The sequence below is a fragment of the Kitasatospora sp. NPDC023176 genome (assembly GCF_055560495.1).
The window spans coordinates 1-54,732 of sequence record NZ_JBVHIP010000026.1; the positions used below are offsets into that span (position 1 = coordinate 1).

Annotated in this window: 56 protein-coding genes and 2 pseudogenes (1 of these 58 only partly in view); 27 read left to right on the top strand and 31 right to left on the bottom strand. The window is 72.1% G+C overall.

What is annotated here, in order from left to right:
• A partial coding sequence (locus ACZ3YL_RS29135) for an acyl-CoA dehydrogenase family protein (protein WP_465660374.1) occupies nt 1–448 on the bottom strand: 448 nt, incomplete at its 3' end.
• Between the two features lie 264 nt (nt 449–712).
• Between ACZ3YL_RS29135 and ACZ3YL_RS29140 the strand changes: the two genes are divergently transcribed.
• From ACZ3YL_RS29140 to ACZ3YL_RS29150, 3 genes are all read left to right on the top strand, one after another.
• Nucleotides 713–2,050: a UDP-glucose dehydrogenase family protein gene (locus tag ACZ3YL_RS29140; RefSeq protein WP_188309780.1), complete on the top strand. Its 1,338-nt coding sequence runs from the start codon at nt 713–715 to the stop codon at nt 2,048–2,050.
• Nucleotides 2,051–2,055: 5 nt separating this feature from the next.
• Entirely contained in the window at nt 2,056–2,262 is a 207-nt protein-coding gene (locus ACZ3YL_RS29145; protein WP_188309779.1) for a hypothetical protein, read from the top strand.
• 67 nt (nt 2,263–2,329) lie between these two features.
• Nucleotides 2,330–2,743 carry a CoA-binding protein gene (locus ACZ3YL_RS29150; RefSeq protein ID WP_465660375.1) on the top strand — a complete coding sequence of 138 codons (414 nt, stop codon included), beginning with the start codon at nt 2,330–2,332 and terminating at the stop codon, nt 2,741–2,743.
• A gap of 9 nt (nt 2,744–2,752) precedes the next feature.
• On the opposite strand, the gene ACZ3YL_RS29155 is transcribed toward ACZ3YL_RS29150, so the two are convergent.
• From ACZ3YL_RS29155 to ACZ3YL_RS29165, 3 genes are read right to left on the bottom strand one after another with little or no spacing between them, the layout of a single operon-like run.
• Entirely contained in the window at nt 2,753–3,958 is a 1,206-nt protein-coding gene (locus ACZ3YL_RS29155) for a dipeptidase (protein ID WP_188309777.1), read from the bottom strand.
• A gap of 51 nt (nt 3,959–4,009) precedes the next feature.
• Nucleotides 4,010–4,534, bottom strand: coding sequence for a 5-(carboxyamino)imidazole ribonucleotide mutase (gene purE, locus ACZ3YL_RS29160; RefSeq protein ID WP_465660376.1), 525 nt, complete (start codon nt 4,532–4,534; stop codon nt 4,010–4,012).
• The gene (locus ACZ3YL_RS29165; RefSeq protein ID WP_188309784.1) at nt 4,531–5,670 is read right to left on the bottom strand and encodes a 5-(carboxyamino)imidazole ribonucleotide synthase; all 1,140 of its coding nucleotides are present in this window, start codon (nt 5,668–5,670) and stop codon (nt 4,531–4,533) included. Before ACZ3YL_RS29165 ends, purE begins: the two co-directional genes overlap by 4 nt.
• A gap of 255 nt (nt 5,671–5,925) precedes the next feature.
• Here ACZ3YL_RS29165 and ACZ3YL_RS29170 point away from each other — a divergent pair, with 255 nt between their 5' ends.
• Nucleotides 5,926–6,483, top strand: a complete 558-nt coding sequence (locus ACZ3YL_RS29170; protein WP_188309775.1) for a GtrA family protein — start codon at nt 5,926–5,928, stop codon at nt 6,481–6,483.
• A gap of 136 nt (nt 6,484–6,619) precedes the next feature.
• A pseudogene (locus tag ACZ3YL_RS29175) lies at nt 6,620–6,913 on the top strand (ester cyclase); the annotation flags it as partial.
• A gap of 94 nt (nt 6,914–7,007) precedes the next feature.
• On the opposite strand, the gene ACZ3YL_RS29180 reads toward ACZ3YL_RS29175, so the two are convergent.
• Entirely contained in the window at nt 7,008–8,255 is a 1,248-nt protein-coding gene (locus ACZ3YL_RS29180; RefSeq protein WP_188309774.1) for a HAMP domain-containing histidine kinase, read from the bottom strand.
• Between the two features lie 89 nt (nt 8,256–8,344).
• Complete coding sequence (locus ACZ3YL_RS29185; protein ID WP_030290974.1) at nt 8,345–9,019, bottom strand: response regulator transcription factor; 675 nt, start codon at nt 9,017–9,019, stop codon at nt 8,345–8,347.
• A gap of 328 nt (nt 9,020–9,347) precedes the next feature.
• Between ACZ3YL_RS29185 and ACZ3YL_RS29190 the strand changes: the two genes are divergently transcribed.
• Together ACZ3YL_RS29190 and ACZ3YL_RS29195 are read left to right on the top strand one after the other, a co-directional pair.
• Nucleotides 9,348–10,856: a peptide MFS transporter gene (locus ACZ3YL_RS29190; protein ID WP_465660377.1), complete on the top strand. Its 1,509-nt coding sequence runs from the start codon at nt 9,348–9,350 to the stop codon at nt 10,854–10,856.
• Nucleotides 10,857–11,076: 220 nt separating this feature from the next.
• A complete protein-coding gene (locus tag ACZ3YL_RS29195; RefSeq protein ID WP_465660378.1) occupies nt 11,077–13,095 on the top strand; it encodes a S9 family peptidase in 2,019 nt (672 codons plus the stop codon).
• A gap of 51 nt (nt 13,096–13,146) precedes the next feature.
• Here ACZ3YL_RS29195 and ACZ3YL_RS29200 read toward each other — a convergent pair whose 3' ends face one another.
• Together ACZ3YL_RS29200 and ACZ3YL_RS29205 are read right to left on the bottom strand one after the other, a co-directional pair.
• A complete protein-coding gene (locus tag ACZ3YL_RS29200; protein ID WP_465660379.1) occupies nt 13,147–14,337 on the bottom strand; it encodes a methyltransferase domain-containing protein in 1,191 nt (396 codons plus the stop codon).
• Nucleotides 14,322–14,477, bottom strand: coding sequence for a hypothetical protein (locus ACZ3YL_RS29205; protein ID WP_465660380.1), 156 nt, complete (start codon nt 14,475–14,477; stop codon nt 14,322–14,324). Before ACZ3YL_RS29205 ends, ACZ3YL_RS29200 begins: the two co-directional genes overlap by 16 nt.
• Before the next feature lie 256 nt (nt 14,478–14,733).
• On the opposite strand from ACZ3YL_RS29205, the gene ACZ3YL_RS29210 reads away from it, so the two are divergent.
• The gene (locus ACZ3YL_RS29210) at nt 14,734–15,405 is read left to right on the top strand and encodes a pentapeptide repeat-containing protein (RefSeq protein WP_188309769.1); all 672 of its coding nucleotides are present in this window, start codon (nt 14,734–14,736) and stop codon (nt 15,403–15,405) included.
• On the opposite strand, the gene ACZ3YL_RS29215 is transcribed toward ACZ3YL_RS29210, so the two are convergent.
• The 8 genes from ACZ3YL_RS29215 to ACZ3YL_RS29250 form a co-directional block, all read right to left on the bottom strand.
• Complete coding sequence (locus ACZ3YL_RS29215; RefSeq protein WP_188309768.1) at nt 15,402–16,268, bottom strand: aKG-HExxH-type peptide beta-hydroxylase; 867 nt, start codon at nt 16,266–16,268, stop codon at nt 15,402–15,404. The two genes, ACZ3YL_RS29210 and ACZ3YL_RS29215, sit on opposite strands and share 4 nt — an antisense overlap.
• A 98-nt stretch (nt 16,269–16,366) precedes the next feature.
• Nucleotides 16,367–16,513 (bottom strand): hypothetical protein, encoded by a 147-nt coding sequence (locus ACZ3YL_RS29220; RefSeq protein ID WP_188309767.1) that lies wholly within the window; start codon nt 16,511–16,513, stop codon nt 16,367–16,369.
• Between the two features lie 307 nt (nt 16,514–16,820).
• Nucleotides 16,821–17,669: a helix-turn-helix domain-containing protein gene (locus ACZ3YL_RS29225; RefSeq protein ID WP_188309766.1), complete on the bottom strand. Its 849-nt coding sequence runs from the start codon at nt 17,667–17,669 to the stop codon at nt 16,821–16,823.
• A 27-nt stretch (nt 17,670–17,696) separates the two neighbouring features.
• The gene (locus tag ACZ3YL_RS29230) at nt 17,697–18,230 is read right to left on the bottom strand and encodes a DUF6879 family protein (protein ID WP_465660381.1); all 534 of its coding nucleotides are present in this window, start codon (nt 18,228–18,230) and stop codon (nt 17,697–17,699) included.
• Entirely contained in the window at nt 18,202–18,465 is a 264-nt protein-coding gene (locus ACZ3YL_RS29235) for a hypothetical protein (RefSeq protein ID WP_188309764.1), read from the bottom strand. The genes ACZ3YL_RS29230 and ACZ3YL_RS29235 overlap by 29 nt, the downstream gene beginning before the upstream one ends.
• Before the next feature lie 204 nt (nt 18,466–18,669).
• Nucleotides 18,670–18,795 carry a hypothetical protein gene (locus tag ACZ3YL_RS29240; protein ID WP_465660382.1) on the bottom strand — a complete coding sequence of 42 codons (126 nt, stop codon included), beginning with the start codon at nt 18,793–18,795 and terminating at the stop codon, nt 18,670–18,672.
• Nucleotides 18,792–19,043 (bottom strand): hypothetical protein, encoded by a 252-nt coding sequence (locus ACZ3YL_RS29245; RefSeq protein WP_465660383.1) that lies wholly within the window; start codon nt 19,041–19,043, stop codon nt 18,792–18,794. Before ACZ3YL_RS29245 ends, ACZ3YL_RS29240 begins: the two co-directional genes overlap by 4 nt.
• Nucleotides 19,040–19,405, bottom strand: a complete 366-nt coding sequence (locus ACZ3YL_RS29250) for an ATP-binding protein (protein ID WP_465660384.1) — start codon at nt 19,403–19,405, stop codon at nt 19,040–19,042. Before ACZ3YL_RS29250 ends, ACZ3YL_RS29245 begins: the two co-directional genes overlap by 4 nt.
• Nucleotides 19,406–19,691: 286 nt before the next feature.
• Here ACZ3YL_RS29250 and ACZ3YL_RS29255 point away from each other — a divergent pair, with 286 nt between their 5' ends.
• The 3 genes from ACZ3YL_RS29255 (at nt 19,692) to ACZ3YL_RS29265 (ending at nt 21,011) form a co-directional block, all read left to right on the top strand.
• Entirely contained in the window at nt 19,692–20,555 is an 864-nt protein-coding gene (locus ACZ3YL_RS29255; protein WP_465660385.1) for a helix-turn-helix domain-containing protein, read from the top strand.
• Nucleotides 20,548–20,748 (top strand): DUF397 domain-containing protein, encoded by a 201-nt coding sequence (locus ACZ3YL_RS29260; protein WP_465660386.1) that lies wholly within the window; start codon nt 20,548–20,550, stop codon nt 20,746–20,748. Before ACZ3YL_RS29255 ends, ACZ3YL_RS29260 begins: the two co-directional genes overlap by 8 nt.
• Before the next feature lie 62 nt (nt 20,749–20,810).
• Complete coding sequence (locus tag ACZ3YL_RS29265; RefSeq protein WP_465660387.1) at nt 20,811–21,011, top strand: DUF397 domain-containing protein; 201 nt, start codon at nt 20,811–20,813, stop codon at nt 21,009–21,011.
• Nucleotides 21,012–21,070: 59 nt separating this feature from the next.
• On the opposite strand, the gene hutI is transcribed toward ACZ3YL_RS29265, so the two are convergent.
• The 4 genes from hutI to hutU are packed head-to-tail and all read right to left on the bottom strand — an operon-like array spanning nt 21,071 to nt 26,507.
• Nucleotides 21,071–22,246, bottom strand: a complete 1,176-nt coding sequence (gene hutI, locus ACZ3YL_RS29270; protein ID WP_465660388.1) for an imidazolonepropionase — start codon at nt 22,244–22,246, stop codon at nt 21,071–21,073.
• Nucleotides 22,247–22,282: 36 nt separating this feature from the next.
• The gene (locus ACZ3YL_RS29275; protein WP_465660389.1) at nt 22,283–23,644 is read right to left on the bottom strand and encodes a formimidoylglutamate deiminase; all 1,362 of its coding nucleotides are present in this window, start codon (nt 23,642–23,644) and stop codon (nt 22,283–22,285) included.
• Nucleotides 23,635–24,816: an allantoate amidohydrolase gene (locus tag ACZ3YL_RS29280; RefSeq protein ID WP_465660437.1), complete on the bottom strand. Its 1,182-nt coding sequence runs from the start codon at nt 24,814–24,816 to the stop codon at nt 23,635–23,637. Before ACZ3YL_RS29280 ends, ACZ3YL_RS29275 begins: the two co-directional genes overlap by 10 nt.
• A gap of 20 nt (nt 24,817–24,836) precedes the next feature.
• Nucleotides 24,837–26,507: a urocanate hydratase gene (gene hutU / locus ACZ3YL_RS29285; protein WP_465660390.1), complete on the bottom strand. Its 1,671-nt coding sequence runs from the start codon at nt 26,505–26,507 to the stop codon at nt 24,837–24,839.
• A gap of 180 nt (nt 26,508–26,687) precedes the next feature.
• On the opposite strand from hutU, the gene ACZ3YL_RS29290 reads away from it, so the two are divergent.
• Nucleotides 26,688–27,260, top strand: a complete 573-nt coding sequence (locus ACZ3YL_RS29290; protein WP_465660391.1) for a Uma2 family endonuclease — start codon at nt 26,688–26,690, stop codon at nt 27,258–27,260.
• 1 nt (nt 27,261) lies between these two features.
• Here ACZ3YL_RS29290 and ACZ3YL_RS29295 read toward each other — a convergent pair whose 3' ends face one another.
• Entirely contained in the window at nt 27,262–27,582 is a 321-nt protein-coding gene (locus tag ACZ3YL_RS29295) for a hypothetical protein (RefSeq protein WP_465660392.1), read from the bottom strand.
• Between the two features lie 80 nt (nt 27,583–27,662).
• A complete protein-coding gene (locus tag ACZ3YL_RS29300; RefSeq protein ID WP_465660393.1) occupies nt 27,663–28,532 on the bottom strand; it encodes a MurR/RpiR family transcriptional regulator in 870 nt (289 codons plus the stop codon).
• 260 nt (nt 28,533–28,792) lie between these two features.
• Between ACZ3YL_RS29300 and ACZ3YL_RS29305 the strand changes: the two genes are divergently transcribed.
• Nucleotides 28,793–29,215, top strand: coding sequence for a hypothetical protein (locus ACZ3YL_RS29305; RefSeq protein ID WP_465660394.1), 423 nt, complete (start codon nt 28,793–28,795; stop codon nt 29,213–29,215).
• A 73-nt stretch (nt 29,216–29,288) separates the two neighbouring features.
• Here ACZ3YL_RS29305 and hutH read toward each other — a convergent pair whose 3' ends face one another.
• Nucleotides 29,289–30,866 carry a histidine ammonia-lyase gene (gene hutH / locus ACZ3YL_RS29310; protein ID WP_411293103.1) on the bottom strand — a complete coding sequence of 526 codons (1,578 nt, stop codon included), beginning with the start codon at nt 30,864–30,866 and terminating at the stop codon, nt 29,289–29,291.
• Nucleotides 30,867–30,984: 118 nt separating this feature from the next.
• Nucleotides 30,985–32,151 (bottom strand): macrolide family glycosyltransferase, encoded by a 1,167-nt coding sequence (locus tag ACZ3YL_RS29315; RefSeq protein ID WP_188309782.1) that lies wholly within the window; start codon nt 32,149–32,151, stop codon nt 30,985–30,987.
• A 122-nt stretch (nt 32,152–32,273) separates the two neighbouring features.
• On the opposite strand from ACZ3YL_RS29315, the gene ACZ3YL_RS29320 reads away from it, so the two are divergent.
• The gene (locus ACZ3YL_RS29320; RefSeq protein WP_465660395.1) at nt 32,274–32,894 is read left to right on the top strand and encodes a TetR/AcrR family transcriptional regulator; all 621 of its coding nucleotides are present in this window, start codon (nt 32,274–32,276) and stop codon (nt 32,892–32,894) included.
• Here ACZ3YL_RS29320 and ACZ3YL_RS29325 read toward each other — a convergent pair.
• The 4 genes and pseudogenes from ACZ3YL_RS29325 to ACZ3YL_RS29340 all read right to left on the bottom strand — a co-directional run bounded on the left by ACZ3YL_RS29325 (nt 32,872) and on the right by ACZ3YL_RS29340 (nt 37,723).
• Entirely contained in the window at nt 32,872–33,252 is a 381-nt protein-coding gene (locus ACZ3YL_RS29325) for a hypothetical protein (protein ID WP_465660396.1), read from the bottom strand. The two genes, ACZ3YL_RS29320 and ACZ3YL_RS29325, sit on opposite strands and share 23 nt — an antisense overlap.
• Before the next feature lie 840 nt (nt 33,253–34,092).
• Nucleotides 34,093–35,316, bottom strand: a pseudogene (locus ACZ3YL_RS29330) (GGDEF domain-containing protein); the annotation flags it as partial.
• Nucleotides 35,317–35,536: 220 nt separating this feature from the next.
• A complete protein-coding gene (locus tag ACZ3YL_RS29335; protein WP_317621254.1) occupies nt 35,537–36,658 on the bottom strand; it encodes an adenylate/guanylate cyclase domain-containing protein in 1,122 nt (373 codons plus the stop codon).
• A gap of 171 nt (nt 36,659–36,829) precedes the next feature.
• Entirely contained in the window at nt 36,830–37,723 is an 894-nt protein-coding gene (locus ACZ3YL_RS29340) for a biotin--[acetyl-CoA-carboxylase] ligase (protein WP_465660397.1), read from the bottom strand.
• A 256-nt stretch (nt 37,724–37,979) separates the two neighbouring features.
• Between ACZ3YL_RS29340 and ACZ3YL_RS29345 the strand changes: the two genes are divergently transcribed.
• The 6 genes from ACZ3YL_RS29345 (at nt 37,980) to ACZ3YL_RS29370 (ending at nt 43,637) form a co-directional block, all read left to right on the top strand.
• A complete protein-coding gene (locus ACZ3YL_RS29345) occupies nt 37,980–39,569 on the top strand; it encodes an acyl-CoA carboxylase subunit beta (RefSeq protein ID WP_188307029.1) in 1,590 nt (529 codons plus the stop codon).
• 29 nt (nt 39,570–39,598) lie between these two features.
• A complete protein-coding gene (locus ACZ3YL_RS29350) occupies nt 39,599–39,820 on the top strand; it encodes an acyl-CoA carboxylase epsilon subunit (protein ID WP_465660398.1) in 222 nt (73 codons plus the stop codon).
• A gap of 142 nt (nt 39,821–39,962) precedes the next feature.
• A complete protein-coding gene (gene mmpB, locus ACZ3YL_RS29355; protein WP_188307668.1) occupies nt 39,963–40,103 on the top strand; it encodes a morphogenic membrane protein MmpB in 141 nt (46 codons plus the stop codon).
• A gap of 47 nt (nt 40,104–40,150) precedes the next feature.
• Nucleotides 40,151–40,750 (top strand): nucleoside triphosphate pyrophosphatase, encoded by a 600-nt coding sequence (locus ACZ3YL_RS29360; protein ID WP_188307669.1) that lies wholly within the window; start codon nt 40,151–40,153, stop codon nt 40,748–40,750.
• A gap of 92 nt (nt 40,751–40,842) precedes the next feature.
• Entirely contained in the window at nt 40,843–41,625 is a 783-nt protein-coding gene (locus tag ACZ3YL_RS29365; protein WP_188307670.1) for a hypothetical protein, read from the top strand.
• 236 nt (nt 41,626–41,861) lie between these two features.
• Entirely contained in the window at nt 41,862–43,637 is a 1,776-nt protein-coding gene (locus tag ACZ3YL_RS29370; protein ID WP_188307671.1) for an acetyl/propionyl/methylcrotonyl-CoA carboxylase subunit alpha, read from the top strand.
• A 105-nt stretch (nt 43,638–43,742) separates the two neighbouring features.
• On the opposite strand, the gene ACZ3YL_RS29375 is transcribed toward ACZ3YL_RS29370, so the two are convergent.
• On the bottom strand, nt 43,743–44,699 hold the full coding sequence (locus tag ACZ3YL_RS29375; RefSeq protein WP_465660438.1) for a DeoR/GlpR family DNA-binding transcription regulator: 957 nt from the start codon (nt 44,697–44,699) through the stop codon (nt 43,743–43,745).
• 236 nt (nt 44,700–44,935) lie between these two features.
• Complete coding sequence (locus ACZ3YL_RS29380; protein ID WP_188308565.1) at nt 44,936–46,387, bottom strand: NAD(P)H-quinone dehydrogenase; 1,452 nt, start codon at nt 46,385–46,387, stop codon at nt 44,936–44,938.
• 96 nt (nt 46,388–46,483) lie between these two features.
• Between ACZ3YL_RS29380 and ACZ3YL_RS29385 the strand changes: the two genes are divergently transcribed.
• The 3 genes from ACZ3YL_RS29385 to ACZ3YL_RS29395 all read left to right on the top strand — a co-directional run bounded on the left by ACZ3YL_RS29385 (nt 46,484) and on the right by ACZ3YL_RS29395 (nt 49,773).
• A complete protein-coding gene (locus ACZ3YL_RS29385) occupies nt 46,484–46,921 on the top strand; it encodes a gamma-glutamylcyclotransferase family protein (protein WP_188308564.1) in 438 nt (145 codons plus the stop codon).
• Nucleotides 46,922–47,068: 147 nt separating this feature from the next.
• Nucleotides 47,069–47,890: a purine-nucleoside phosphorylase gene (locus tag ACZ3YL_RS29390; protein ID WP_188308563.1), complete on the top strand. Its 822-nt coding sequence runs from the start codon at nt 47,069–47,071 to the stop codon at nt 47,888–47,890.
• 164 nt (nt 47,891–48,054) lie between these two features.
• The gene (locus ACZ3YL_RS29395) at nt 48,055–49,773 is read left to right on the top strand and encodes a phospho-sugar mutase (RefSeq protein WP_465660399.1); all 1,719 of its coding nucleotides are present in this window, start codon (nt 48,055–48,057) and stop codon (nt 49,771–49,773) included.
• A gap of 110 nt (nt 49,774–49,883) precedes the next feature.
• On the opposite strand, the gene ACZ3YL_RS29400 is transcribed toward ACZ3YL_RS29395, so the two are convergent.
• Nucleotides 49,884–50,564, bottom strand: a complete 681-nt coding sequence (locus tag ACZ3YL_RS29400) for a PH domain-containing protein (protein ID WP_188308561.1) — start codon at nt 50,562–50,564, stop codon at nt 49,884–49,886.
• 178 nt (nt 50,565–50,742) lie between these two features.
• Between ACZ3YL_RS29400 and deoC the strand changes: the two genes are divergently transcribed.
• The 4 genes from deoC to ACZ3YL_RS29420 form a co-directional block, all read left to right on the top strand.
• Complete coding sequence (gene deoC, locus ACZ3YL_RS29405) at nt 50,743–51,729, top strand: deoxyribose-phosphate aldolase (protein ID WP_188308560.1); 987 nt, start codon at nt 50,743–50,745, stop codon at nt 51,727–51,729.
• Nucleotides 51,730–51,734: 5 nt separating this feature from the next.
• Complete coding sequence (locus ACZ3YL_RS29410; RefSeq protein ID WP_188308559.1) at nt 51,735–53,231, top strand: aldehyde dehydrogenase family protein; 1,497 nt, start codon at nt 51,735–51,737, stop codon at nt 53,229–53,231.
• Entirely contained in the window at nt 53,224–54,129 is a 906-nt protein-coding gene (locus tag ACZ3YL_RS29415; RefSeq protein ID WP_465660400.1) for an aldehyde dehydrogenase family protein, read from the top strand. Before ACZ3YL_RS29410 ends, ACZ3YL_RS29415 begins: the two co-directional genes overlap by 8 nt.
• A 214-nt stretch (nt 54,130–54,343) precedes the next feature.
• Nucleotides 54,344–54,732, top strand: the 5' portion of a protein-coding gene (locus tag ACZ3YL_RS29420; protein ID WP_465660401.1) for a hypothetical protein. The gene runs 19 nt beyond the window's last position; the window shows 389 of its 408 coding nt (coding positions 1–389); its start codon is at nt 54,344–54,346; its stop codon lies beyond the right edge, outside the window.

Below are 54,732 nucleotides of genomic sequence, written 5' to 3' on the forward strand. Positions count from 1 at the left end.
CCCGGGTCTTCATCCCCGCCGCGTCCGAACCCGCCTCCGGCTCCGACAGGCAGTACGAGAACATCCCCTCGCCCCGCGCCAGAGCCCCCAGGTACTTCGCCTTCAACTCCTCCGAACCCGACAACTGCACCGGCAGCGACCCCAGCTTGTTCACCGCCGGGATCAACGACGACGAGCCGCACACCCGCGCGACCTCCTCGATCACGATCACCGTCGCCAGCGCGTCCGCCCCCGCACCCCCGTACACCTCCGGCACGTGCACCGCGTGCAGATCGTTGCCCGTCAGCGCGTCCAACGCCTCCTGCGGGAACCGCCCCTGCTCGTCCACCTCCGCCGCGAACGGAGCGATCTTCGCCTCGGCCAGCGAACGCACCGCCTCACGGAGCATCTGGTGCTCCTCGGAGATACGGAAGAGATCGAAGTCAGCCGCCCCTGCGCTGCCCGCCATGATGCCTGCCTCGTCGTCCAGTGACCGACGTCCGATCGACGCCTGGTCCGAGTCGAATCGCGGTTAACTACCGTTCAGTAGAGATCCTAGGGCTCCGACCTGCGGCTGCCTAGCGTCCTCGGGGCCGTCTGCGGGCCGTCGTCCGGAGGCCCGCCGACCGCCCCCGAAACACCCCCCGAGTACGGGCGATCCCTGGCGACCCGGCCGGGACGGATAGCATCAGGGGCACCTCTACTGGTCGAACCCGCAACCCAAGGGGAACCCGTGACCCTCCGCATCTCCGTGATCGGCACCGGCTACCTCGGCGCCACGCATGCCGCCGCGATGGCCGAGTTCGGCTTCGAGGTGCTGGGTCTGGACATCGACCCCGAGAAGATCGCCACCCTCACCGCCGGCCGCGTCCCGATGTACGAGCCGGGCCTGTCCGAGCTGTTGCTCAAGCACGTGGCCGGGCACGAGGGCTCGACCGGGCGGCTGCGCTTCACCACCTCCGCCAAGGAGGCCGCCGAGTTCGGCGACGTCCACTTCGTCTGCGTCAACACCCCGCAGCGCAAGGGCGAGTTCGCCGCCGACATGTCGTACGTGGACACCGCGATCGACGAACTCGCGCCGCACCTGACCCGCCCGGCCCTGGTGGTCGGCAAGTCCACCGTGCCGGTCGGTTCGGCGGCCCGGCTGGCCGAGCGGCTGGCCGCGCTGGCGCCGGTCGGCGCGGACGCCGAACTCGCCTGGAACCCGGAGTTCCTGCGCGAGGGCTTCGCCGTCCAGGACACCCTGCGGCCGGACCGGATCGTGGTCGGCGCCCAGAGCGAGCGGGCCGAGCGGCTGCTGCGCGAGGTGTACGCGGAGCCGATCGGAGCCGGGGTGCCGTTCCTGGTCACCGACTACGCGACCGCCGAGCTGGTGAAGGCCGCCGCCAACTCCTTCCTGGCCACCAAGATCTCCTTCATCAACGCGATGGCCGAGGTCTGCGAGGCGGCCGGGGCGGACGTCACGCTGCTCTCCACCGCGCTCGGCCACGACGAGCGGATCGGCCGCAAGTTCCTCAACTCGGGCCTCGGCTTCGGCGGTGGCTGCCTGCCCAAGGACATCCGCGCGTTCATGGCCCGGGCCGGCGAGCTCGGCGCCGACCAGGCGCTGACCTTCCTGCGCGAGGTCGACTCGATCAACATGCGGCGCCGCTCCCGGATGGTCGAGCTGGCCCGCGAACAGTGCGGCGGCGGCTTCCTGGGCCGCCGGGTCGCCGTCCTCGGCGCCGCGTTCAAGCCCGACTCGGACGACATCCGGGACTCCCCCGCCCTCAACGTGGCCGCCCAGATCCAGCTCCAGGGCGCCCAGGTCACCGTCTACGACCCGAAGGCCGTGGAGAACGCCCGCAAGATGTTCCCGTCCCTGGCCTACGCCGACTCCGCCCTGGAGGCCGCCGAGGGCGCCCACGTCGTCCTCCACCTCACCGAGTGGGCCGAGTTCCGCGCGCTCGACCCGGCCGAGCTCGGCGCCGTCGTGGCCGAGCGCCGTCTGCTCGACGGTCGCAACGTCCTCGACGCCGACGCCTGGCGCGCCGCCGGCTGGACCTACCGCGCCCTGGGCCGCCCCAGCTGACGCCTGTGCCCCGCACCGACCTCGCCGCGCGGCCGGCCACCGCCTTCCCCCGCGTCCGCCCGGACAGCGACTCCCCCACCGGCCTCGACTACGGCAACGCCCACGAGGCGACCGGTGCCCACCCGAGTGGCCAGGCCGCCGTCCTCCGGCTCAAGGCGACCTACCGGGCCGACGGCACGGCCCAGGTGAAGCTCGCCGCCTTCACCACCTGAGCCGCCCCCTGAACCGGCACCTGCACCGCCCCGGAATCCCGGACCCGCGACCGTCGTTGGCACCGGCATGACGAACTACGGCGACGAAGCAACGGTCCGCTCCATCCTCACCGGCAGCGGCGACACCTGGGCAGTGGTCGGACTGTCCAGCAACACCGCCCGGGCCGCCTACGGCGTGGCCCAGGTCCTCCAGCGCTACGGCAAGCGGATCGTGCCGGTGCACCCGAAGGCCGAGACGGTCCTCGGCGAGCCCGGCTACGCCTCGCTGGCCGACATCCCGTTCGCGGTCGACGTGGTGGACGTGTTCGTGAACAGCGCGCTGGCCGGGGAGGTCGCGGACCAGGCGGTGGCGGTCGGGGCGAAGGCCGTCTGGTTCCAGCTCGGGGTCGTCGACGAGGCCGCGTACGGGCGGACCCGGGCCGCCGGGGTCCCGATGGTGATGGACAAGTGCCCGGCCATCGAGATCCCGCGGCTCGGCTGAGGCCTGAGGTCAGCCGTCCAGCTGGGCGATGGTCGCGATGGACGGCCGGCGGGTGGCCCGCAGGGTGGCGGCGACCGACTCGGCGTCGCGCAGGACGCGGACGGCGTTGTGCCAGGTGAGCTTGGCGAGGTCGGCCTCCGACCAGTGGCGGCCGAGGAGTTCGGCGACCAGGTTGGGGTAGCCGGCCACCGAGTCGAGGCCGTCCGGCAGGAAGGCGGTGCCGTCGAAGTCGCCGCCGATGCCGATGTGGTCGATGCCCGCGACCTCGCGCATGTGGTCGAGGTGGTCGGCGACGGTGGCCGGGGTGGCGATCGGGCGCGGGTGGGCGGCCTCGAAGGCGCGCTGGCGCTCCATCGCGGGCGGGGTGGTGTCCAGCGGGTGGAAGCCGTGGGCGCGCATGTTCGCGTCGGCGGCCAGGGTCCACTCGATGGCGGCGGGCAGGATGAACTTGGGGACGAAGGTCGCCATCGCCACCCCGCCGTTGGCGGGCAGCTGGGCGAGCACGTCGTCCGGGATGTTGCGCGGGTGGTCGCAGACCGTGCGCGCGGAGGAGTGCGAGAAGACGACGGGCGCCTCGGTGACCCGCAGGGCGTCCCGCATGGTGTCGGCGGAGACGTGCGAGAGGTCGACCAGCATGCCGAGCCGGTTCATCTCCCGGACGACCTCCTCGCCGAACCGGCTCAGCCCGCCGGCCACCGGCTTGTCGGTCGCGGAGTCGGCCCACGGCACGTTGTCGTTGTGGGTGAGCGTCAGGTAGCGCACACCCAGCTCGTACAGGGCGCGCAGCGTGGCCAGCGAGCAGTCGATCGAGTGGCCGCCCTCGGCGCCCATCAGCGAGGCGATCCGGCCCTCGGTGCGGGCGGCCTCCATGTCGGCGGCGGTACGGGCCAGGCGCAGCCGGTCCGGGTAGCGCTCGACCAGGGCGTGGACGAAGTCGACCTGCTCCAGGGTGGCGCTCACGGCGTGGTCGCCGGCCAGTGAGGCGGGCACGTAGACGGACCAGAACTGCGCGCCGACCCCGCCCTCCGCGAGGCGGGCGAGGTCGGTGTGCAGGCGGTCGCTCTGGTCGGCGGCGAGGTCGAGCGCGCCGAGGTCGTACCCGGCCTGCTCGCGCATCGCCCAGGGGAGGTCGTTGTGACCGTCCACCACGGGGGCGGTGCGCAGCAGGGCCCGGGCGCGGTCCAGCGGGGTGGGGGAGTCCGTCTGAGAAGTCATACGGGCTGTTCTACCCCACCCCCGCCGGGGGCCGTCCGCGCCGCCGGGGCCTTACTTGCCGAAGCCGAAGGAGGAGGAGCCGGCCACCTTGGCCCGGAGCTTCTTGCCCTTCTCGGTGGCCTGGTTGTTCAGCTCGGCCTGGAACTCGGCCATCTTTTCGGTGAGTTCCGGGTCGAAGGCGGCGAGCATCCGCACCGCGAGCAGGCCCGCGTTGCGCGCGCCGGCCACCGAGACGGTGGCCACCGGCACGCCGGCCGGCATCTGGACGATCGACAGCAGGCTGTCCATGCCGTCCAGGTAGCGCAGCGGCACCGGCACGCCGATGACCGGCAGCGGGGTGACGGAGGCGAGCATGCCCGGCAGGTGGGCGGCGCCGCCGGCGCCGGCGATGATCGCCTTCAGTCCGCGCCGGTGGGCGTTCTCGCCGTACGCGACCATCTCGCGGGGCATCCGGTGGGCGGAGACGACGTCCACCTCGTAGGGGATCTCGAACTCGTCCAGGGCCTGGGCGGCGGCCTCCATGACCGGCCAGTCGGAGTCCGAGCCCATCACGATGCCAACGACAGGGGTGGTCATTCGGTGATCGTTCCTCGCAGGTAGGCGGCCGCGTGGCGGGCGCGCTCGCGGACGTCGTCGAGGTCGTCCCCGAAGACGTTGACGTGGCCGACCTTGCGGCCGGGCTTCACGTCCTTCCCGTACATGTGGATCCGCAGCCCGGGGTCGCGGGCCATGCAGTGCAGGAAGGCGTGGTACATGTCCGGGTAGTCGCCGCCGAGGACGTTGACCATGACGGTCCACTTGGCGCGCGGCCGGGGGTCGCCGAGCGGGAGGTCGAGGACGGCCCGCAGGTGGTTCTCGAACTGCGAGGTGACCGCGCCGTCCTGGGTCCAGTGGCCGGAGTTGTGCGGGCGCATGGCCAGTTCGTTGACGAGGATCCGGCCGTCCCGGGTCTGGAACAGCTCGACGGCGAGGTGGCCGACGATGCCGAGGTCGCCCGCGATCCGCAGGGCGAGCTGCTGGGCCTCGTCGGAGAGGGCCGGGTCGAGGTCGGGCGCGGGGGCGGTGACCTCGGCGCAGACGCCGTTCTCCTGGACGCTCTCGACCACCGGGTAGGCGACGGCCTGGCCGCTGGGCGAGCGGACCACGTTGGCGGCCAGCTCGCGGACGAAGTCGACCTTCTCCTCGGCCAGCACCGGGACGCCGGCCAGGAACGGGGCCTGGGCCTCCTGCTCGTCGCCGACGACCCAGACGCCCTTGCCGTCGTAGCCGCCGCGGACGGTCTTCAGCACGACCGGGTACCCCTCGCCCTCGCCGGCGAAGGCGGTGACGTCGGCCGGGTCGGCGACGATCCGGTGCCGGGGGCAGGGCACCCCGATGGAGTCGAGCCTGGCCCGCATCACGCCCTTGTCCTGGGCGTTGACCAGCGCCTCCGGGCCGGGGCGGACGGCGATGCCGTCGGCCTCCAGGGCCCGCAGGTGCTCGGTGGGGACGTGCTCGTGGTCGAAGGTGATCACGTCGCAGCCGGCCGCGAAGCGGCGCAGGGTGTCGAGGTCCCGGTAGTCACCGAGGACGACGTCGGAGACCACCTGTGCGGCGGAGTCCTGGGGGGTGTCGGCGAGGAGCTTGAACCTGACCCCGAGCGGGATGCCCGCCTGGTGTGCCATGCGGGCCAGCTGCCCGCCACCGATCATGCCCACCACTGGAAAATTCACATTGCCCGGGGAAGTCACCCCGCCAGGATATCCGGGCCGGTGGGGGCCGTGGCGCCGCGGTGGGGCGGTGAGTAGTGGACGCGCGTAGATGTCAAACCCGCGCACGGACGGCTGACCCGTTCGATGGAAGCGGGTAGCCTGGACGGCTAGGTCCTCGTCCGCGCGGTCGGATCATGTGCGTGCACGCAGGGCCCAAGGGGTGCCCCCGGCCCAGTGGGACACCCTTTTCCCGTAGGTACATGGAGGCCACCCGGTATGGCGACGACCGCAGCTTCGAACCCCTCGCTCCTCCAGAAGGTGTCGAGCGGGTTTTCCGGCGAAGTCGTGAAGTTCGGCATCGTCGGCCTGAGCGGCGTGGTGGTCAACTTCGCCGTGTTCTGGGTCTGCATCAACGGGATGGGCCTGGCCTCACTGCGGTCCAACGTCGTCGCCACGGTGATCGCGATCGCCACCAACTACCTCGGCTACCGCTACTGGCTGTACCGGGACCGCGACGCCGCCTCCCGCAGGCGGGAGATCACCCTGTTCCTGGTGTTCAGCGGCATCGGCATGCTGATCGAGACCGGCGTGCTCGGCTTCTCCCGGTACGTGCTCGGCCTGGACACCAGCTACGAGCAGATCGGTGCCAAGGTGGTCGGCCTCGCCATCGCCACCGTGTTCCGCTTCATCTCGTACCGCACCTGGGTCTTCAAGGCCCTGCCGGAGCCCGAGCCGGCCGCACCGGCGGTCGTCGCCGCCAGCGGCCAGGAGCTCGCCGCCCAGGCCGAGCTGATGCTGGCCGCCGAGCAGATCCGCTTCGCCAAGGCCGAGTAGGCGCCAAGCGGCGCCCGTCTCCGGTTGCCCGGCCCGCCTCCGGTTGCCCGGCCCGCCTCCGCGAGAGGACAGTGGTGACGGAGGGCGAGCACGGCCGGCGGACGATCGAGGCCCAGGGGGTCCCAGGAGGCTCGCCATGGCGTTCGTCCAGATCATCGACTGCAAGACCGACAGGCTCGACGACCTCAACCGGCTCATGGACACCTGGGTCGAGGCCACCAAGGGCAAGCGGACCGCCTCGCACGCGGTGGTCGGCACCGACCGCTCGGACGCCCGCCACGTGGTGGAGATCGTGGAGTTCCCCTCCTACGAGGAGGCGATGCGGAACTCCCAGCTGCCCGAGACGGACCGGATCTTCCGCGAGATGGTGGCCCTCTGCGAGGCGCCGCCCACCTTCACCGACCTCGACGTGATCCGCGACTTCCGACTCGACGAGGCCCCGTGACCAGCGCTTCGGCCACGCCCGGTGACCAGCGCTTCGGCCGGGCCCGGTGAACCAGCGCCTCGGCCGGGCCCGTGACGGGCTAGTCGTCGTGGCTGCGGCCGAGGAAGAGCGCGAACACCGCGGGCTTCAGCGAGAGCAGTTCCAGCCGCCCGCCGTCCGCCTCCGCGAGGTCGCGGGCGACGGCCAGGCCGATGCCGGTGGAGTTGCGGCCGCTGACCGCCCGCTCGAACACCCGGTTTCCGAGGTCCGCGGGCACGCCGGCGCCCTGGTCCTGTACCTCGACCACCACCGAGGTGCCGGAGGGCCGCACCCGAAGGGTGATCGTCCCGGCGCCGTGCATCAGTGAGTTCTCGATCAGGGTGGCGAGCACCTGGGCCACCGTCCCCGGGGTGCCGACCGCGGTGACCCCGTGCAGGCCCTCCAGGGACAGCACCCGGCCCCGTTCGCGCAGCGTCGGGCCCCACTCCTCCACCTGCTGCTTGATCACCTCGTCGAGGTCGAAGGCGACGGCGGTGGGGCTGCGCGGGTCGCGCTGGGTGGTGAGCAGCCGCTGGACGACGTCGGTGAGCCGCTCGACCTGCTGGAGGGCGATGGTCGCCTCCTCCTTGACGGTCTCCGGCTCCTCGGCGAGGGCGGTGATCTCCTCCAGTCGCATCGACAGCGCGGTGAGCGGGGTGCGCAGCTGGTGGGAGGCGTCGGCGGCGAGCCGGCGTTCGGCGGTGAGCATCCGGGCGATCCGCTCGGCGCTGGTGTCCAGCACCTCGGCGATCCGGTCCAGTTCGGGCACCCCGTAGCGGCGGTCGCGCGGGCGCGGGTCGCCGGAGCCGAGCCGTTCGGCGGTCTCGGCGAGGTCGGTGAGCGGCCGGGCGAGCCGTTTGGCCTGCCAGACGGCGAGCGCCACGGCGGCCTGGACGGCCAGCAGGGCGACCACGCCGAGCAGCAGCAGGTTGTTGGCGATCTCGTGGTCGACGTCCTCGCGGGACTGCTCGACGGTGACGATCTCGCCGCTGTTCCCGCGCTCGACGGCCCGCAGCAGGTGGTTCCCGGCCGGCCGGTCGCCGGCCGAGAGCACCTGCTGGCCGGGGATCTGCACCTCGACGTAGCTGCCCTCGGTGACCTGGCTCTCGAAGACGCGCCCCTCCTTGACCGACTCACCGGCAGTGAGCCGGCTCTCGACCAGGGCGAGCACCCGGACGGCGGTCGCGTCCACCCGGTCCTGGGCCGAGTTGGCGATGGTGCGCTTCTCGACCAGGGCGAGCGGCACGCAGAACACCACGACGACCACCAGGACGACGACCAGCAGCGAGTTGATCATCCGGCGTTTCACGCTGCTGCTCCCCGAGGTGTTCCGCTTCATCGGCCGCCGCCCGGCCACGATCTCCGTACGGGGCTGATTCTTCTCGACTCCGTACGGGGCTAATTCTTCTCGAACCGGAACCCGACTCCGCGCACGGTGGCGATGTAGCGCGGGTTCGCCGCGTCGTCGCCGAGCTTCTTGCGAAGCCAGGAGATGTGCATGTCCAGGGTCTTGGTCGAGGTCCACCAGGTGGTGTCCCAGACCTGCCGCATGATCTCCTCGCGGGTCACCACCCGGCCGGCGTCGCGGACCAGGACGCGCAGCAGCTCGAACTCCTTGGCGGAGAGGGTCAGCTCCTCCTCGCCGAGCCAGGCGCGGTGGGACTCGATGTCGATCTTCACCCCGTGCGCGCCGGTGGTGAGCTGGTCGACGTTGCCGCGCCGGAGCAGGGCCCGGACGCGGGCGAGCAGTTCGGCCAGGCGGAAGGGCTTGGTGACGTAGTCGTCGGCGCCGGCGTCCAGGCCGACCACGGTGTCCACCTCGTCGGCGCGGGCGGTGAGCACCAGGACGGGGCAGCTCTTGCCGTCGGCGCGCAGTCGGCGGCAGACCTCAAGGCCGTCCATCTCGGGCAGGCCGAGGTCGAGGACGACGAGGTCGACCTCCTCGGTGAGGCCGGCGGCGAGTGCGGTCGGACCGTCCTCGCGGACGAGCACCTCATAGCCCTCGCGTCGCAGGGCCCGGGCGAGCGGTTCGGAGATCGCCGGATCGTCCTCGGCGAGCAGCACACAGGTCATGTGGTGATGGTAGTCGGCTCGGGTATGCCCGTACGCCCTGTGAGGTAGTTCACAGAGCGTGATCGTTATACAAGGGTCCGTTCGGGGTCAACGGGGCGTCGCCTGCCGGTCGTTCGGCGAAGAATCTCCCCTTGGATCTTGAAACCTAAGGAAGAGATGCCTGACTACCATGGATAGGCCGGGAAGATCTGCCCCGAACTTTGCCATTCCCATACCTGATTCGTGGCTTTTGTCATCTGATAACGCCAAATATCGCCACGTAGAGTGGTTCAAGTTCGTCCGCCGCCACCCCCCTAGGCGGACGCGATCAGGCAAGGAACCACTACTCATGGCGTCTACGACCCTGGACACCGGCGTCACGTCGGCCACTCCCGGCGGCAAGACCTTCCTCGGCCACCCCCGGGGACTCGCCACTCTCTTCATGAGCGAGATGTGGGAGCGCTTCAGCTACTACGGCATGCGTGCCCTGCTGGTGCTCTACATGACCGCCTCCGTCGCGGACGGCGGCCTGGCCATGAAGACGGCCGTCGCCGCCGCCGTGTACAGCGTGTACACGGCCATGGTCTACCTGCTGGCCCTCCCGGGCGGCTGGATCGCGGACCGCTTCCTCGGCGCCCGCAAGACCGTCGCGGTCGGCGGCACGATCATCATGATCGGCCACTTCCTGCTGGCAGTCCCCTTCAGCGCGTCGTTCTTCGTCGGCCTCGCCTTCATCGCGGTCGGCTCGGGCCTGCTCAAGGCCAACATCTCGACGATGGTCGGCCACCTCTACGACGGCCCGAACGACCCGCGCCGCGACGGTGGCTTCACCGTCTTCTACATGGGCATCAACCTCGGTGCCTTCGCGGCCCCGCTGGTCATCGGCACCGTCGGCCAGAACGTCAGCTGGCACCTGGGCTTCGCCCTCGCCGGCGTCGGCATGGCCCTCGGCCTGGGCCAGTTCCTGCTGGGCACCCGCCACCTGAGCCCGAAGAGCAACGTCGTCACCTCGCCGATCACCCCGGACGAGAAGCGGAAGATCTTCACCAAGGCGGGCATCTGGCTGGCCGTCGCCGCCGTCTTCTACGGCGTCGTCGCCGCCACCGGCCACTTCACCATCAACTGGGCGATCTGGCCGCTGTCCATCGCGGGCCTGGCGATCCCGGTCCTGGTCTTCAGCAAGGTCAAGCGCGACAAGGACCTCGACGCCAACGAGCAGTCCAAGATGAGCGGCTACATCTGGTTCTTCGTCGCCGCCGCCGTGTTCTGGATGATCTACGACCAGTCCGGCTCGACGCTGAACATCTTCGCCGACGAGCACACCGCGTCCACGCTGTTCGGGTTCAACTTCCCGTCCAGCTGGTTCCAGTCGCTCAACCCGCTGTACATCATGGCGCTGGCCCCGGTCTTCGCCTGGATCTGGGTCGCCCTGGCCCGCCGGTCGAAGAACCCCAGCACCACCATGAAGTTCGCCTTCGGTCTGCTGATGATCGGCGCCTCCTTCATCGTCATGATGCTGGCGATGGCCTCCGCGACCGGCGACACCAAGGTCACCCCGCTGTGGCTGGCCATGGTCTACCTGGTCCAGACCGTCGGTGAGCTCACCCTCTCCCCCGTCGGCCTGTCCGTCACCACCAAGCTGGCTCCCACCAAGTACGCCAGCCAGATGATGGGCGTCTGGTTCCTCGCCGTCACCGCCGGTGACTGCGTCGCCGCGATCTTCCAGCTGGTGCTGGGCGACAAGATCGTCGGCGGGACCGCGTACTTCGCGGTGCAGGGCGCCATGGCGATCGTGGCCGGCATCGCGCTGGCGATGTACCGCAAGAAGGTCGTCAAGCTCATGGGCGACGTCCACTGACGTCCGTCCCGCCCGCTCCGGGGCCGCCGTGGATTCCTGAGATCCACGGCGGCCCCGGCCGTTTTCCTCGGCCGTTTCCTCGGCCGTCCTCCTCCGTCCTCCTCGGCGTCTCTCGACGGCGGTGTGCTTCCCTCGGCGGTGTGCTTCCCTCGGGGGCGAATGCCCCTCGGCGACGAATTTCCCTCGACGGACCCGGGCCGGGTCTGCCTATGGTCCCGGCATGACGACCGACTCCCTGCCCCGTCAGCTGGCCCGTACCCGACGGTTCACCCTGGGCGCCCCCGCCCAGCCGCAGCCCTCCGCCGACGGCGCCACCGTGCTGTTCCTGCGCGGCCGCACCGGCACCGACCCGGTCACCCGCCTCTGGGCCCTGGACACCGCGACCGGCGCGGAGCGGCTGGTCGCCGACCCGGCCGCGCTGGGCTCCACCACCGGCATCGCCTGCTACGCCACCGACGACACCGGGCGGCTGGCCGCCTTCACCCTGGACGGCACGCTCTGGCTCGCCGACACCGCCGCGGGATCGGTGCGCCCGGTCACCACCACCGGCGCGCCCCAGGAGGCCCGGCCCGACCCGACCGGCCGCCGGATCGCCTACGTCAGCGACGGCGCCCTACGGGTCGTCGACGCCGACGGCGGCAACGACCGCGCCCTCGCCGAACCCGAGTCCTGTGACGTCTCGTACGGCCTCGCCGAGTACGTCGCCGCCGAGGAGATGTACCGCACCCGCGGCCACTGGTGGTCCCCCGACGGCACCGCGCTGCTCGTCGCCCGGGTCGACGACCGCGCGGTCACCCGGCTGTTCCTCGCCGACCCCACCGACCCGCAGCAGCCCCCGCGCACCATCCGCTACCCGCTGGCCGGCACCGCCAACGCCGACGTCTCGCTCCGGCTGCTCGGTCTCGACGGCAGCCGGACCGAGGTCCGCTGGGACGCCGCCGCCTTCGAGTACCTCACCGCCGCCGGCTGGGACGCCCACGGCCCGTACGCCGCCGTGCAGAGCCGCGACCAGCGCACCGTCCGCACCCTGGCGATCGCTTCGGACGGCACCACCCGGGTGCTCGCCGAACGGACGGACCCGCACTGGATCGAACTGCTTCCGGGCCTGCCCGCCCGGACGGCGGGCGGCGCCCTGGTCGACACCGCCGACGACGGCGACACCCGGCAGCTGACCATCGACGGCAAGCCCGTCACCCCGGACGGGCTTCAGCTGCGGGCCGTCCTCGGGACGGACGGCGAACAGGTGCTGTTCACCGCCTCCGACGAGCCCACCGAGACCCACCTGTGGACCTACGAACCGGGTCGCGGCATCCAGCAGTTGAGCAGCGGCCCCGGCCTTCACGACGGGGTCGCGCGGGGCGGAACGCTGGTGCTCACCACCCGCTCCCCCGACGGGCGGACCACGGTGCTGCGCGAGGGCGCGCCGTCATGGCCGCTCACCTCCTACGCCGAACCACCCGTCGTCACCGCCCGCCCCGAGCTGCTCCGCCTCGGCCCCCGTGAACTGCGCGCCAACCTGTTCCTGCCCACCGGCCACCGCCCCGCCGACGGCCCGCTGCCCGTGCTGCTCGACCCGTACGCCGGGCCGGCCATGCAGAAGGCCACCACCGGCGGCGCCTGGCACGAGCAGGTCTCCCAGTGGTTCGCCGACCAGGGCTTCGCGGTGCTGGTGGTGGACGGGCGGGGCACCCCCGGGCGCGGCCCGCGCTGGGAGAAGTCCGTCTGGGGCGACAAGGCCGGGCCCGCGCTGGAGGACCAGATCGAGGGCTTGCACGAGGTGGCCCGACTGCGGCCCGGACTGCTCGACCTCGACCGGGTCGCCATCCGCGGCTGGTCCTACGGCGGCTTCCTCGCCGCCCTCGCTGTGCTGCGCCGCCCGGACGTCTTCCACGCCGCCTCGGCCGGTGCTGCCCCCACCGACTGGCGGCTCTACGACACCCACTGGCAGGAACGCTTCCTCGGCCACCCCGACGAGCACCCCGAGCACTACGACTCCTGCGACCTGATCACGGAGGCTCCGAAGCTGCGCCGCCCGCTCCTGCTGATCCAGGGCCTGGCGGACGACAACGTCTACCCCGCCCACGCCCTGCGGCTCTCCCACGCCCTCCTCGCCGCCGGCCGCCCCCACGAGGTCCTCCCGCTGCGCGGTGCGGGCCACCGGCCGACCGACGAGGCCGTGGTGGAGAACCTGCTGCACCACGAACTGCACTTCCTGCGGCGCTCCTTGGGCATGGGTTAGGCACGCCTTCGCCCCGTCTGGCCGCTGGGCCCGACGGGGCGAAACGAGAGTTCAACCCCGGAACGGCACTGGGTTCTCCGAGGAGTCGAGCCACACCGTGTGGGTGTCCGGGGTGACCGTGAGGCCGAAGCGGTCGAAGCCGGGGTGGCCCTGGTCGTCCCACCAGCGCCAGGCGGCTTCCACCTCGTCCCAGAGGTTCCGGGGGCCGGACTGGTACACCTCGTACTCGGTGCGGCCCCGCTCGTAGTCGGCCGAGGCCCAGGAGAGGGTGTCCCGGCTGTGGAGCCACAGCGTGTACGCGCCGTCGTCGTAGCGCTCCGCCCGCCAGAACGCCCCGGGGACGGCCACCCCGATGACGAACTGCTCGAACCAGCCGCCCGTGTCCGGCGGGGCGAGGGTGGTGGTGGTCCGCACGCCGTCGGCGGGCCACTCCTGACCGCGCAGGTAGTCCGCGAACGGCGGCCGGTCCGTGCGCTGTTGGCGCAGCCGCATGAACGCCGAGCCGCGGGTGAACCGGCCGCTCGCGCTGGTGCCGTCGGCGTCCACGGTCAGCCGGACGATCTGCTCGCCGCCGTACTCGGTGCCGAACGGCGCCACGATGACCCCGCCGGGGGCCGTCTGGGCCAGCCATGTGGGAGGGATCTCCGCGACGGAGCAGGTGGCTATTACCCGGTTATAGGGAGCGCCCTCCGGCCAGCCATGCCGCCCGTCGCCTTCGACCACGGTCGGTGCGAGCCCGGCCCCCTCCAGGTTCGCGCGGGCGCCCCGGGCGACCTCCGGATCGAACTCCACGGTCACCACGTTCGCGTCGCCCAGCCGGTGGGCGAGCAGGCCCGCGTTCCACCCCGTACCGGTGCCGATCTCCAACACCCGGTTCCCCGGGCGGACGTCAAGGTCCTGCAGCATGGAGAACACCATCGAGGGCATGGAGCTGGACGAGGTCGGTGTCGTACCGAGCCCGTCGCCCTGGTGGTCGCCGTCGTCCCACTGCGTGGTCAACGGAATGTCCGAGTAGACCGCCCGCCGCCACGCCTCGGGATTCCGAGAGCGGTCCACCACGGGCTTCTGGGAGGTGCCGTCCGCAACGCCCGGCCAGATGCGGTCCGGTACGAACAGCTCGCGCGGTACGGCCTCGAAGGCCGGGAGCCAATCCGCAGTGAGCGCGCCCCCGGCCACCAGCGCGGCGGCCAGCCCCGGAGGCCCCGCCTTCACATGTGTCTCGCCGATCACTTGCCGGCCCACTGGCAGACCTCGGGCTTGCGACGCACGAGCTGGACCCGCCCGTCGTGGTCGATCACTGCGGCGGCGCCTGAGTCGGCGACACCGGCCGCTGCGGCATCGGCCGCCCGGCCGACCACGAACGCGGGGGAAGTGACAGTCACAGCAGCTCCTTGCGATGGTCGCTGATCTTCATGGCCGTGCGGATGTGCTGCTCGGCCGGTTCCAGATCCCGCTCACGATGCCAGATCCGCGAGCTTGATCGCTGGGCTGAGGGCACGCTCGACCGCAAGGGGATTTCGGCAGCACGAATAGCCACAGGACTTCAGTGGTCCTGCAGCTTTACTTCCTTTGTTGCCATGCCAGTTGAGTGCTAGCGTTCTTTTCCTCCACCCCATCGACTTCCGTGAGGTGCCTTCCATGACTCAGGCCATGCCTCGCCCGAAGAATCCCTTGGCGCCTCGTTTCCAGATGGCTTTGCGGCCTGCGGAGTTGCCCGACGATGACTTCGAGGACGACGCCACGATCAAAGGCAGGAAGTACAGCGGCCTGAGCCTTGTCGGCCGCGTGGGCGAAGCGGTCGAAGTCGAGCAATGCGCCTTCGAGAACGTGCGGTTCACCGGGATGCACCTGGTCCGCTCGGTGCTCGCCCATGTCACCTTCGACACCTGTGACTTCGCCACGGTCCGGACGCAGGACGTGTCCGTCCTCCGCGGCACGGTGACCGGTTGCCGACTCACCGGGTCGTCCTGGAGCAACGGCAGCTTCCGCGATGTCCTCTTCGAAGGAACGCGGACGGACAGCGCGCTGTTCCGCTATGCGAAGTTCAAGACGGTGGTTTTCAGGGAGTGCAATCTCTCTCAGGCTGATTTTCAATTCGCCGAACTCCGCGATGTCCGGTTCGAGAAGTGCAATCTCACCGGTGCGCAGTTCGCCAACATCACCGTTCAGTCCGGTGTCAGTTTCGACAACTGCACACTGATCGATGTCGGCGGCACCTCGCATCTCAGGGGCGCCACCGTGCGAGGCCCAGGCGCCATGGAATTGGCACTGAGCCTCGCCAGGGAAGCCGGCATCCTGTTCGAACCCTAGGCGGCAGCAGGCAGCTCGTAGTGCGCGAACTCCCGGCCCGAGATCGACCGGGCGACGAGGTCGAAGTCGATCGTCTCGGCGAAGGCCGCGAGTTCGCGCACCATCCCCTGCCCGTACGGTGTGAACAGGTCCAACTTGTCGAGCAGGCCCTCCGCGCACTCGCGGATCGAGTGGCGGAACTTGTCCACCAACTCGGTCTCGCCCCTCAGGTGCTGCATGAGCATGAGGGGCGGAGCCACCACGGCAGAGTGAAAGGCCTTGTCGAGCGGCCGCAACTGCCCGAACTTCACCGCGGAGACGACCCGGTGCTCATCGGCCTCCAGTTCCTTGGCCGGTCGCGTGTAGAGGCGGTACACCATGTCCGCCAGGAAGACGTTCAGGTGCACGGTCTCGTGGACCAGGGACTCGGCGTAGTCATGGGGCCGCCACTCGTCGCCGGGACTCATGCTGACCAGGCCCGGGAGCGTCGAACCGGTGCCGCCGCCCTTGTTGGCCGAGCTGAACATCACGACGTCGGTGACCACCAGGTCCACGAGCGCGCCCAGGTCGGGGGCGAGGTCCCTGATGTGCAGGAGCGCGACGGAGAAGTCACGTTCCCACCGCGCACACAGGGCGGCCGGGGTGTCCTCCAGGCCCTCGAAGATGTTCTCGAAGGTGCTGTTCTCGATCAGGTAGTTGCCCCACGCGCTGTCCTTGAAGGACAGCGCAATGCCCTCACCCGCTACCGGCAGGGGACGCAGGGCGGACACAACGCTCCGGTACGCGGCGCGGAGGTCTGCGGGGGTAGACGGGGACTGCTCGTTGACCGCGCTCACGAGTCGGCCGATCGTCTCGCGGGCATGGTGGATGTTGAGGAATCGCACGGACACTCGCTCCTTGGCTGGGATGCTTGGAACCGCGTGCCCGGCCCCAATTGAGGTGGGGCCGGGCACGCGACTGATTCAGGCGCTCAGGCCGACCGTCAGTTGGTCCAGCCGCCCATCATCGAGGTGTTGTCCTCGCCCAGGAACGCCCGGACGTTGCCCCGGATGGTGTCCGCGGCGCCCTCGTCGAGCACCGCGGCCTCGGTCACCTCGGTGTTCTCGGCGTCGCTGGTAATCACGGACATTGCGATCTCCCTTCACTGGATGAACTGGATGAGTGGAGCAACCTCCCCGGACGGGGAGGAACTTGTGGGAGCCAGTGACTCGCATCGGCGAGGTGAACCAGGTGCCTCTCCCTGGCAACGGGGCATCGGTGGGGGCCGACTGGACCGTCGGTGGTTGCCGGGCCCGCAGTACCAGCGCTACTTGAGGGCATCCGCCCCAGCACATGGAACTTGTCTGATCGCCAATCAGTCGGCTGCTCTGACAGCACTTCAACGGTAGGGATCCGACCGGGACCGGTGCCATCAACTTCTATGGGATTGCACGCATTCACCCGAAGGTGGCCAGCGCCTCATTGATTAGAGTGCGCGCCGCGTCGCCGTACACGGCCGCCTTAGACAGCTCGCCGAACGCCCGCGCGTAGTCACTGATCTCTCTGGGCTGGGTGACCTGAATTTCGGCAGTGAGCGTCTCCACGACGGCGCGCCGGTCGTCGTACAGGTAGAAGGCTTCGAGCGGCCACATGGTCCGCTCCGCGCCGAAGGGGACGACGCCGAAAGACAGCGAGGCAAGTGGCAATGCGGTGAGCAGATGACGAAGCTGGCCGGCCATGACCTCGGCATCCCCGATCCGGTTCCGCAGGACCGTCTCCTCCATGACGACTGCGAAGCGGTGATTGCCCTCGTACAGGAAACGGGAACGCGCGACTCTGGCGACAACGGCCTCGGGGACGTCGTTCGGGGTGCCCTGGAAGCGGGTGATCGAAGCCAGCAGGCCGGTGGCGTAGGCCGGGGTCTGAAGGAAGCCGGGCACCACGTTGGAGACGTACACGCGGCAGGCCTGAGCCTCCTGGTGGAGCGTGTAGAAGTCCTCCTGGACCCTGCGCAGGCCTGTTCGGTGGAGCCTGCGCCACTCCATGTACATCGACTCGACGGCACGGGATGCCGCAATCAGGTCAGGCGCCTGGTCCTCGGCGCCGCAGGCCGTGCACCATGCCCGGATGTCGTCGCCAGACGGTGGCGTGGTCCCGTTGAGAATCCGCGAGGTTTTGGAGGCGTGCCAGCCGCACCGGGCAGCTACCTCCTGCCCTTTCAGGCCCGCGTCCAACATCAGCTCCCGAAGGCGGGCAGCCACCGCTTTGCGTGCAGCTTGTGCCTTGGATGACGGGATGGCGGGCATGTTTCGGCTATCCGGTGCGGCTGGCGGTCAGACGGAGTACTGGTCGTGTGGGGTAGCCCGGTCCCAGACGGCTTCGAACGCCGTTGAGACCATCTTCACCGTGGCCGGGTCGTCATCGAACGCGTGCCCGGCCCAGTCCCCGTCTCCGGTGAACCAGTGGAACATGACCAACCGGTCGTCGATCAGCCACAGGTCGTTGCCCGGCAGGGCGATATCTGAGGCCAACCGCCGCGGAAGCCAGCGAACCTGCTCGCCGGCCCCCAGGTTGAGCGGCGTGACCGCGTGCTCCCACCGGATGTAGTCGGTGACCGGCTCAGAGACGATCCGAGCCCGGCGAATCAACACGCCCCGGGCCACGGTGTCCCGCACGATCCCCAACCAGTCAGCCCAGTAGGGGTCGTTCGGATTCAGATCCGCCTGCCCAGTGCGCTTGAAGTCGGCGATGATGCCGGACTCGTCGCCGACGGCGTACAGGTCGCGCATCTCCAGATGGACGGCGCTCCGCTTCGCCTGCCCAAGCAGGGCCGCGAAGTCAGGAACCGGCTGGTCGTTCTGCGTCATCACATGCCTTCCTCAGGATCGGCACCATGCGAAACGGAAGACGGACCGGAGACTCCCCCGCCGGCACGCCGGTCGCATGCTCCGGCACCCATTCCGTCTCGCGGATCTCGGCGAGCCTAGCCGCCTCGACGTCCCATCCCTGAATGACGATCTCCTGCTTCTCGTCATCGACCCACACGGTAGGCGAGCCTCCGCCGCCCGTGTCGGGGTCAATGCCTACGAACCGTAGTGCCATGACATCCTCCCGTGGCAAGCCGCTTCTTCTACGTGCTTGCACAACCGTCTCGCCGCTTTGATGGATCGTCAAGACGGCCTGCGTTCAAGTGATGTGAGTATTCCGAGAGGCCGAGGACGTCGGCCCTCCGCCCAGCTCGCACGGCACATGCCGGCGCCCGCGAAGGCCCTCGCCCGGGATGGGCGAGGACCTTCGTGGGGTGGGTCAGGGGTGGTGGTCGTCGGGGTCGTCGGGGCGGGGCATCCTGAGGGTCGTGAGGACGCCGAGGGCCACGGTGGCGATCGCGAGGGCGAGGAGGGCGAGGAGGATCGCGCCGACGAAGAACCTCACCGGTGCCACGCCTCGTCCCGCTCCAGGTCGCGGAGCAGGTGGAGGAGGTTGAGCAGGGTGCTGACCGGCGCATTGCCGAAGTCGACCAGGATGCGGCCGTCGAGGGTCGTTTCCGGGGTGCCGACCGAGCCCCAGAGGAGCCCGTACGGGAGTCCGCGGCGGTGCAACTCGCCGAGGAGGGCGGCGATCTGGGGCTTGGTGTAGTCGCGCATCCGGGGGTCGTCCGGCGCGACCGGGTCGCGGGTCACGCGTCGGAGTCCAGCTCGTACCAGGTGCTCTTGCCGCGCTTCTGCGGGTCGACGCCCCAGCGGTCGGTGAGGCCCTCGACCAGCTGGAGGCCCCGGCCGGTCTCGGCGAGGCCGGAGGTCGTCCGCAGCTGCGGGAGGGCGTCGCTCTCGTCGGAGACGGTGACCCGGAGGGTGCGGTCGAGGATGGAGAACCAGACGACGGGCGCGGGGGTGTCGCCGTGCCGCCAGGCGTTGGAGATGAGCTCGCAGAGGGCGAGTTCGGCGTTGAAGACGGCGTCGGCGTCCCACCGGCCGCTGCGGGTCATGGCGTCCCGCAGGGCCAGGCGGGAGAGGGCGAGCGAGGGGGTGTTACGGGTGCACACGGGAACCTCCGTGAGGCTGTGGTGTGGGGAGAGGTGATGATGACGGTCGTCGCCGTGAGCCAGACCGGGGCGGCGGTTGCTCTTCGGTGCGCGGGCAGCAGGCGCCTACTGCCGTGAATGCGGGCATTACTGACGATCCGTCGGATCGAGCTGAGAACGACGATAGCGCATCGGAGCTTAACGTTAAGCTCGATGCGCGAAGGTTCCCCCGATGGAGTCATCCCCCGAATGGCCACCCCTGCGCGCGGCACGGCAGACTGGCGCCTGTACCGGCAGAGAGGACGCCATGGCCAACCGCCAGAACCCGACCCTTCGCCAGCGTCGACTCGGCGCTGAACTGCGGAGGATGCGAGAGCAGGCCGGCTTCGCAGGCAGCCACCTCGCCCGCTTGCTCGGTGTGACTCCGGCTCTGGTGACGCAGATGGAGAACGGGAAGTCCGCCGTCAGCGTGGAGCGCCTGCACGAGATCGCGGAGGCTTGCATGTGCGCCAACGCGCCCTTGGTCGACGCGCTCGCCGGGATGGCCCGGGAGCGGGATCGGGCCTGGTGGGATGAGTATCGCAACGCCCTCTCCGCCGCCCCCATTGATGTGGCGGAAATGGAGGGACACGCGAAGAGGCTCAAGAGCTTCAACATCGGCTTCATCCCGGGGCTGCTTCAGACGGCTCCCTATGCCGCCGCCGTGTTCGCGAGAGGCTTCACTCCTCTTCCCGGTCGCGAGGTCGATCGCAGGGTGGGGTTCCGCCTGCGCAGGCAGCAGACCATTCGATCCGGCGAGACGCCGTACGTGGCACTGGTCCACGAGGCAGCGCTACGAATTCAGTACGGCGGTCCTGCAGTACTGAGGGAACAGCTTGGTTCCCTCATCGAGGACTTCGAGCTTCCGGGAGTCTCGCTGCGAGTCGTACCGTTCGATACTGCCGACTTCCCTGGCCCCAGTGAGAACCTGATCTACGCGGAAGGGCCGGTGCCGGAGCTGGATACGGTCCAGGCTGACTCGTCCCACGGCTCCCACATCTTCGACTCGCCCGCCCAGTTGGCGGGCTATCGCGCAATCTTTGAACGCATCGAAGCCGTCGCGCTCCCGGAGAGCGAGTCGCGAGATTACATTCGCTCGATCATGAAGGAACTGAACGACAGGTATGAATAGCTCCGAGTGGCAGAAGTCCAGCTTCAGCGAAGCAGCCAGCAACTGCGTCGAGGTGCGCGCACGTGAAGGGGCCGTCGAACTCCGCGAGTCCGACGAGGGCGAGGTCATAGTCCGCACCACCCGCCTCAAGTTCTCCGCGTTCCTCGGAGCCGCCAAGGCCGGCGAGTTCGACCACCTCATCGCCGACGCCTGAGCGAATCGTTCCGGCGGCCTCCTGCTCCCCGCAAGAGGCCGCCGGTGGCTAGCCTGATTCTCATGACCAGCACCGAGTGGCAGAAGTCCAGCTTCAGCGAGGCGAACAACAACTGCGTTGAGGTGCGCGCACTTGAAGGGGCCGTCGAACTCCGGGAGTCCGACGAGGGCGAGGTCATAGTCCGCACCACCCGCCTCAAGTTCTCCGCGTTCCTCGAAGCTGCCAAGGCAGGCGAGTTCGACCACCTCGTCACCGCCCCCTGAATGCGAAGCCCCCGCGCCCGCCACCCCGGGGGCGCGGGGGCCGTCTACGGTCCCGGGGCTCAGACCTCCCGGACGCCCGCCCGCCAGACCGCCGCCGTCAGCGGCACGCCCGGGCGGTAGGCCAGGTGCACGTGCGAGGGCGCGTCCAGCAGCAGCAGGTCCGCCCGCGAGCCGACCGCGACCGCTCCCACGTCCGTGCGCCGCAGCGCGTGGGCGCCACCGGCCGTCGCGGCCCAGACCGCCTCGTCCGGCGTCATCCCCATCTCCCGCACCGCCACCGCGATGCAGAACGCCATCGAGCTCGTGAAGCTGGAGCCCGGGTTGCAGTCCGTGGACAGCGCCACCGTCGCCCCCGCGTCCAGCAGCAGCCGCCCGCTCGGGTACTCGGCCCGGGTGGAGAACTCCGCCCCGGGCAGCAGGGTGGCGACCGTCGCCGACCCCGCCAGCGCCGCCACGTCCTCGTCCGTCAGGTGGGTGCAGTGGTCCGCCGAGGCGGCCCCCAGCTCCACCGCCAGCTGCACGCCGGGCCCGTACGTCAGCTGGTTGGCGTGCACCCTCGGCGTGAGGCCGCGCTCGATGCCCGCCGTCAGGATCGCCCGCGCCTGGTCGCCGTCGAAGGCGCCCTTCTCGCAGAACACGTCCACCCAGCGGGCGTGCGGCGCACAGGCGTCCAGCATCTCGCCGGTGACCAGGTCGACGTAGCCGGCCGGGTCCTCCGCGTACTCGGGGGCCACGATGTGGGCGCCCAGGTACGTGGTCTCCGGGGTGTGCCGGGCCGCGATCCGCAGCGCCCGGGCCTCGTCCTCCACCGTCAGCCCGTAGCCGGACTTGCACTCGATGGTGGTGGTGCCCTGCCGCAGTGCCTCCCGGACGAAGCCGGCCAGGTTGGCGTCCAGTTCGGCGTCACTCGCCGCCCTGGTGGCCGCCACCGTCGTACGGATGCCGCCCGCCGTGTACGCCTGCCCGGACATCCGGGCGTTGAACTCGGCGGTGCGGTCGCCCGCGAACACCAGGTGGGCGTGCGAGTCGACGAAGCCGGGCAGCAGCGCCCGGCCCTCGGCGTCGAAGCGCTCGTCCGCCGCCGGGGCCTGGGCCGCCGGGCCGACCCAGGCGACGGTGTCGCCCTCGACCACCACGGCCGCGTCGGTCAGCAGGCCGAGCGGCCCGGTGCCCTGCCCGGGGTCGTTGGTGACCAGGCTGCCGATGCCCGTGATCACAGTGGTCCTGGTGCTCAAGTCAACGCCTTCCGAAGGGAGTCGGACAAGGAAAATTCAGCAGTCCAGCGCGCCGATCGCGGAGCGCAGCGCTCCCGGCACATCGGTCACCAGCTGGTGCACGCCGTCCCGGACGACGTGCCGCCCGCCGACGACCAGGTGCCGCACGTCCGCCGCCGAGGCCGCGAAGACGGCGATCTCGGCACCGAGCCGGGCCGGCGGCCCGGCGGTGCGCACCGAGTCCAGCGTGATCGCCGTGAAGTCGGCGAGCGCCCCGGCCTCGATCCGCCCGGCCTCCGGCCAGCCGAGCGAGGCGTGGCCGTCCTCGCCGCCGGCCCGCAGCAGCGCGTCGGCCGTCCAGTGGCCGCGGGTCCGGCTGCGCAGCCGCTCGTCCAGCTCCAGCGCCCGGGCCTCCTCGAACGGGTCGATCACCGCGTGGCTGTCGCTGCCCAGGGAGATCGGGCTGCCCGCCGAGGCGAGCCGGCGGGCCGGGCCGATGCCGTCGGCGAGGTCCCGCTCGGTGGTGGGGCACATGCAGACGGTGGTGGCGGCGTCCGCGAGGAGCCGGACGTCCTCGTCGGTGAGGTGGGTGGCGTGCACGGCCGAGGTGCGCGGGCCGAGCGCGCCGTGGTCGGCGAGCAGCCTGGTCGGGGTGACGCCGTGCGCGGCGAGGCAGGCGTCGTTCTCGGCGGTCTGCTCGGACAGGTGGACGTGCAGCGGCGCGCCGCGCGTCGCCGACCAGTGCGCGACGGTGTCCAGCTGCTCGGCCGGGACGGCCCGGACGGAGTGGATGGCGGCGCCGATCCGGGCGTGCTCGCGCGGCTTGAGCGCGTCCGCTCGGACGGCCCAGGCCTCGGCGTCGCCGTCGCTGAACCGCAGTTGCGGGCGGGTCGGCTCGGCGCCGAAGCCCGAGGACAGGTAGCAGGTGTCCAGCAGGGTGATCCGGATGCCGGCCCGGGCGGCGGCCTCGATCAGCGCCTCGCCCATCGCGTTCGGGTCGGTGTAGCGGGCGCCGCCGGGCGCGTGGTGCAGGTAGTGGAACTCGCCGACGGCGCTGATCCCGGCGAGCGCCATCTCGGCGTAGACGGCGGTGGCGAGCTCCAGGTAGCTGTCCGGGTCGAGCGCCCCGGCGAACCGGTACATGGTGTCGCGCCAGGTCCAGAAGGTCCCGGAGCCGACCTGGACGTGCCCGCGCAGCGCCCGGTGGAAGGCGTGCGAGTGGGCGTTCGCCTGGCCGGGCAGCAGCAGCCCGTCGAGGCGGACGGCCCCGGGCGGGCAGGGCCCGCTGTCCGGCTGGACCCGGGCGATCCGGCCGTCGGCGCCGACGGTGATCAGCACGTCCGGCTCGACCACCGGCCCGTTGTGGTGCGGCAGCCAGGCGTGCTCCGCCCAGTACGTCACCGGAGTGGTCACTGACACGCCAGGTCCTCCAGTACGTCGGCGAGGGCGGTGACCCCGGCCAGGCAGTCGGCCTCCTCGGCGTGCTCGGCCGGGGAGTGCGAGACGCCGGTGGGGTTGCGCACGAACAGCATGGCGGTGGGGATCGCGGACGCCAGGATCCCGGCGTCGTGTCCCGCGCCGGTGGGCAGCACCGGGGCGTCGAGCAGCTTGGCGAGCCGGTCGCGCAGCGGGCCGTCGAAGTCCACCACCGGGGTGTAGGACTCGCGGGTCAGCTCGACCCGGACGCCGTCGCGCCCGCCGCGCTCGGCGGCGGCCCGCTCGATCTCGGCGACGAGTTCGGTCAGGGTGCGCTCGTCGGCGGCCCGGGAGTCCAGCCAGCCGCGCACCAGCGAGGCGATCGCGTTGGTGCCGTTGGGCTCGACGGCGACCTTGCCGAACGTGGCCAGCGCGCCCGCCAGCTTCGCCTTCTTGCGCGCGGAGAGCACGGTGTTGGCGTAGGTCAGCATCGGGTCGCGGCGGTCCTCGATCCGGGTGGTGCCCGCGTGGTTGGCCTCGCCGTGGAAGTCGAACCGCCAGCGGCCGTGCGGCCAGATCGCGCCCGCCACGCCGACCGGCTGCCCCTCGGCGAGACAGCGGCCCTGCTCGACGTGGAGTTCGACGAAGGCGCCGATCCGGGCCAGCCGGTCGTCGTCCGCGCCGATCACGGTCGGGTCGTAGCCGGCCCGCTCCATCGCGTCGGGCAGCCGCAGGCCGTCGGCGTCGCGCAGTTCGTACGCGGCCTCGCGGGAGAGCACCCCGGCGCTCAGCCGGGAGCCGATGCAGGCCACGCCGAACCGGGCGCCCTCCTCGTCGCCGAAGTTGACGATCGCCAGCGGCCGGGTGAACTGCGCGCCCCGGGCGCGCAGTTCGTCCAGTGCGGCGAAGGAGGAGACCACCCCGAGCGGGCCGTCGTAGGCGCCACCGTCCGGCACCGAGTCCAGGTGCGAGCCGGTGACGACCGCGCCCGGGGCGGCCGGATCGCCCAGCCAGGCCCACTGGTTGCCGTTGCGGTCCAGCTCGTACGTCAGGCCGCGGTCGCGGGCCTGCTGCTCGAACCAGGCGCGGCACTCGGCGTCGGCGGAGTTCCAGGCGAAGCGGCGGTAGCCGCCGGAGGCGGCGGAGCGGCCCACGGGGAGCAGCTCCGCCCACATCTCTTCGAACGAAGAAATCGTCACAGCTCACCCATGGGAACGCGCACGCCCCGCTCGGCGGCGACCTCGGTGGCCCGGTCGTAGCCGGCGTCCACGTGCCGGATGACGCCCATGCCCGGGTCGTTGGTGAGTACCCGGCGGATCTTCTCGCCCGCCAGCGCCGTACCGTCGGCCACGGTGACCTGGCCGGCGTGGATCGAGCGGCCGATGCCGACGCCGCCACCGTGGTGGATGGACACCCAGGAGGCGCCGGAGGCGACGTTGACCATGGCGTTGAGCAGCGGCCAGTCGGCGATCGCGTCCGAGCCGTCCAGCATCGCCTCGGTCTCGCGGTACGGGGACGCCACCGAGCCGCAGTCCAGGTGGTCGCGGCCGATCACGATCGGCGCGGACAGCTCGCCGGAGGCGACCATGTCGTTGAAGCGCTCGCCGGCCTTGTCGCGCTCGCCGTAGCCGAGCCAGCAGATCCGCGCGGGCAGGCCCTGGAAGTGCACCTTCTCCTGGGCCAGCCGGATCCAGCGGGCCAGCGACTCGTTCTCCGGGAAGAGGTCGAGGACGGCCTTGTCGGTCTTGTGGATGTCCTGCGGGTCGCCGGACAGCGCGGCCCAGCGGAACGGGCCCTTGCCCTCGCAGAACAGCGGCCGGATGTACGCCGGGACGAAGCCGGGGAAGGCGAAGGCGCGGTCGTAGCCGGCCAGCTGGGCCTCGCCGCGGATCGAGTTGCCGTAGTCGAAGACCTCGGCGCCGCGGTCCAGGAAGCCGACCATCGCCTCGACATGGGCGGCCATCGACTCGCGGGCGCGCTGGGTGAACTCGGCGGGCTTGGCGGCCGCGTAGTCGGCCATGTCGTCGAAGGCGACGCCGACCGGGAGGTAGGCCAGCGGGTCGTGGGCGCTGGTCTGGTCGGTGACGATGTCGATCGGCGCGTCCATCGTGAGCAGCTGCGGGACCAGCTCGGCGGCGTTGCCCAGCAGGCCGATGGAGAGCGGCTGCCGCTTGTCGCGGGCGGCGGTGGCCAGCTCCAGCGCGTGGCCGAGGTCCTTGGCCTCGACGTCCAGGTAGCGGTGCTCGATCCGGCGGGCGATCCGGGACGGGTCGCAGTCGATGCAGATCGCCACGCCGCCGTTCATGGTGACGGCGAGCGGCTGGGCGCCGCCCATCCCGCCCAGGCCGGCGGTGAGGGTGATGGTGCCTTCCAGGCTGCCGTTGAAGCGCTTGTTGGCGACGGCGGCGAAGGTCTCGTAGGTGCCCTGGAGGATGCCCTGGGTGCCGATGTAGATCCAGGAGCCGGCGGTCATCTGGCCGTACATGGTGAGCCCGAGGCTCTCCAGCCGGCGGAACTCCTCCCAGTTGGCCCAGTCGCCGACCAGGTTGGAGTTGGCGATCAGCACGCGCGGCGCCCACTCGTGGGTCTGCATCACGCCGACCGGCCGCCCGGACTGGACCAGCATGGTCTCGTCCTGCTTGAGCCCCTGCAGCGTCTTCACCATGGCGTCGAAGGAGCGCCAGTCCCGCGCGGCCTTGCCGGTGCCGCCGTACACCACCAGCTTCGACGGGTGCTCGGCCACCTCGGGGTCGAGGTTGTTCATCAGCATCCGCAGGGCGGCCTCCTGCTGCCACCCCTGCGTCGTGAGCCCCGTCCCGCGCGCCGCACGCACCTCGCGCGGCCCGCTCGCCTGCTGCTGCACCATGTCCCGGCCTCCCTGCGGATGGATTCATTCAAGCTTTGTTCGGTTGAATATAACTAAACAACCGGCTTTCGACCAGACCTGAACCAATCCGATCAGCCACGCCATTCGCCGACTTGGCGCGCTAGCCTGAATCCGGCGAACACCAGCCACTCGGCCCAGCGCCAGGGAGCGGAGTACACGATGACGGCCATCGGCGTACGGCCCGGCAGACTCCGGGATGCGGCGGAGGAGATCGAGCGGAGCACCGGACTTCGCGTCCAGATCATCGGGGGAACCCTGGTGGTGTCCCCGACACCCCGCGGCAAGCATGCGGGGACCGTGCGACGAGTGCGCATGCAGCTGGACCCGGAGCTGCCGACCGAGCTCGGCGCGTACGAGGTGTCGTCCATCTACATGCCGGGCAACGACGAGGACTACGTGACCCCCGACCTGGTCGTCCTCCCGACGGAGTGGGAGGAGGACCACGAATGGCTGACCGACCCGCGCGAGGTGGCTCTGGCGGTGGAAGTCATCTCCACCTCCGAGCGCGTCAGCCTCATCACGGCCAAAACCAGCTGGTACGCCGCCGCGGGCGTACCCATCCTCCTCGCTGTCGACCCGCGCGAGGGTGAATGGACGCTCCACACCCACCCCCGCGACGGCGGGTACCGAGGCGTCCTGCACGGCAAGTACGGCGAGCCCGTTCCGCTGCCCGCGCCGCTGCCCGCCGAGCTGGACACCTCAAATCTCCCCCTGTACGCCCCCCGCGCCTGAATCAGGCGGCGGCGCCGCCGTCCCAGTCGATGCCGATCTCGGCCAGCCAGCGGCGGTCGGCGGCGTCGGGGGCGGGCGGGGAGGGAGGGCGGGGGATGTTCTGGACCGGGCCGAGACCGTACTTCTCGGCGGTCGCGGTGGCGTGGGCGTCGGGTTCGATGACGCCGACGTGGACGGCGGACTCGTCGCCCGGGTCGAGGACGGTCAGTTCGGGTTCGGGCAGGCGCCGCAGGGTGACGCGGCGTCCGCAGGCGGGGCAGGACCATTCGTCGGCACCCGAGGACAGGCGGGCGACGAACTTCATCTCGTGGATCACGCGCATGGGCGGCACCCCCTGCTGTAGGGGATGCCCGGGTTCCTGACGACTATTCCCGGCCACCCCACCCCGGCCCGCCGTCCACGCTATTCCAGGAACAGCCCCCGGGCCGCCGTCGACTGCTCGATCGCCTCCAACCTGGCCTCCGCGCCGGGGAGTTCGTCGCACATGCGCTGCAGCAGCACCCGGCCGAGCATCATCGGCGCGCAGGCGGTGTCGAAGACCAGTCCGGTGCCCACGGCGGCCGGCAGCATCAGGTCGGAGAGCTTGGCGACCGGCGAGAAGGCGCTGTCGGCCACGGTGAGCACGGTCAGCCCGCACTCCCGGGCGACGACCAGGGCGTCCATCAACTCCCGCGGGTAGCGCGGCAGCGCGAAGCACAGCAGGGCGGTCGCGCCCGCCGCGGTGGCCTGTTCCAGCCGGTCGGCGAGCATGCTGCCGCCCTCGTCGAGCAGCCGGATGTCCGGGTGCACCTTGGCCGCGAAGTAGGCGAAGCCGCGGGCCTGCGCCGAGGCGGCCCGCAGCCCGAGCACCGGCAGCGGGCGGGAGGCGGCGAGCAGCCGGGCGGCCCGGGTGATCGGTTCGGGGTCGGCGAGGAGTTCGGCGAGGTGGCGCAGGTGCTCGATCTCGGCGAGGACGGCCTGCTGGTGCTCGTTGCGCACCGCCTCGTCCGGGGTCTCGGGCGCGGCCGGTTCGCCCGCGCCGAGTTCGCGCAGCTGCCGGCGCAGCGCCGGGTAGCCGTCGTAGCCGAGTGCGACGGCGAAGCGGGTGACGGAGGGCTGGCTGACGCCGGCGAGTTCGGCGACCTCCACGCTGGACAGGAACGGCGCCTCGGTGGCGTGCCGGACGAGGGAGTGCGCGATCCGCCGCTGGGTGGGCGTCAGCCGGTGTCCTTCGAACAGCTGGAGCAGCCGGGCGGAGGGGCCGACGGTGCCGGCCTCGTCGGTGGCGGTCATCAGCGGTACCTCCGGATGCGTGCGGTTCGGACGACGACTGTGCAGCAGCGCGCCGCCGCTGGCAAAGACGTCTCGTACGGCGGGACGCCTCATGAGACGTCCCACTGTCCGGACACCGCCTCGGACGGGGCGGGCCGGGGAGCGGGCGGTGCCGGGCGCCGCGCACGGGCCTCGGGGTAACCCTGATTTCTCCCTGAGCCCGCCCGGATTCCCCCCGCGAACGGATGGACCGGGCGGCGCGGCGGCCCCACGCTACTGGCATGGACACTCGCCAGGACGACCTGCGGCGCGACCTCGACGCCACCCTGCAGGCCCGCAAGGAACTCGGCAAGGAGTACGAGGACGAGCTCGTCGACTCCTTCATGAAGCGTCTGGACGCCCGTCTGGACGCCCGGGTGGAGCGTTCGGTGGCCGCGCGGCTGGACGACGACGGGCCGTCCTACCACGAGCGGGACCGCGACCGCCGCCACCGCGGCTGGACGCCCGGCCGGTCCGGCAACCGGCTGGCGGTGATCTCGCTGGCCCTGGGCATCCCGCTGACCGCGATCGCGAGCAGCCCCGGCAGCGGCGGCTTCGCCGGTCTGCTGGCCTGCTGGGCGGGCATCGTCGGGGTCAACTTCGCTGCGGCGCTGGGCAACCGCCGCGACCGGGAGGAGCGCCGGCCGCGGGGCGACTGGGACTGAGGCGCGCCGTACGGATCCCGGCCGGATCCGCACGCCGCACCCCGGCCGACGGTCGCCCCGCAGCGGAGGCACGTCAGGCCAGCGGCCCGGTGACCCGCTCCACCGCCCGCACCAGGTCACCGGTGGCGACCAGCGCGGCGGCGGCTTCCAGGTCCGGCGAGAGGAAGCGGTCCCGGCCCGCGCCGCCGACCCCCGCCTCGCGGGCGGCGGCCATCGCGGCCTCGGTGGCCGGAGCCACCCGGACGGCCGAGTCGGCCTGCTGACGGATCTCCAGCGCGCGGGCCGCGGCGGTGAGTTCGACGGCCAGGATGCGGCCGAGGTTGTCGACGGCCTGGCGCAGCTTGCGGGCGGCCGACCAGCCCATCGACACGTGGTCCTCCTGCATCGCGGAGGACGGGATCGAGTCGACCGAGGCCGGGACGGCGAGCCGCTTGTTCTCGCTGACCAGCGCCGCCTGGGTGTACTGGGCGATCATCAGACCGGAGTCCACGCCCGGGTCGTCGGCCAGGAAGGCGGGCAGGCCGTGCGAGCGGGCCTGGTCGAGCAGCCGGTCGGTGCGGCGCTCGGAGATCGAGCCGAGGTCGGCGGCGGCGATGGCGAGGAAGTCCAGCACGTACGCGACCGGCGCACCGTGGAAGTTGCCGTTGGACTCCACCCGTCCATCCGGCAGCACGACCGGGTTGTCCACCGAGGCGGCGAGCTCGCGCGAGGCGACCAGCTGGGCGTGCGCCAGGGTGTCCCGGCCGGCGCCGGCGACCTGCGGGGCGCAGCGGATCGAGTAGGCGTCCTGGACCCGCGGCGCGTCGTCGTGGTGGTGGCCGGTCAGGCCGGAGTCCTTGAGCACGGCGAGCATGTTGGCGGCGCTGAGCGCCTGGCCCGGGTGCGGGCGGATCGGGGCGTGCAGCTCGGGGGCGAGCACCTTGTCGGCGCCGAGCAGCGCCTCCAGGGTCATCGCGGCGGTGATGTCGGCGGTGGTGAACAGCCGCTGCAGGTCGGCGATGGCCATCACCAGCATGCCGAGCATGCCGTCGGTGCCGTTGATGAGGGCCAGGCCCTCCTTCTCCAGCAGTTCGACGGGCTCGATGCCGGCGGCGGCGAGCAGCTCGGCGACCGGCCGCTCCACGCCGTCGGGGCCGGTGGCGGTGCCCTCGCCCATCAGCACCAGCGCGCAGTGCGACAGCGGCGCGAGGTCGCCGGAGCAGCCGAGCGAGCCGAACTCGCGGACGACCGGGGTGATGCCGGCGTTGAGCAGGGCGGCCATGGTCTGCGCGACCAGCGGGCGGACGCCGGTGCGGCCGGAGGCCAGCGTCTTCATCCGCAGGAATATCAGCGCGCGGACCACCTCGCGCTCGACGGCCGGGCCCATGCCGGCCGCGTGCGAGCGCACCAGCGAGCGCTGCAGCTGGGCGCGCAGCTCGGGGCTGATGTGCCGGACGGCGAGGGCGCCGAAGCCGGTCGACACGCCGTAGACGGGGCGCGGCTCGGCCGCGAGGGCGTCGATCCGCGCGCGGGCGGCCGCCATCTCGGCGAGCGCGTCGGGGCCGATCTCGACCCGGGCGTTGCCCCGGGCGACGGCCAGGACGTCCTCCGCGCTGACGTCGGCCTTGCCGACCTGGACCAGCGGAGCGTCGGGGACCACAGCACTGTGCATATCCATATACACAATCACACCAGGTGAATGAAGATATGACAACAGCTGCTCGCCATCCGGATTCTCCGTCGCCCCGATCGCGGCCGCACCCCCGGGGGGTGTGGCCGCGATCCGAGCCCTACCTCGCCAGCTCGGCCTCGATCAGCTCCACCGCCCGCGCGGTGCCGCCCTCGGCCCGGCCGGCCGCGGACAGCACCGCCAGCCGTTCGGCCACCGTCGGGTCCCCGACCAGCTCCAGCAGCGCGGCGCGCAGCGCCTCCGCAGTGGCTGCCTCGGTGTCCACCCGGCGGGCGACGCCCAGGCCCACCAGCGCGTCCGCGTTGGCGAACTGGTCGACGGCCTGCGGCACGGCGATCATCGGCACGGCGTGGAACAGCCCCTCACTGGAGCCGCCCATGCCCGCATGGGTGACGAAGGCGTCCGCCTGCGCCAGCACCGACAGCTGCGGCACCCAGCGGTGCACCTCGACGGTGTCCGGCAGTTCGCCCAGCTCGGCCGGATCGGTGTGCCTGCCGATCTGGAGCACGACGTGCCAGCCGGGCAGTTCGCCGAAGGCCTCGACGCAGGCCCGGTAGAAGGCGGGCCGGTCGGTGAAGGCCGAGCCCAGCGAGACCAGCAGCACCTTCTCGGCGCCCGCCGGGCGCTCCCACCGCCCCTGGTGGGCGCGGTCGCCGAAGCAGGGCCCGACGAAGCTGAACCGCCGCTCGTCGACCCGCTCCGCCTGCGGCTGCAGCGCGCGCGGCACCAGAGCGATACACCGCTCCGGACGGTTCTTGAACGCCTCGACGTCACGCTCCACCGCACCCGCCTCCGCCAGCCAGCCGGCGAACCGCCGGTAGTGCTCCGGGCCGCCCGGACCGTTGCGGATCGCCTCGAAGACCTCGGCCAGGTCCTCGTCGACGCCGTCCCAGCCCACGAAGCTGGAGGACAGCTGCACCACCGGCACGCCCAACCGCTCGCCGAGCGCCCGTCCGGCGAAGCCCGCGATGTCGTAGAGCACCAGGTCGGGGCGGTCGTCCTCGAAGGCCTCCAGCATGACGGACCACATCGACAGGGTGTCGTCCAGGAACACGTCCTGGACCGCCACCGGGTCGTCCGGCCAGCCGGCCGGGTCGTCGACGAGCGGCAGCGCGGTCGGATACGGAACGAGGGTCGCACCGGTGGACTCGACGACCTCCCGGAAGGACGGGTCGTTGACGTAGCTGACCCGGTGGCCCCGGGCGACCAGCTCGGCGATCACGGCCAGGCTGGGGTTGACGTGCCCGTGTGCCGGGACGGAGACCATCAGGATGTGTGCGGGGCGGATCACGGGCACCTCCGGGGAGAGCGACTGAGACGAGACGTGCCGTCTCGCAATCTTGAGAAGACAATACGTCTCGTCTCGCTGTTTGGCATAGACTTTTTCCCATGGCCCCCAGAACCGCCCCCGACCCCGCCCGGCGCAGCGAGCGCTCACGCTCCGCCGTCCTCGCAGCCACCACCGAGCTCGTCGCCGAGGTCGGCTACGGCAAGCTGACCATCGAGGCGATCGCCGCCCGGGCCGGCGTCGGCAAGCAGACCATCTACCGCTGGTGGCCCTCGAAGGGCGCCGTCGTCTTCGACGCCTTCCTCGCCGTCAACCAGCACGAGGGCGGCCTCGCGCTCCCCGACACCGGCGACCTCGCCGCCGACCTGCGGGCCGTCCTGCGCCCCACCAGCGACGAGCTCACCGACCCGGGCGCCGACCGCACCTACCGCGCCATCATCGCCGAGATCCTCAACGACCCGGCCCTGCACGCCGAGTACCGCACCCGCCTGCTGGACCCCCTGCTGGAGATCACCCGCGACCGCCTGCGCGCCGCCCGCGAGACCGGTCAGCTCGCCCCCGACGCCGACCTCGACCTGGCCGTCGAACTGGTCTACGGCCCGCTCTACTACCGCTGGCAGTACCGACTCGGCCCGCTCACCCACGAACACGCCGACCAGCTGGTCGACGCCTTCCTGCGGGCCCTCGCCCCGACCCCGGCTAGCGGCCGTTCCGACGCCTGACCACGTACACCAGCAGCACCACGACCAGCAGCACCGCCAGCACGCCGAACGCGAGCCAGCCGAACACCGCGTCCAGCGCCCGGCCGGCCACGCTGCGCCGGGCCTTACGGGTGCGGTGCGAGGCCGTGTGGTCGGTGATCTGGTGTGCCCGCAGCCCGGCCCGCGGCTGCTTCACCCGCGCCGGCGCCGTCCGCACGGCCGCCGGACCGCTCGCCGGACCGGTCGCCCCCGAGGACGCCGCCCCCGGGTGGCCCGCCACCCGCACCACCGGCGCCGCCGCCGCCGGGCCTGCCGCCACCACCCCGCCGCCGAGCAGCAGCACCCCGGCCACCGCCGCGCCCACCAGCCGTCCAGCCACCGCCGACCCCCACTCCCCGATCCGCCCCCGTCACCTTCCCACCACCCCGCCCCGCCCCGGCACCCCGCCCGCCCGACCGCGACCCACCCGCGACGCCCCGGTCACCGAACCGGCACACATCACCGGCCCGAGACCCTCCGCCGGCCCCGACCCCGGCCTCGACCCGCACTCGACCCCGCTCCCGCTCCCGCTCCCGCTCCCGCCGAACCGGCACTCCTCACCAGCCGGCCCGCCCTCCGTCCCGCCTCACATCACCGGCGGCGAAGCCGCCCCCGCCAGCGCGACCGCCACCAAGGCCCGCATCGCGTAGGTGACCTGGCCGAGTGGCAGGGTGGCGTCGTCCGCGAAGAGTTCGACCAGCCACCCGCCCGCCGCGTTCTGCCCGCCCGCCGCGACCATGCCCCGGTAGCCGGAGACCACGAGCATCGCCTCCTCCGCCGGGTCGTTGCCCGCCGCGCCCGCGCGCAGCGAGAAGGCGCCGCCGCGGACGGCGCGGCGGGTCATCGGGTAGTGGCGGAGGTCGAAGACGGCGTCGGGGGCCTCGATCTGGGCGCGCTGGGTCTCGGCGCGGCTGCTGCTGGGGCCGCTGGTCATCCGGTAGACGGCGTGCTGGGCGGTGCGCATCAGCTGGGAGCCGGGCGGGACGTACGAGACCCACCAGCCGACCGCGTCGACCAGCCGGGCGGAGGTCTCGGCGACGACCACCAGCTTGCCGAGGGTGTCGGCCGGGTGGACGGCGCGGGCGGCCGCGGCCTGGTCGAGGGCGGCGAGGACGGCGGTGAGCAGCTGTCCCGGGTCGGCGCTGTGGGCGGCGCCGCGGAACCGCCGCCGGTCGCCGGTGCCGGCCCGGCCGGCGGGCCCGCGGCGCCCGTCGGCGCGGTGGTGCGGGTCGGCGGCGTCGGCGAGCAGCACGGTGGGGTCGGGTGAGAAGCCGGGGCCGTGGCTGCGTCCGGCGACGACGGGGTGGGCGGCGCGGGCGGCCTTGGCCCGGTACTGGGCGGCGTCGGCGAGCCGGAAGAGCCGGTCGGGGGTGGTGACCGGCCCGATGGAGTCCCCGGTGGAGGCGACACCGCAGGCGACCCCCTCGCCCTCGGCGAGCGCGAGGGCCCGCGCACACAGTTCCTCGGCGACGGCGACCACCTCGTCGGCCTTCTGGCCCTCCGCGAGCAGGCAGAACTCGTCGCCGCCGAGCCGGGCGGCGAGGCTGCCGGGCAGTTTGGCGGCGGCCAGTGAGAGCTGGTGGGCGAAGCGTTCGAGGAGCCGGTCGCCCATCTCGTGGCCGAGCTGGTCGTTGACCCGCTTGAGGCCGTTGACGTCGCAGACCACCAGCGAGACGACGGTGTTGTCCCGGTTGTGGGCCTCCAGCGCGCTCTCCAGCCGGGCGTCGACGGCGCGCCGGTTGGCGAGGCCGGTGAGCGGGTCGGAGAAGGCGAGTCTGCGCAGGTCGGCGAGGCGTTCGGTCTGGGCGAGGCCGGCCGAGATCTGGGCGGCGAGCAGGGTCGCGTAGTCGGCGTCGGCGTCGGTGAAGGCGGGCATGCCGGTGGACCGGGCGAGGTAGAGCTCGCCCCAGGCCTGTCCGTGCAGCACGATCGGCGCGACCACGCAGCAGGCCCGGCCGCGCCGGCGCAGCGCGGCGGCGCGTTCCTGGCAGTACGCGCCGGCGGTCGGGTGGTTGTGCCCGGTGTGCGGTTCGGCGTTCTCGGCGGTCTGCAGCCAGGCGCGGGGCAGGCGCCCGGTGGTCCAGCGCTCCTCCAGGTAGGTGACGATCTCCGGGAAGTCCGCGACGGGGTACGACTCGTTCTCCGGCAGTTCCTCCTCGCCGGGCGCGAGTTCGCCGTGGTTGACCAGTACCCGCAGCCGGCCGGATTCGCGGTCCCAGACCGAGACGGCGGCCATGGTGGCGCCGAGCGCCTCGGTGGCCCGGGTGGCGGCGGCCCGGACGGCCTCCAGCGGGGTGAGCGCCCCGGCCATGTCCTGGGCGAGTTCGACCACCGACTGCAGTCGCAGGTCGGGCAGCGGGTCGCAGTGGTGCGGTCCTTCGCAGTCGCAGCCGCGGTCCGTCATGATCGCCTCACTGCTCACCGGATCGCCTCGCTCCCTGTGCCCGGTCCTGCCGGACCCCCACCGGTCGGCCGCACCCGTCCGGCCGCTTGCACCAAGACTATGGCGAGTTCGTTCGGTTATGCCCCGTTTGCCCGGACGGACCCGCAGCCGACCGTACGGTCTTCAACCGTTCGGCACCCATCCGAGCGGCCCGGCGCCGAAGACCCGGCGCCCCCGGCGGCTACTCCGCCTTCATCCGCCGCGAGAGCAGCCACGGCTCCACCAGTCCCAGCCCGCGCACCGGCCGGCGCCACATCGGCTGCAGGTGGAACCGCGCACCCGCGTCCGGCCCCGGCACCGGCAGCCCGGAGGCCGGCATCCCGGCCGCCACCGACAGTGCCTCCGCCAGGCCAGGCCCCTCCGAGTCGGCGGGGGCGACGCTGCCGTTCTGCTCCAGCGCCGCGGCGAACTCGCCGTCGATCAGCACCGCGTCCTTGGGCGCGATCGAGGTGAGCCGGCTGGCCAGGTTGACCGTGGTGCCGAAGACGTCGCCCATCCGCTGGGTGACCGTCCCGAAGGCCATGCCGACCCGCAGCGCCGGGATGGTCTCGTCCTCGGCGAGCGCGTCGATCAGGCTGAGCGCGATCTCGGCGGCGGTGGCCGGATCCTCGGAGACGTAGAGGATCTCGTCGCCGAGGGTCTTGATCACCCGGCCGCCCTGTCCGGCGATCAGGTCGGAACAGGTGTTCTCGAAGGTCTCGACCAGCTCGCCGAGTTCCTCCTCCTCCAGCCGCCGGGACAGCCGGGTGAAGCCGACCAGGTCCGCGAAGCCGACCGCGAGCCGGCCACTGGTGATCTCGTTGTCCTCGGCGGCCTGCACCACCCGGCCGGTGACGGCGGCCAGCTGGCGCCGCCAGACGTACACCAGGAACTGCTCCAGTTCCGGCAGCAGCAGCTCGACCAGCGGGTAGGCGACGTCGGCGCGGGTGAGGCCGGGCTCGACGGCCTGGGTGAGGTTCTCCAGGAAGGTGTCCATCTGCCAGCCGGCCAGCCGGGCCGTGGTCTGACCGGTGGAGCGGGCCACCTGGATCGCCATCGACTCGCTGAGCAGCCCGGACTCGACCAGGCCGGCGAGGCGCCGCAGCGCGATCACGTCGCCGTCGGTGAGGGCCCGGGACTGGCCGATGTCGGGGAAGCCCATGGCCCGCCAGAAGCGGGTGGCCAGCTCCATCGGGACGTCGGCGGCGCGCGCGGCCTGGTACGGGGTGTAGCGGCGTGGCGCGTCCAGGATCAGGCGTTCCAGTTCGAGCGCGACCGTGGGGTCGTGGCTGCCCGTCGTCTCGCCGCTGCCGTCCTCTGCCACCGGTCCGTCCCCGTGCGGTTGCCGCACTTGCCTCGTTTCCTACCTGTCCGGGCGCACCGCCCGCCACCCGGGCGGACAGTGGCGCGCCTCACATCTGCCAGGTGGAATGTTCGCACGGAATCACGTGATCCGGAGCATCCGCCCGAGTCAAGGAGAGGTGAAGACTGCCGTTCAGCGCGGCTCGGGGCGGACGTGGACCACGTCCCCCGCGCCGACCGCCCGGCGTGCGCCGTCGGCGGTGCGCACCACCAGCCGGCCGTCCCCGTCGATCGCCACCGCCTCGCCGACCAGTTCGCGGTCGCCGGGCAGGTTCACCTTCACCCGGCGGCCGAGCGTGCTGCAGCGGTCCACGTACGCGCGCAGCAGGTCACTGGCGTGCGGGTCCCCGGCGGCGGCCGTCCACTCGCGGTACAGCTCGGCGAACTCGCGCAGCAGGGCGCGCAGCAGGACGGAGCGGTCGGTGGTGCCGGCGCCGGCCAGCGCGAGCGAGGCGGCGGTGGGGACGGGCAGCTCCGCGGTGCGCAGCGAGACGTTGAGGCCCATCCCGACCACCACCGCGCCGCCGCTCAGCTCGGTGAGGATGCCGCCGAGCTTGCGCTCCGCGCCGTCGATCTCCACCTGGAGGTCGTTGGGCCACTTCAGCCCGACCTCGACCCCGGCCACCCGGTCGAGGGTGCTGGCGACGGCCACCCCGACCAGGATCGGCAGCCAGCCGTACCGCTCGACCGGCACCTCCTCGGGGCGCAGCAGGAAGGACGTGAACAGTCCGGAGCGGGCCGGGGCGGTCCACTGCCGGTCCAGCCGGCCGCGGGCGGCGCTCTGCGCCTCGGCGACCAGCACCGCGCCCTGCGGGGCGCCGGAGCGGGCCCGTTCGGCGAGGTCGCTGTTGGTCGAGCCGGTCTCGGCGACGACGTCCAGCGAGGTCCAGAGCCCGCCCGGGACGACCAGTTCGCGGCGCAGCACCGCCTGGTCCAGCGGTGGCCGGTCCAGGTCGGTCCAGGGGGAGGGTCCGGTACGGCCGAAGCCGCGCAGTCCGCTGCGGCGGGGGGTCTCGGGTGCGGTCATGGTGGCCACCCTAGAACCAGCCCGGGCCCGTGGCAGGACGGACCGCAGAGGCGCATTCCGCCCCATCGTCCCGCAGAACGCTCGTTGACACACTGTGTCGATGGCCATAACGCCAGGACGTGCCACATCGCCCTTCGCGCTGGCTACGCTACGCAGCGGTAGTTCGCAGCGCCGCCCTGCCCTCGTGCGCGAGCCCCCGATCCCGGCCCGCGCGCACTCGAACAGGTCGCGGCCGATGATCAGGGAGAGCCACCGCATGACCGAGGCGCCGTACGACCCCCACACCACCGCCGGCAAGCTCGCCGACCTGCGGCGCAGGCTGGACGAGGCGGTGCACTCCGGCTCGTCCAAGGCCGTGGAGAAGCAACACGCCAAGGGCAAGCAGACCGCGCGCGAGCGGGTCGTGGAGCTGCTGGACGACGACTCCTTCGTCGAGTTCGACGAGTTCGCCCGGCACCGCTCGACCAACTTCGGGCAGGAGCGGAACCGCCCGTACGGCGACGGCGTGGTGACCGGCTACGGCACCGTCGACGGCCGTCAGGTCGCCGTCTTCGCCCAGGACTTCACCGTCTTCGGCGGCTCGCTCGGCGAGGTCTTCGGCGAGAAGATCGTCAAGGTGATGGACTTCGCGCTGAAGACCGGCTGCCCGGTCATCGGCATCAACGACTCCGGCGGCGCCCGGATCCAGGAGGGCGTGGTCTCGCTCGGCCTGTACGGCGAGATCTTCCGCCGCAACGTGCACGCCTCGGGCGTCATCCCGCAGATCTCGCTGATCATGGGCCCCTGCGCGGGCGGCGCGGTCTACTCCCCCGCGATCACCGACTTCGTGGTGATGGCCGACCAGACCTCGCACATGTTCATCACCGGCCCGGACGTGATCAAGACGGTGACCGGCGAGGACGTCGGCATGGAGGAGCTGGGCGGCGCCCGCACCCACAACACCAAGTCCGGCAACGCCCACTACCTCGCCACGGACGAGAAGGAGGCGATCGAGTACGTCAAGAGCCTGCTGTCGTACCTGCCCTCCAACAACCTGAGCGACCCGCCGTCCTACCCCGAGCAGGCGGACCTCACGGTCACCGACGAGGACCTCGAACTCGACGCCATCGTGCCGGACTCGGCGAACCAGCCGTACGACATGCACAAGGTCATCGAGCACATCGTCGACGACGGCGAGTTCCTGGAGACCCAGCCGCTGTACGCGGGCAACATCATCACCGGCTTCGGCCGGGTCGAGGGCCACGCGGTCGGCATCGTCGGCAACCAGCCGATGGACCTGGCCGGTTGCCTGGACATCAACGCCAGCGAGAAGGCCGCGCGCTTCATCCGCACCTGCGACTCCTTCAACATCCCGGTGCTGACCTTCGTGGACGTGCCCGGCTTCCTGCCCGGCACCGAGCAGGAGTGGGACGGCATCATCCGCCGCGGCGCCAAGCTGATCTACGCCTACGCCGAGGCGACCGTCCCGCTGATCACCGTGATCACCCGCAAGGCCTTCGGCGGCGCGTACGACGTGATGGGCTCCAAGCACCTGGGCGCCGACCTCAACCTGGCCTGGCCGACCGCGCAGATCGCGGTGATGGGCGCGCAGGGCGCGGTCAACATCCTGCACCGCCGGGAGATCGCCGAGGCCGAGGCGGCCGGCACCGTCGAGGAGAAGCGGGCCGAGCTGATCGCCTCGTACGAGGACACCCTGCTGAACCCGTACCTGGCCGCGGAGCGCGGCTACGTCGACGCGGTGATCGCCCCGAGCGAGACCCGCCGGCACATCGTCCGGGGCCTGCGGGCGCTGCGCGGCAAGCGCGAGGTGCTGCCGCCCAAGAAGCACGGCAACATCCCCCTGTAGGCACCACCCCTCTCGGGAGAGAACCAGCCATGTCCCCGATCCACGTGCTGCACGGGCAGCCGACCCCCGAGGAGCTCGCCACCGTCCTGGCGGTGGTCCAGGCCCGGGCCGCCGCCGCGCAGGCCGCCGCCGAGGCGGCGCGCCTGGCCGGTGCCGGCCCGGCCTCCCCCTGGAACGACCGCTCCCGCCAGCTCCGCCCCGCCGTCCACCCGGGCGTCAACGCCTGGCGGACCTCGGGCTGGGCGCACTAGCGTTCCCGGTCGCGGGGCGGGAGGCCGGCCGGCCCGGCCTCCCGCCCCGCGCGCGCTCCGCCGCCTCCCGCCGCCCGCTCCGCCCGGAACCTGAGTACGGATACTCAGGCGGCCGGGCCCGTCCGCACCGCACTCTGGAGGGGTGCTCTGGTCAGACCCCGAGGACGGGCCCTCGCCCGAGGCCCGTCGCATGCAGGAGCGGATGCAGCGGGCCGGGAAGGTGCTCGCCGCCATCGTGCTGGTGGGCGCCGTCCTGATCATGGTCACCCGGTACTTCACCTGAGCCGTTCACCCGAACGGCTCACCCGGGCAAGCCCTACCCTGGTGGGCATGACAGACCAGCGCGCCCTCGTCCTCGCCTCCGCCTCCCCCGCCCGCCTCGGGCTGCTGCGCCAGGCGGGGCTCGACCCGCGCGTGGTGGTCAGCGGCGTCGACGAGGACGCGATCACCGCCGCCACCCCCGGCGAGCTCGCCCTCGTCCTGGCCGAGGCCAAGGCGAAGGCCGTCGCCGCCGAACTGACCGACGGTGAGCTGGTGATCGGCTGCGACTCCGTCCTGGAGCTGGACGGCCTCGCCCTCGGCAAGCCCGCCGACGCCACCGAGGCGCTGGCCCGCTGGCAGTCCATGCGCGGTCGCGCCGGGGTGCTGCGCACCGGCCACTGCGTGATCGACACCGCGACCGGCCGGCAGTCCTCGGCGACCGCCTCCACCACCGTCCGCTTCGGCACCCCGGACGACGCGGAGGTGGCCGCCTACGTCGCCTCCGGCGAACCGCTGTACGTGGCCGGGGCGTTCACCCTGGACGGCCGCTCGGCGCCGTTCATCGACGGCATCGACGGCGACCCGGGCAACGTCATCGGCCTGTCCCTGCCGCTGCTGCGCCGACTCCTCGCCGACCTCGGCGTCCGGCTGGTCGATCTCTGGGCCTGACGGCCGGACGGATCTGCGGACCGACTGACCTGCCGTACCGGCTGGTCGGCCCCCTAAGCTGACCGGCGTTCGAACGGGGAGGGAACACGGCGATGACCGACAACGTGCTCAACGTGGTGCTCGGCCTGGTGGCCAGTGCCATCAGCGCCGGGCTCGGCTGGCTGGCCCAGGCCGTGCGGCGGCGGCGGAAGGTCGAGCGGGTACGGGAGTTCTTCGGGCTGCCGGCCGGCAGCGAGTGCCTGATCGTGGTGCCCCGCAGCGTCGGGGCGGGCTCGCACGCCAGCACCGTGACCCGCCGGGACGCCTACGCCCTGATGTGGCTGGCCGGGCTGGTCGAGGAGTGCGGCGCCCGGCCCGAACTGGTCGCCCACGACGCCGCGCACCGCGGCCTGGGCGCCAAGACCGAGCTGTGCCTGGGCGGTCCGGTCAGCAACGAGCGGATGGCCGCCCACGTCGCCTGGGGCCTGCCCGGGGTGCTGATCACCTCCGGCCCCGGCCCGGGCAGCAACGTGATCGCGGTGGGCGACCAGGAGTTCGCCGTCGAGCCCGACCGCACCCACGTGCTGCTGGCCCGGATCGCCACCCCGGACGGCGGCCGCCCGGTGTTCCTGGTCGCCGGCCAGACCGGCACGGCCAACCAGGCCGGCGTCCGCTACCTGGTGGCGCACCACCGCGAACTCGCCCGCAGGCACGGCCGGAACGGCACCTTCGCCCTCGTCCTGCGGGTGGTCAACCCGGCGGCGTACGGGCCGGACATGGTCGAGCCGGTCGCCGACGTCACGGCCGAGGCGCTGCGCCGCCCCACGACCGCCCCCACCACCGCCCCCACGAGCGGTACGACGAGCGGTACGACCACCGGCACGACCGTGGCTTGAGCGGACCACGGCAGGGTGTGTTCCATGCCACCGACCCGCCACGCCGCCCCCCGGTCACCCACCGTCGACCGGGCCCGTACGACCGCACCGGCCGCGACCTGCGAAGTCGCCGACCGCCTCGTCGCCGGGGCCCGAAATTCCATCACCGAGCGTGTGGGATAGTTCACAACCTGGGGCTACTCGCCGGTACCGCCCAGGAATCCATAAACTCAACGAGGTTCAAGAAGGGAGCCACAGTGCGCAAGGTGCTCATCGCCAACCGCGGGGAAATCGCCGTCCGCGTCGCCCGGGCCTGCTCGGACGCCGGTATCGCCAGCGTCGCCGTCTACGCCGAGCCGGACCGGGATGCGCTGCACGTCCGCGCGGCCGACGAGGCTTATGCGCTGGGCGGTGACACCCCCGGCACCAGTTACCTGGACATCGCCAAGGTCCTCAAGGCCGCCGAGGACTCCGGCGCCGACGCCGTCCACCCCGGCTACGGGTTCCTGTCGGAGAACGCGGAGTTCGCCCAGGCCGTCCTCGACGCGGGCCTGACCTGGATCGGCCCGCCGCCGCAGGCCATCCGCGACCTCGGTGACAAGGTCACCGCCCGTCACGTCGCCCAGCGCGCCGGAGCCCCCCTGGTGGCCGGCACCCCGGACCCGGTCTCCGGCTCCGACGAAGTCGTCGAGTTCGCCCGGGAGCACGGCCTGCCGGTCGCCATCAAGGCGGCGTTCGGCGGCGGCGGCCGCGGCCTGAAGGTCGCCCGCACCCTGGAGGAGATCCCGGAGCTGTACGACTCCGCGGTGCGCGAGGCGGTCGCCGCCTTCGGTCGCGGCGAGTGCTTCGTCGAGCGCTACCTGGACAACCCGCGGCACGTGGAGACCCAGTGCCTCGCGGACAAGCACGGCAACGTGGTGGTCGTCTCCACCCGTGACTGCTCGCTGCAGCGCCGGCACCAGAAGCTGGTCGAGGAGGCGCCCGCGCCGTTCCTGACCGAGGCGCAGAACGCCGAGCTGTACCGCGCCTCCAAGGCCATCCTCAAGGAGGCTGGCTACGAGGGCGCCGGGACCTGCGAGTTCCTGGTCGCGCTGGACGGCACGATCTCCTTCCTGGAGGTCAACACCCGTCTTCAGGTGGAGCACCCGGTCACCGAGGAGGTCACCGGGATCGACCTGGTCCGCGAGATGTTCCGGATCGCCGACGGCGAGGAGCTCGGCTACGGCGACCCGGAGGTGCGCGGCCACGCCTTCGAGTTCCGCATCAACGGCGAGGACCCGGGCCGCAACTTCCTGCCCGCGCCCGGCACCGTGACGCTGTTCGCCCCGCCGTCCGGCCCGGGCGTGCGCCTGGACTCCGGCGTGGAGACCGGCTCGGTCATCGGCCCGGCCTGGGACTCGCTGCTGGCCAAGCTGATCGTCTCCGGCCGCGACCGCAAGCAGGCCCTGGAGCGGGCCCGGCGCGCGCTGAGCGAGTTCAGGGTCGAGGGCATGGCCACCGCCATCCCGTTCCACCAGGCGGTCGTCACCGACCCGGCGTTCGCGCCCGAGGTGCACGGCAGCGACGAGCCGTTCACGATCTTCACCCGCTGGATCGAGACCGAGTTCGACAACACCATCCCGGCGTTCACCGGCGGTGCCGGCGAGGCCGAGGAGGCGGAGACCCGGGAGACCGTGGTCGTCGAGGTCGGCGGCAAGCGGATCGAGGTCTCGCTGCCGTCCTCGCTGGGCGCCGCGGCGGCCCCGGCGGCCGGTGCGGCGGGCGGTGCCAAGGCCAAGCGCCGGGTGGGCGCCAAGAAGGCCGGCTCGGCCATCAGCGGTGACGCCCTGGCCTCGCCGATGCAGGGCACCATCGTCAAGGTCGCCGTCGAGGAGGGCCAGGTCGTCGCCGAGGGCGAGCTGATCGTGGTCCTGGAGGCGATGAAGATGGAGCAGCCGCTGAACGCCCACAAGGCGGGCACCGTGGTCGGCCTCAAGGCCGAGGTGGGCGCGAGCGTCAGCAGCGGCGCCGCGCTGTGCGAGATCAAGGACTGATCCGGACCGGCGGCTGACGCCGGGTCCGTCAATCCTCGACCGGTCCGTACTCCCTTCGGGGGGTGCGGACCGGTCGTGTTTCCGCGCGCTGCGGAACAGCCGGACTCAGCGCCCGCGCGGCAGGCCCATCTCGGCCAGCCGGACCGGCATCCCGCCCGGGCCGACCGGCCCGCCGTGCGCCCCGGGGCGGCGCTGGCCGGGCAGCGGGGCGCCGCCGGGCGGCGGTCCGGGACGGCGCCCCAGCGGGCCGGGCTGGGTCTGGTGCACCGGGCCGCTGCCGGTGCCGTGCACCGGGGCGTCCCCGCCGGGTGCGGCGCCGAGCGGCGCCAGGTCGATCTGCACCCCGCAGTCGGCGAGCGCGTCCAGCTCGCGGGCGGTGGCGTCGTCGGCGGTGGCCTGCTCGTCGGTGACCAGCCGGGTGATGGTCTCGGTGGCGACGGTCTGGAACATGCCGGCCGCGCCGAGCTTGGTGTGGTCGGCGAGGACGATGACCTCGGCGGCCGCCAGCACCATGGCCCGGTCCACGCTCGCGGACAGCATGTTCGCGGTCGACAGCCCGCGGTCGGCGGTCAGCCCGCTGCCGGAGATGAAGGCCTTGGTGACCCGCAGCCCCTGCAGCGACTGCTCGGCCCCACTGCCCACCAGGGCGTAGTTGGAGCCGCGCAGGGTGCCGCCGGTCATCACCACCTCGACCCGGTTGGCGTGCGCCAGCGCCTGGGCGACCAGCAACGAGTTGGTGACCACCGTCAGCCCGGGCACCCGGGCCAGCCGACGGGCCAGTTCCTGGGTGGTGGTGCCGGCGCCGACCACCACCGCGTCGCCCTCCTCCACCAGTCCGGCGGCGAGGTCCGCGATGGCGCTCTTCTCCGCCGCGGACAGGTGGGTCTTCTGCGGGTATCCGGGTTCGCGGCTGAAGCCGCCGGGGAGCACCGCGCCGCCGTGCCGGCGGTCGAGGAGCCCTTCTGCCTCCAGCGCCCGCACGTCCCGGCGCACGGTCACTTCGGAGGTCTGGACGACGCGGGCCAACTCCCGGAGCGAGACGGCTCCGTTGGCGCGCACCATTTCGAGGATCAACTGGCGACGTTCTGCTGCAAACACAGAACCGACGGTAACCTGCGTGACCGTCTGCTTTCAGGCGTTTGCAGCTGGTAGCGGGAATTGCTCACGCAAGAGCGGCGCGTGACCGTACAATACGCGCCGTCAACAGCCCGGAACTGCGCCCGCCGTCCGGGTGATGATCATGCCTGCGCGAAGGGCGGCCACCGATCGGCGACCGCCCTCAACTGTGCGCCTCGGGCTCAGGATTCGCCGTCGACCCGCTTGCGGATGTGCAGCTGCCGGGCGGCCTCGGCGGTCGAGCCGGAGACGGACGGGTAGACGGTGAACGCGCTGGCCACCTGTTCGACCGTCAGATTGGCGTCCACCGCGAGCGCGATCGGGTGGATCAGTTCGCTGGCCCGGGGGGCGACGACCACGCCGCCGACCACGATGCCGGTGCCCGGGCGGCAGAACAGCTTCACGAAGCCGTCCCGGATGCCCTGCATCTTCGCCCGCGGGTTGCCGCGCAGCGGCAGCTTGACCACGACGGCGTCCATCTTGCCGCACTCCACGTCGGCGGCGGTGTAGCCGACGGTGGCGATCTCCGGGTCGGTGAAGACGTTGGAGGCCACGGTCTTGAGGTTCAGCGGCTGCACCGCGTCACCGAGCGCGTGGTACATCGCGATCCGGCCCTGCATGGCCGCCACCGAGGCGAGCATGAAGACTCCGGTGCAGTCGCCGGCCGCGTACACGCCCGGGGCGCTGGTGCGGGAGACCCGGTCGACCTGGATCTGGCCCCAGTCGTTGAGCTTGACCCCGGCCTCCTCCAGGCCCATCTCCGCGGTGTTGGGGATCGAGCCGACCGCCATCAGGCAGTGGGTGCCCTCGATCACCCTGCCGTCGGAGAGGGTCACCTCGACCCGGTCGCCGATCCGCTTGGCGCTCTCGGCCCGGGTGCGGCTCATCACGTTCATGCCGCGGCGGCGGAAGACGTCCTCCAGCACCTCGGCGGCGTCCGGGTCCTCGCCCGGCAGCACCCGGTCGCGGCTGGAGACCAGGGTGACCTTGGAGCCGAGCGCCTGGTACGCGCCGGCGAACTCGGCGCCGGTGACGCCGGAGCCGACCACGATCAGCTCGCGGGGCAGCTCCTCCAGGTCGTACACCTGGGTCCAGGTGAGGATCCGCTCGCCGTCCGGCAGGGCGTCCGGCACCTCGCGCGGGTGGGCGCCGGTGGCGATCAGCACCGCGTCGGCGCGCAGCGACTGCACGCTGCCGTCGGGGCCGTCCACCAGCACCTCGCGGGAGCCGTCCACGGCCTGCCCGCCGGCGCCGAGCCGGCCGCGGCCGCGCAGCACGGTGACCCCGGCGCGGGTGACGGACTGGGTGATGTCGTGGGACTGCGCGATCGCCAGGCGCTTCACGCGGCGGTTGACCTTGCCCAGGTCCACGCCGATGACCTTGCTCTCCCGCCCGGCGGAGCCGTCCTGGTCGACGGTGATGCCCAGTTCCTCGTACGAGCTGTCGAAGGTGGTCATCACCTCCGCGGTCGCGATCAGGGTCTTCGACGGAACGCAGTCCGTGAGCACCGCCGATCCGCCCAGACCGTCGCGGTCGACGACGGTCACCTCCGCGCCGAGCTGAGAGGCCACCAGGGCCGCCTCGTAGCCGCCGGGTCCGCCACCGATGATCACGATCCGAGTCACGTACCCCATTGTCCCGCACGCCGGGAACGGCGCCACAACGGGGTCCGCGCTCGTAGCTTCGTCCACTGGCCCCGCCCCGTGCGCCGACCGGGCTACGCTGCACCCATGCCCCTTTACGCCGCGTATGCCACCAACCTCGATGCCCGGCAGATGACCCGCCGAGCCCCGCACTCCCCGCACCGCGGCACGGGGTGGCTGGACGGCTGGCGGCTCACCTTCGGTGGCGAACAGCTCGGCTGGGAGGGCTCGCTGGCCACCGTCGTCGAGGACGAGAAGGAGCAGGTCTTCGTCTCCCTCTACGACGTCGCGCCGATGGACGAGGAGGGCCTGGACCGCTGGGAGGGCGTCCAGCTCGGCATCTACCGCAAGATCAAGCTGCGGGCGCAGACCCTGGACGGCGACATCCAGGTCTGGACGTACGTGCTCAACGACTACGAGGGCGGCCTGCCGGCGGCCCGCTACCTCGGTCTGATCGCCGACGCCGCCGAGAGCTCCGGGGCGCCGCACGACTACGTGCTGGACCTGCGCCGCCGGCCGTGCTGATCGCCGGTCTGATTTCCGTACGTATCAACAAAGCCGGTCACCCGAAAAGCGCCACCGAGCTGTGTTTTCGGGTCAACCGGGTAACGATCCGGCAAGCCGCGGCCGATTTTCTACGCGCGTAGCCGAAAGCCGTCTATCCTCGGACCCGTGAACGCTTCTCCTCAGTCGGTCGTCTCCGCCGACCCCTACGCCGCCGCCCAGGCCGCCGCCGAGCGCCTGCGCGAGCTGACCGGTGCCGAGCGGCACGACGTCGCCCTGGTGATGGGCTCCGGCTGGGTGCCGGCCGCCGACGCCCTGGGCGAGACCGTGGCCGAGTTCCCGGTCACCGAGCTCCCGGGCTTCCCCGCCCCCGCCGTGGCCGGCCACGCCGGCACGATCCGCTCGGTGAAGATCGGCGACAAGCGCGCCCTGATCTTCCTGGGCCGCAACCACTACTACGAGGGCCACGGCGTGGCCACCGTCGTCCACGGCGTGCGCACCGCCGCCGCGGCCGGCTGCGGCATCATCGTGCTGACCAACGGCTGCGGCGGTCTGCGCCAGGGCTGGACCCCGGGCCAGCCGGTCCTGATCAGCGACCACATCAACCTGACCGCCGACTCCCCGATCGTCGGCGCGAACTTCGTCGACCTCACCGACCTGTACTCCAAGCGCCTGCGCGAGCTGTGCCGTGAGATCGACCCGAGCCTGGACGAGGCCGTCTACGTCCAGTTCCGCGGCCCGCACTACGAGACCCCGGCCGAGGTCAACATGGCCCGGGTGATCGGCGGCGAGCTGGTCGGCATGTCCACCACCCTGGAGGCCATCGCCGCCCGCGAGGCCGGCTCCGAGGTGCTCGGCATCTCCCTGGTCACCAACCTGGCCGCCGGCATCACCGGCGAGCCGCTCAACCACGAAGAGGTCCTGGAGGCCGGCAAGGCCTCCGCCGAGCGCATGGGCGAGCTGCTGGCGAAGGTCCTGGAGCGGATCTGACGCCCGCCGGGCACACAGAATCATGAACGACGGGGCCCACGGGCGGCGTGATCCGCTGATCACGCCCTCCCGCGGGCCCCGTCCGCATGTGCGCACCCTTCTTCCTCCCTTCGCGCGAAACCCTCCGGACGACACCCCGACGCACTCCCGATGGAGCACGCACCATGACGCAGGCACCCACGACCGACCTCCTCGCCCGGGCCCGGACCTGGCTGGCCGAGGACCCCGACCCGCAGACCCGTGAGGAGCTGACCGCCCTGCTGGCCCGGGCCGAGGGCCCGGAGGCCGAGGAGGACAGCACCCTCGCCTGGTCCGAGCTCGCCGAGCGGTTCTCCGACCGCCTCCAGTTCGGCACCGCCGGCCTGCGCGGCGAACTCGGCGCGGGCCCGATGCGGATGAACCGCGCCGTGGTGATCCGGGCCGCCGCCGGCCTGGTCGCGTACGTGCGGAAGCAGGGCCTCGGCGACCTCGTGGTGATCGGCTACGACGCCCGGCACAAGTCGTACGACTTCGCCCGGGACACCGCCGCCGTGGTGGTCGGGGCCGGCCTGCGCGCCGCGCTGCTGCCGCGGCCGCTGCCGACCCCGGTGCTCGCCTTCGCGGTCCGCCACCTGGGCGCGGCCGCTGGCGTCACCGTCACCGCCAGCCACAACCCGCCGCAGGACAACGGCTACAAGGTCTACCTGGGCGACGGCTCGCAGATCGTCCCGCCGGCCGACGCCGGGATCGCCGCCGAGATCGACGCGATCGGCTCGCTGGACGACGTCCCGCGCGCCGAGGACGGCTGGGAGGTGCTCGGCGAGGACGTCGTCGAGGCCTACCTGGACCGCGCCGTCACCATCGTCGACGAGCACAGCCCGCGCGAGCTGGACGTGGTGTACACCCCGATGCACGGCGTCGGCCGCGACACCCTGGTCGCCGCCTTCCGCCGGGCCGGCTTCCCCGCGCCGACCGTGGTCGCCGAGCAGGCCGAGCCCGACCCGGACTTCCCGACCGTGGCCTTCCCCAACCCGGAGGAGCCGGGGGCGATGGACCTCGCCTTCCGCACCGCCGCCGCGGTCGGCCCGGACATCGTGATCGCCAACGACCCGGACGCGGACCGCTGCGCGGTGGCCGTCCCGGTCAACGGCAACGCGGCGGGCAGCGGCAACGGCACCTCCGGCTGGCGGATGCTGCGCGGCGACGAGGTGGGCGCCCTGCTGGGCTCCGCCCTGGTCGCCAAGAAGGCCGAGGGCACCTTCGCCACCACCATCGTCTCCGCCACCCTGCTCGGCCGGATCGCCGAGGCCGCGGGCCTGGCCTACGCCGAGACGCTGACCGGCTTCAAGTGGATCTCCCGCGCCGAAGGCCTGCGCTACGGCTACGAGGAGGCGCTCGGCTACTGCGTCGACCCGCAGGGCGTCCGGGACAAGGACGGCATCACCGCCGCCCTGCTGGTCGCCGAGCTCGCCGCCACGCTCAAGCGGTCCGGCCGCACGCTGAGCGACCTGCTGGACGACCTGGCGCTGGAGCACGGCCTGCACGCCACCGACCAGCTGTCCGTCCGGGTGCAGGACCTCTCGCTGATCGCCGACGCCATGCGCCGGCTGCGCGAGCAGCCGCCGACCGTGCTGGCCGGGCTGGCCGTCACCCGCGCCGACGACCTCGCGGCCGGCTCCGCCGAGCTGCCGCCCACCGACGGCCTGCGCTACTACCTGACCGGCGAGGCCGTGCGCTCGGCCCGGATCGTGGTCCGCCCCTCCGGCACCGAGCCCAAGCTCAAGTGCTACCTGGAGGTCGTCCTCCCGGTCGCCGGCGCCGCCGACCTGGCCGCCACCCGCGAGCGCGCCGCCGAGCTGCTCGCCACCGTCAAGCGGGACCTCGCCGAGGCCGCGGGGATCTGACCCGCCGCCGTACGTGAGAGGGCCCGCCGGTTTCCGAACCGGCGGGCCCTCGTGCGTCGGGGCCCGTGCACCGGGACCCCTGGGGCAGGAGCGGAGCACGCGCTCCGGGATCAGACCGAGATCACCGTGACCAGGGCGGCGAGGCCGGCCAGCGCCGGGGCGATGACCCACCAGCACCAGCGGACGGTCACCGGGCCGGCCGCGTCGGGGCGGGTGCCGTAGCGCTCGGCCATCTCCTGGAGGACGTCGGTCACCTGGTCGGACCAGGCGCGGGTCGGGTCCGGGGAGCCCTGGACGACCGGGTTGGTACGACTGGCGAGGCCCAGCCCCAGGCCCGTCCGGGAGGCGTGCTCGGCGTTGCTGCGGCTCAGGGCCCGGGTGGCGCGCTTGCGCTGGCGCAGCGACACCGGGACGGCCCACACCTGGTACTTCCTCTCGCCGGACAGCAGCTCGACCGAGTAGCCCGCGCGCAGCGCGTCGACCGAGGCCCAGGGGGCGGTGATGGTGCGCCACGGGTTGCGGACGACCAGGGCGGTGCTGTTGGCGAACACCGCCGGGCGCAGCGTGTAGGCGATCACCGGGAAGGCGAACACCGGCACCGCGGCGAGCGCGACGTACGGGGTCTTGCCGGTGCCGGTCAGCGCCGCGTCGCCGATCAGCCAGCCGGCGACGGCCAGCAGGAACACTCCGGAGATCACGCCGGGGACGGAGCGGTACACGCGGTCCGCGTACTCGGGTTCCCCGCCGGGGGCGGCCGGGCCCTGGTGGGGCTTGCCGTCGGATTCGGTCATGGCGTCGATTCTGCCCCATGCACCCCTCACCAGCGGGTCTCGGTCCGGCCACGAATGGCGGGCCCGGTCGGCCCGGCGGGCGGGGGCGCCCGAGGTCTCGGTCCGGCCACGAAAGACAGTGGGAAAGGTGAGCGCCCTAGCGGTCGGCTACGCGCGTAGATATGCTGGTCTGGTGACTATGTCCACTGTTGCAGCCAATGCCCCCGGCGTTGCGGGCAGCGGCCTCGCGGACGTTGCGGCGTCCGAGGCCTCGCTCCGCCGCTTCCTGCACGGCCTGCCCGGCGTCGACCAGGTCGGCCTTGAGGCGCGAGCCGCCACCCTCGGTACCCGCTCGATCAAGACCACGGCGAAGGCCTACGCCATCGACCTGGCGATCTCCATGATCGACCTGACCACGCTGGAGGGCGCGGACACGGTCGGCAAGGTGCGCGCCCTGTGCGCCAAGGGCAGGACCCCCGACCCGACCGACCCGACCACCCCGCGCGTCGCCGCCATCTGTGTCTACCCGGACATGGTCGCCACCGCGAAGGACGCCCTGCGCGGCACCGACATCCAGGTCGCCTCGGTCGCCACCGCCTTCCCGGCCGGCCGCGCCGCCCTCCCGGTCAAGCTCGCCGACACCGCCGACGCGGTGGCCGCGGGCGCCGACGAGATCGACATGGTGATCGACCGCGGCGCCTTCCTCTCCGGCCGCTACTTCGACGTCTACAACGAGATCGTCGCCGTCAAGGAGGCGTGCAAGCGCGCCGACGGCAGCTACGCCCACCTCAAGGTGATCTTCGAGACCGGCGAGCTGCAGACCTACGACAACGTCCGCCGGGTCTCCTGGCTGGCGATGCTGGCCGGCGCCGACTTCATCAAGACCTCCACCGGCAAGGTCACCGTCAACGCGACCCCGCCGGTCACCCTGCTGATGCTGGAGGCGGTCCGCGACTTCCGCGCCGCCACCGGCGTCCAGGTCGGCGTGAAGCCCGCCGGTGGCATCAAGACCACCAAGGACGCCATGAAGTACCTGGTGATGGTCAACGAGACGCTCGGCGACGACTGGCTGACCCCGCACTGGTTCCGCTTCGGTGCCTCCAGCCTGCTCAACGACCTGCTGATGCAGCGCCAGAAGCTCGCCACCGGCCGCTACTCCGGCCCCGACTACGTGACGGTGGACTGATCACCATGGCCAAGAAGAAGTACATCGAGGAGCCCGCGGCCAAGCCCGCCGGAGGCCTCTTCAGCTACGCCCCGGCCCCGGAGTCCCCCGCCGCCGCGGGCGACATCGCCACCTCGTACGGCCACTTCATCGGCGGCCAGTTCGTCGACTCCTCCGGCAGCGAGGCCCTGAAGACGGTCAACCCGGCCACCGAGCAGGTGCTCGCCGAGTTCGCCCAGGGCACCGACGAGGACGTGGACCGTGCCGTCGCCGCCGCCCGCAAGGCCTTCGCCGACTGGTCGGCGCTGCCGGGCAGCGAGCGCGCCAAGTACCTGTTCCGGATCGCCCGGATCATCCAGGAGCGCGCCCGCGAGCTGGCCGTGCTGGAGTCGATGGACAACGGCAAGCCGATCCGCGAGACCCGCGACTTCGACATCCCGACCGTCGCCGCGTGGTTCTTCTACTACGCGGGCTGGGCGGACAAGCTGGACTACGCCGGCTTCGGCGCCAACCCGCGCCCGCTGGGCGTGGCCGGCCAGGTCATCCCGTGGAACTTCCCGCTGATGATGCTGGCGTGGAAGATCGCGCCCGCGCTGGCGACCGGCAACACGGTCGTCCTGAAGCCGGCCGAGACCACCCCGCTGACCGCGCTGCGCTTCGCCGAGATCTGCCGCCAGGCCGGTCTGCCGAAGGGCGTCGTCAACATCGTCACCGGCGACGGCCGCACCGGCGCCGCGCTCACCGCGCACCCGGACGTCAACAAGGTCGCCTTCACCGGCTCCACCCCGGTCGGCCGGGCGATCGCCAAGCAGCTGGCCGGCAGCCGCAAGAAGCTGTCGCTGGAGCTGGGCGGCAAGGCCGCCAACATCGTCTTCGACGACGCGCCGATCGACCAGGCGGTCGAGGGCATCGTCAACGGCATCTTCTTCAACCAGGGCCACGTCTGCTGCGCCGGTTCGCGCCTGCTGGTCCAGGAGTCCGTCCAGGACGAGGTGCTGGACGCCCTGAAGCGCCGGATGGCCACCCTGAGGGTCGGCGACCCGCTGGACAAGAACACCGACATCGGTGCGATCAACTCGGCCGCCCAGCTGGCCCGGATCACCGAGCTGACCGACGCCGGCGAGGCCGAGGGCGCGGACCGCTGGTCGCCGGAGTGCGAACTCCCGGGCACCGGCTTCTGGTTCAAGCCGACCCTGTTCACCGGCGTCAGCCAGGCCCACCGGATCGCCCAGGAGGAGATCTTCGGCCCGGTGCTGTCGGTGCTGACCTTCCGCACCCCCGAAGAGGCGGTCCAGAAGGCCAACAACACCCCGTACGGCCTCTCCGCCGGCGTCTGGACGGAGAAGGGCTCGCGCATCCTCTGGATGGCCAACCGGCTCAAGGCCGGCGTGGTCTGGGCCAACACCTTCAACAAGTTCGACCCGACCTCGCCGTTCGGCGGCTACAAGGAGTCGGGTTACGGCCGCGAAGGTGGCCGCCACGGTCTGGAGTCCTACCTGAATGTCGAGGCCCGAGATGTCTGACACGACCTTCGCGCGTCTTGACGTCCTCAAGACCTACAAGCTGTACGTCGGCGGGAAGTTCCCGCGCTCCGAGAGCGGGCGGGTGTACGAGGTGACCGACGCAAAGGGCGAGTGGATCGCCAACGCCCCGCTGGGCACCCGCAAGGACGCCCGGGACGCCGTCCTGGCCGCCCGCGCGGCGGTCAAGGGCTGGGCCGGCACCACCGCGTACAACCGCGGCCAGGTGCTGTACCGGGTGGCCGAGATGCTCCAGGGCCGGCGCGAGCAGTTCGCCGCCGAGGTGTCCCTCTCCGAGGGCATCGGCCCGAAGAAGGCCGCCGCGCTGGTGGACGCCGCGATCGACCGCTGGGTCTGGTACGCGGGCTGGACGGACAAGGTCGCCCAGATCGCGGGCGGCGCCAACCCGGTGGCCGGGCCGTACTTCAACCTCTCCACCCCGGAGCCGACCGGCGTGGTCGGGATCGTCGCCCCGCAGGCCGGGTACGGGCACTCGCTGCTCGGCCTGGTCTCGGTGATCGCCCCGGCGATCGCCACCGGCAACACGGTCGTGGTCGCGGCCGCCGCGGACGCCCCGCTGCCCGCGCTGTCCCTGGGCGAGGTGCTGGCCACCTCGGACGTCCCCGGCGGCGTGGTCAACATCATCTCGGGCCGGACCGCGGACATCGCCCCCACCCTGGCCTCGCACCAGGACGTCAACGCGCTGGACCTCACCGGCGCGATCGCCGCCGACGGCCCCGGCGCGGCGGCCGCCCTGGAGGCCGCCGCCGCGGATACCCTCAAGCGGGTGGTCCGTCCGGAGCTGGACCCGTTCGCCCGGGACTGGACCGATGCGCCCGGTACCGACCGGCTACTCTCCTTCCTGGAGACGAAGACGGTCTGGCACCCGATGGGGATCTGACCCTCCGTCGAACCCGCGTCACAACTCCACAGACTGGCCGTCCCCAGTGCCCTCTCCCCCCCAGGGCCCGGACGGTCATTGGACGGACCCGCGCCTCTCCCCCCCCTGGCGCGGGTCCGTCGACTTTCGTCACCGTGCCCGCCGACTTTCGGCGCTCGCCGTGCGTGTGCGTCCGGACCAGAATTCCCGGTACCGACACCACCGAGGGGGCACCGTGGGAGAGTTGATCGCCGAGCTGATGCCGCTGCTCGCGGACGGGTTCGTCCGCAGGTGGCACGTGGCCCGGGTCCGCCGGCGGCTGGCCGCCGGAAAGGCCGTCCGGGTGCCCTGTTCCGCCCGGTCCGACCGGCCCGGCTGGCAACGCGCCTACGTCAACGGGAAGTTGGTCATCACCCCGGGTGCCGCCGCGGTCACCTTCCGCACCAGTGGGGCCGGCCCGGTCGAACTGCCCACCGGGGGCACCTTCCACGAGCCCGAGCCCGACACCTGGCACTCCCAGGACTGGGCCGCCACCGGCTACCAGCCGCCCGGCGGCGGCCGCCCGGTGTACCTCCAGGCCGACAGCCGCTACCTGCCGGTGATCCACGTCGCCCTCGCCGACCC

What these genes read in the sequence shown, in the direction of transcription:
- ACZ3YL_RS29150 (WP_465660375.1), top strand. Translation starts at nt 2,330, where the DNA reads ATGACGAACTACGGCGACGAAGCAACGGTCCGCTCCATCCTCACCGGC.
- ACZ3YL_RS29155 (WP_188309777.1), bottom strand. Translation starts at nt 3,958, where the DNA reads ATGACTTCTCAGACGGACTCCCCCACCCCGCTGGACCGCGCCCGGGCC.
- purE (WP_465660376.1), bottom strand. Translation starts at nt 4,534, where the DNA reads ATGACCACCCCTGTCGTTGGCATCGTGATGGGCTCGGACTCCGACTGG.
- ACZ3YL_RS29170 (WP_188309775.1), top strand. Translation starts at nt 5,926, where the DNA reads ATGGCGACGACCGCAGCTTCGAACCCCTCGCTCCTCCAGAAGGTGTCG.
- ACZ3YL_RS29185 (WP_030290974.1), bottom strand. Translation starts at nt 9,019, where the DNA reads ATGACCTGTGTGCTGCTCGCCGAGGACGATCCGGCGATCTCCGAACCG.
- ACZ3YL_RS29190 (WP_465660377.1), top strand. Translation starts at nt 9,348, where the DNA reads ATGGCGTCTACGACCCTGGACACCGGCGTCACGTCGGCCACTCCCGGC.
- ACZ3YL_RS29195 (WP_465660378.1), top strand. Translation starts at nt 11,077, where the DNA reads ATGACGACCGACTCCCTGCCCCGTCAGCTGGCCCGTACCCGACGGTTC.
- ACZ3YL_RS29210 (WP_188309769.1), top strand. Translation starts at nt 14,734, where the DNA reads ATGACTCAGGCCATGCCTCGCCCGAAGAATCCCTTGGCGCCTCGTTTC.
- ACZ3YL_RS29220 (WP_188309767.1), bottom strand. Translation starts at nt 16,513, where the DNA reads ATGTCCGTGATTACCAGCGACGCCGAGAACACCGAGGTGACCGAGGCC.
- ACZ3YL_RS29225 (WP_188309766.1), bottom strand. Translation starts at nt 17,669, where the DNA reads ATGCCCGCCATCCCGTCATCCAAGGCACAAGCTGCACGCAAAGCGGTG.
- ACZ3YL_RS29230 (WP_465660381.1), bottom strand. Translation starts at nt 18,230, where the DNA reads ATGACGCAGAACGACCAGCCGGTTCCTGACTTCGCGGCCCTGCTTGGG.
- ACZ3YL_RS29235 (WP_188309764.1), bottom strand. Translation starts at nt 18,465, where the DNA reads ATGGCACTACGGTTCGTAGGCATTGACCCCGACACGGGCGGCGGAGGC.
- ACZ3YL_RS29255 (WP_465660385.1), top strand. Translation starts at nt 19,692, where the DNA reads ATGGCCAACCGCCAGAACCCGACCCTTCGCCAGCGTCGACTCGGCGCT.
- ACZ3YL_RS29260 (WP_465660386.1), top strand. Translation starts at nt 20,548, where the DNA reads ATGAATAGCTCCGAGTGGCAGAAGTCCAGCTTCAGCGAAGCAGCCAGC.
- ACZ3YL_RS29265 (WP_465660387.1), top strand. Translation starts at nt 20,811, where the DNA reads ATGACCAGCACCGAGTGGCAGAAGTCCAGCTTCAGCGAGGCGAACAAC.
- ACZ3YL_RS29280 (WP_465660437.1), bottom strand. Translation starts at nt 24,816, where the DNA reads ATGTGGGCGGAGCTGCTCCCCGTGGGCCGCTCCGCCGCCTCCGGCGGC.
- hutU (WP_465660390.1), bottom strand. Translation starts at nt 26,507, where the DNA reads ATGGTGCAGCAGCAGGCGAGCGGGCCGCGCGAGGTGCGTGCGGCGCGC.
- ACZ3YL_RS29290 (WP_465660391.1), top strand. Translation starts at nt 26,688, where the DNA reads ATGACGGCCATCGGCGTACGGCCCGGCAGACTCCGGGATGCGGCGGAG.
- ACZ3YL_RS29295 (WP_465660392.1), bottom strand. Translation starts at nt 27,582, where the DNA reads ATGCGCGTGATCCACGAGATGAAGTTCGTCGCCCGCCTGTCCTCGGGT.
- ACZ3YL_RS29300 (WP_465660393.1), bottom strand. Translation starts at nt 28,532, where the DNA reads ATGACCGCCACCGACGAGGCCGGCACCGTCGGCCCCTCCGCCCGGCTG.
- ACZ3YL_RS29305 (WP_465660394.1), top strand. Translation starts at nt 28,793, where the DNA reads ATGGACACTCGCCAGGACGACCTGCGGCGCGACCTCGACGCCACCCTG.
- hutH (WP_411293103.1), bottom strand. Translation starts at nt 30,866, where the DNA reads ATGCACAGTGCTGTGGTCCCCGACGCTCCGCTGGTCCAGGTCGGCAAG.
- ACZ3YL_RS29315 (WP_188309782.1), bottom strand. Translation starts at nt 32,151, where the DNA reads ATGGTCTCCGTCCCGGCACACGGGCACGTCAACCCCAGCCTGGCCGTG.
- ACZ3YL_RS29320 (WP_465660395.1), top strand. Translation starts at nt 32,274, where the DNA reads ATGGCCCCCAGAACCGCCCCCGACCCCGCCCGGCGCAGCGAGCGCTCA.
- ACZ3YL_RS29340 (WP_465660397.1), bottom strand. Translation starts at nt 37,723, where the DNA reads ATGACCGCACCCGAGACCCCCCGCCGCAGCGGACTGCGCGGCTTCGGC.
- ACZ3YL_RS29345 (WP_188307029.1), top strand. Translation starts at nt 37,980, where the DNA reads ATGACCGAGGCGCCGTACGACCCCCACACCACCGCCGGCAAGCTCGCC.
- ACZ3YL_RS29350 (WP_465660398.1), top strand. Translation starts at nt 39,599, where the DNA reads ATGTCCCCGATCCACGTGCTGCACGGGCAGCCGACCCCCGAGGAGCTC.
- ACZ3YL_RS29360 (WP_188307669.1), top strand. Translation starts at nt 40,151, where the DNA reads ATGACAGACCAGCGCGCCCTCGTCCTCGCCTCCGCCTCCCCCGCCCGC.
- ACZ3YL_RS29365 (WP_188307670.1), top strand. Translation starts at nt 40,843, where the DNA reads ATGACCGACAACGTGCTCAACGTGGTGCTCGGCCTGGTGGCCAGTGCC.
- ACZ3YL_RS29375 (WP_465660438.1), bottom strand. Translation starts at nt 44,699, where the DNA reads ATGGTGCGCGCCAACGGAGCCGTCTCGCTCCGGGAGTTGGCCCGCGTC.
- ACZ3YL_RS29380 (WP_188308565.1), bottom strand. Translation starts at nt 46,387, where the DNA reads ATGGGGTACGTGACTCGGATCGTGATCATCGGTGGCGGACCCGGCGGC.
- ACZ3YL_RS29385 (WP_188308564.1), top strand. Translation starts at nt 46,484, where the DNA reads ATGCCCCTTTACGCCGCGTATGCCACCAACCTCGATGCCCGGCAGATG.
- ACZ3YL_RS29395 (WP_465660399.1), top strand. Translation starts at nt 48,055, where the DNA reads ATGACGCAGGCACCCACGACCGACCTCCTCGCCCGGGCCCGGACCTGG.
- ACZ3YL_RS29400 (WP_188308561.1), bottom strand. Translation starts at nt 50,564, where the DNA reads ATGACCGAATCCGACGGCAAGCCCCACCAGGGCCCGGCCGCCCCCGGC.
- deoC (WP_188308560.1), top strand. Translation starts at nt 50,743, where the DNA reads ATGTCCACTGTTGCAGCCAATGCCCCCGGCGTTGCGGGCAGCGGCCTC.
- ACZ3YL_RS29410 (WP_188308559.1), top strand. Translation starts at nt 51,735, where the DNA reads ATGGCCAAGAAGAAGTACATCGAGGAGCCCGCGGCCAAGCCCGCCGGA.
- ACZ3YL_RS29415 (WP_465660400.1), top strand. Translation starts at nt 53,224, where the DNA reads ATGTCTGACACGACCTTCGCGCGTCTTGACGTCCTCAAGACCTACAAG.